The sequence below is a fragment of the Roseovarius sp. A-2 genome (assembly GCF_002072155.1).
GTDB lineage: Bacteria > Pseudomonadota > Alphaproteobacteria > Rhodobacterales > Rhodobacteraceae > Roseovarius.
On record NZ_BDIY01000004.1, the window covers coordinates 168,888 to 222,950 of the forward strand.

At 65.5% G+C, this 54,063-nt stretch carries 59 protein-coding genes (2 of these 59 running past the window's edge); 37 read left to right on the forward strand and 22 right to left on the reverse strand.

Features of this window, described 5'->3' with window-relative positions; translation table 11 throughout:
- From BHD06_RS08060 to phbB, 3 genes are all read left to right on the forward strand, one after another.
- On the forward strand, positions 1-579 hold the 3' portion of the coding sequence (locus BHD06_RS08060) for an EAL domain-containing protein (protein WP_080456475.1). Its footprint begins 258 nt before the window's first position; only the last 579 of its 837 coding nucleotides appear in the window; its start codon lies off the left edge, out of view; its stop codon occupies positions 577-579.
- A gap of 141 nt (positions 580-720) precedes the next feature.
- Positions 721-1,896: an acetyl-CoA C-acetyltransferase gene (locus BHD06_RS08065; protein WP_080456476.1), complete on the forward strand. Its 1,176-nt coding sequence runs from the start codon at positions 721-723 to the stop codon at positions 1,894-1,896.
- Between the two features lie 154 nt (positions 1,897-2,050).
- On the forward strand, positions 2,051-2,773 hold the full coding sequence (gene phbB, locus BHD06_RS08070) for an acetoacetyl-CoA reductase (RefSeq protein WP_080456477.1): 723 nt from the start codon (positions 2,051-2,053) through the stop codon (positions 2,771-2,773).
- An 80-nt stretch (positions 2,774-2,853) separates the two neighbouring features.
- Here the strand turns inward: phbB and BHD06_RS08075 are convergent, their stop codons facing one another.
- The 3 genes from BHD06_RS08075 to BHD06_RS08085 all read right to left on the reverse strand — a co-directional run bounded on the left by BHD06_RS08075 (position 2,854) and on the right by BHD06_RS08085 (position 4,125).
- A complete protein-coding gene (locus BHD06_RS08075) occupies positions 2,854-3,024 on the reverse strand; it encodes a YdcH family protein (RefSeq protein WP_080456478.1) in 171 nt (56 codons plus the stop codon).
- 122 nt (positions 3,025-3,146) lie between these two features.
- Entirely contained in the window at positions 3,147-3,920 is a 774-nt protein-coding gene (locus BHD06_RS08080; RefSeq protein WP_254892345.1) for a tRNA1(Val) (adenine(37)-N6)-methyltransferase, read from the reverse strand.
- On the reverse strand, positions 3,910-4,125 hold the full coding sequence (locus tag BHD06_RS08085; protein ID WP_080456480.1) for a DUF2007 domain-containing protein: 216 nt from the start codon (positions 4,123-4,125) through the stop codon (positions 3,910-3,912). The genes BHD06_RS08080 and BHD06_RS08085 overlap by 11 nt, the downstream gene beginning before the upstream one ends.
- Positions 4,126-4,181: 56 nt before the next feature.
- On the opposite strand from BHD06_RS08085, the gene BHD06_RS08090 reads away from it, so the two are divergent.
- Positions 4,182-5,183, forward strand: a complete 1,002-nt coding sequence (locus BHD06_RS08090; protein WP_080456481.1) for a polyprenyl synthetase family protein — start codon at positions 4,182-4,184, stop codon at positions 5,181-5,183.
- Here the strand turns inward: BHD06_RS08090 and BHD06_RS08095 are convergent.
- From BHD06_RS08095 to BHD06_RS08105, 3 genes are all read right to left on the reverse strand, one after another.
- Positions 5,176-5,991, reverse strand: coding sequence for a 4-(cytidine 5'-diphospho)-2-C-methyl-D-erythritol kinase (locus BHD06_RS08095; RefSeq protein ID WP_080456541.1), 816 nt, complete (start codon positions 5,989-5,991; stop codon positions 5,176-5,178). The genes BHD06_RS08090 and BHD06_RS08095 overlap by 8 nt on opposite strands.
- Positions 5,984-7,705, reverse strand: a complete 1,722-nt coding sequence (locus BHD06_RS08100) for a tetratricopeptide repeat protein (protein WP_254892346.1) — start codon at positions 7,703-7,705, stop codon at positions 5,984-5,986. The genes BHD06_RS08095 and BHD06_RS08100 overlap by 8 nt, the downstream gene beginning before the upstream one ends.
- A gap of 112 nt (positions 7,706-7,817) precedes the next feature.
- Complete coding sequence (locus BHD06_RS08105) at positions 7,818-9,467, reverse strand: electron transfer flavoprotein-ubiquinone oxidoreductase (RefSeq protein WP_080456543.1); 1,650 nt, start codon at positions 9,465-9,467, stop codon at positions 7,818-7,820.
- Positions 9,468-9,747: 280 nt separating this feature from the next.
- Here BHD06_RS08105 and greA point away from each other — a divergent pair, with 280 nt between their 5' ends.
- From greA to BHD06_RS08135, 6 genes are all read left to right on the forward strand, one after another.
- Positions 9,748-10,218 carry a transcription elongation factor GreA gene (greA, locus tag BHD06_RS08110; protein WP_080456482.1) on the forward strand — a complete coding sequence of 157 codons (471 nt, stop codon included), beginning with the start codon at positions 9,748-9,750 and terminating at the stop codon, positions 10,216-10,218.
- A gap of 13 nt (positions 10,219-10,231) precedes the next feature.
- Positions 10,232-11,236: a hypothetical protein gene (locus tag BHD06_RS08115; RefSeq protein WP_080456483.1), complete on the forward strand. Its 1,005-nt coding sequence runs from the start codon at positions 10,232-10,234 to the stop codon at positions 11,234-11,236.
- A gap of 127 nt (positions 11,237-11,363) precedes the next feature.
- Entirely contained in the window at positions 11,364-11,819 is a 456-nt protein-coding gene (locus tag BHD06_RS08120) for a universal stress protein (RefSeq protein ID WP_080456484.1), read from the forward strand.
- 462 nt (positions 11,820-12,281) lie between these two features.
- Positions 12,282-12,845: a NifU family protein gene (locus BHD06_RS08125; protein WP_080456485.1), complete on the forward strand. Its 564-nt coding sequence runs from the start codon at positions 12,282-12,284 to the stop codon at positions 12,843-12,845.
- Positions 12,838-13,413, forward strand: coding sequence for a tRNA (adenosine(37)-N6)-threonylcarbamoyltransferase complex dimerization subunit type 1 TsaB (gene tsaB / locus BHD06_RS08130; protein WP_080456486.1), 576 nt, complete (start codon positions 12,838-12,840; stop codon positions 13,411-13,413). The genes BHD06_RS08125 and tsaB overlap by 8 nt, the downstream gene beginning before the upstream one ends.
- Complete coding sequence (locus BHD06_RS08135) at positions 13,403-13,843, forward strand: GNAT family N-acetyltransferase (RefSeq protein ID WP_080456487.1); 441 nt, start codon at positions 13,403-13,405, stop codon at positions 13,841-13,843. The genes tsaB and BHD06_RS08135 overlap by 11 nt, the downstream gene beginning before the upstream one ends.
- A 225-nt stretch (positions 13,844-14,068) precedes the next feature.
- Here the strand turns inward: BHD06_RS08135 and BHD06_RS08140 are convergent, their stop codons facing one another.
- Complete coding sequence (locus tag BHD06_RS08140; RefSeq protein WP_080456488.1) at positions 14,069-14,329, reverse strand: integrase core domain-containing protein; 261 nt, start codon at positions 14,327-14,329, stop codon at positions 14,069-14,071.
- 356 nt (positions 14,330-14,685) lie between these two features.
- Between BHD06_RS08140 and BHD06_RS08145 the strand changes: the two genes are divergently transcribed.
- Positions 14,686-15,675, forward strand: a complete 990-nt coding sequence (locus BHD06_RS08145) for an NADPH:quinone reductase (RefSeq protein ID WP_080456489.1) — start codon at positions 14,686-14,688, stop codon at positions 15,673-15,675.
- 6 nt (positions 15,676-15,681) lie between these two features.
- Here BHD06_RS08145 and BHD06_RS08150 read toward each other — a convergent pair whose 3' ends face one another.
- The 3 genes from BHD06_RS08150 to BHD06_RS08160 form a co-directional block, all read right to left on the reverse strand.
- On the reverse strand, positions 15,682-16,416 hold the full coding sequence (locus BHD06_RS08150; RefSeq protein WP_080456490.1) for a glutathione binding-like protein: 735 nt from the start codon (positions 16,414-16,416) through the stop codon (positions 15,682-15,684).
- Positions 16,413-17,627, reverse strand: coding sequence for a CaiB/BaiF CoA-transferase family protein (locus tag BHD06_RS08155; protein WP_080456491.1), 1,215 nt, complete (start codon positions 17,625-17,627; stop codon positions 16,413-16,415). Before BHD06_RS08155 ends, BHD06_RS08150 begins: the two co-directional genes overlap by 4 nt.
- A 127-nt stretch (positions 17,628-17,754) precedes the next feature.
- On the reverse strand, positions 17,755-18,324 hold the full coding sequence (locus BHD06_RS08160; protein WP_080456492.1) for a carboxymuconolactone decarboxylase family protein: 570 nt from the start codon (positions 18,322-18,324) through the stop codon (positions 17,755-17,757).
- A gap of 91 nt (positions 18,325-18,415) precedes the next feature.
- On the opposite strand from BHD06_RS08160, the gene BHD06_RS08165 reads away from it, so the two are divergent.
- Positions 18,416-19,045, forward strand: coding sequence for a TetR/AcrR family transcriptional regulator (locus tag BHD06_RS08165; protein WP_139784666.1), 630 nt, complete (start codon positions 18,416-18,418; stop codon positions 19,043-19,045).
- 17 nt (positions 19,046-19,062) lie between these two features.
- On the opposite strand, the gene BHD06_RS08170 is transcribed toward BHD06_RS08165, so the two are convergent.
- From BHD06_RS08170 to BHD06_RS08190, 5 genes are all read right to left on the reverse strand, one after another.
- Complete coding sequence (locus BHD06_RS08170; protein WP_376764845.1) at positions 19,063-20,559, reverse strand: UxaA family hydrolase; 1,497 nt, start codon at positions 20,557-20,559, stop codon at positions 19,063-19,065.
- 120 nt (positions 20,560-20,679) lie between these two features.
- Positions 20,680-21,849, reverse strand: a complete 1,170-nt coding sequence (locus tag BHD06_RS08175) for a pyridoxal phosphate-dependent aminotransferase (RefSeq protein ID WP_080456493.1) — start codon at positions 21,847-21,849, stop codon at positions 20,680-20,682.
- Positions 21,850-21,887: 38 nt separating this feature from the next.
- Positions 21,888-23,369, reverse strand: a complete 1,482-nt coding sequence (locus tag BHD06_RS08180) for a heme biosynthesis protein HemY (protein WP_080456494.1) — start codon at positions 23,367-23,369, stop codon at positions 21,888-21,890.
- A gap of 19 nt (positions 23,370-23,388) precedes the next feature.
- On the reverse strand, positions 23,389-24,792 hold the full coding sequence (locus BHD06_RS08185; protein ID WP_254892347.1) for a mitofilin family membrane protein: 1,404 nt from the start codon (positions 24,790-24,792) through the stop codon (positions 23,389-23,391).
- Positions 24,793-24,840: 48 nt separating this feature from the next.
- On the reverse strand, positions 24,841-25,575 hold the full coding sequence (locus tag BHD06_RS08190; protein WP_080456495.1) for a uroporphyrinogen-III synthase: 735 nt from the start codon (positions 25,573-25,575) through the stop codon (positions 24,841-24,843).
- A 73-nt stretch (positions 25,576-25,648) separates the two neighbouring features.
- Here BHD06_RS08190 and tsaD point away from each other — a divergent pair, with 73 nt between their 5' ends.
- Genes tsaD through BHD06_RS08210 form a run of 4 tightly spaced genes read left to right on the forward strand, consistent with a single transcriptional unit; the run spans position 25,649 to position 28,387 of the window.
- Positions 25,649-26,746 (forward strand): tRNA (adenosine(37)-N6)-threonylcarbamoyltransferase complex transferase subunit TsaD, encoded by a 1,098-nt coding sequence (tsaD, locus tag BHD06_RS08195; protein ID WP_080456546.1) that lies wholly within the window; start codon positions 25,649-25,651, stop codon positions 26,744-26,746.
- Positions 26,743-27,699 (forward strand): NAD(P)H-dependent glycerol-3-phosphate dehydrogenase, encoded by a 957-nt coding sequence (locus BHD06_RS08200; protein ID WP_080456496.1) that lies wholly within the window; start codon positions 26,743-26,745, stop codon positions 27,697-27,699. The genes tsaD and BHD06_RS08200 overlap by 4 nt, the downstream gene beginning before the upstream one ends.
- Positions 27,699-27,968, forward strand: a complete 270-nt coding sequence (locus BHD06_RS08205) for a YciI family protein (protein WP_080456547.1) — start codon at positions 27,699-27,701, stop codon at positions 27,966-27,968. The genes BHD06_RS08200 and BHD06_RS08205 overlap by 1 nt, the downstream gene beginning before the upstream one ends.
- Positions 27,968-28,387 carry an EVE domain-containing protein gene (locus BHD06_RS08210; protein ID WP_080456497.1) on the forward strand — a complete coding sequence of 140 codons (420 nt, stop codon included), beginning with the start codon at positions 27,968-27,970 and terminating at the stop codon, positions 28,385-28,387. Before BHD06_RS08205 ends, BHD06_RS08210 begins: the two co-directional genes overlap by 1 nt.
- Before the next feature lie 6 nt (positions 28,388-28,393).
- On the opposite strand, the gene BHD06_RS08215 is transcribed toward BHD06_RS08210, so the two are convergent.
- Genes BHD06_RS08215 through BHD06_RS08225 form a run of 3 tightly spaced genes read right to left on the reverse strand, consistent with a single transcriptional unit; the run spans position 28,394 to position 30,521 of the window.
- Complete coding sequence (locus tag BHD06_RS08215) at positions 28,394-28,681, reverse strand: DUF6525 family protein (RefSeq protein WP_080456498.1); 288 nt, start codon at positions 28,679-28,681, stop codon at positions 28,394-28,396.
- On the reverse strand, positions 28,678-29,313 hold the full coding sequence (locus BHD06_RS08220) for a DUF1826 domain-containing protein (protein WP_080456499.1): 636 nt from the start codon (positions 29,311-29,313) through the stop codon (positions 28,678-28,680). The genes BHD06_RS08215 and BHD06_RS08220 overlap by 4 nt, the downstream gene beginning before the upstream one ends.
- Complete coding sequence (locus BHD06_RS08225; protein ID WP_080456500.1) at positions 29,310-30,521, reverse strand: GTP-binding protein; 1,212 nt, start codon at positions 30,519-30,521, stop codon at positions 29,310-29,312. Before BHD06_RS08225 ends, BHD06_RS08220 begins: the two co-directional genes overlap by 4 nt.
- A 144-nt stretch (positions 30,522-30,665) precedes the next feature.
- Between BHD06_RS08225 and BHD06_RS08230 the strand changes: the two genes are divergently transcribed.
- From BHD06_RS08230 to cobD, 3 genes are read left to right on the forward strand one after another with little or no spacing between them, the layout of a single operon-like run.
- Entirely contained in the window at positions 30,666-31,463 is a 798-nt protein-coding gene (locus BHD06_RS08230) for a hypothetical protein (RefSeq protein ID WP_080456501.1), read from the forward strand.
- Complete coding sequence (gene cbiB / locus BHD06_RS08235; RefSeq protein WP_080456502.1) at positions 31,460-32,398, forward strand: adenosylcobinamide-phosphate synthase CbiB; 939 nt, start codon at positions 31,460-31,462, stop codon at positions 32,396-32,398. Before BHD06_RS08230 ends, cbiB begins: the two co-directional genes overlap by 4 nt.
- 6 nt (positions 32,399-32,404) lie before the next feature.
- On the forward strand, positions 32,405-33,382 hold the full coding sequence (gene cobD, locus BHD06_RS08240; protein ID WP_080456503.1) for a threonine-phosphate decarboxylase CobD: 978 nt from the start codon (positions 32,405-32,407) through the stop codon (positions 33,380-33,382).
- Between the two features lie 241 nt (positions 33,383-33,623).
- On the opposite strand, the gene BHD06_RS08245 is transcribed toward cobD, so the two are convergent.
- Together BHD06_RS08245 and BHD06_RS08250 are read right to left on the reverse strand one after the other, a co-directional pair.
- Entirely contained in the window at positions 33,624-34,388 is a 765-nt protein-coding gene (locus tag BHD06_RS08245) for a 3-keto-5-aminohexanoate cleavage protein (RefSeq protein WP_080456504.1), read from the reverse strand.
- On the reverse strand, positions 34,385-35,707 hold the full coding sequence (locus BHD06_RS08250) for an aspartate aminotransferase family protein (RefSeq protein ID WP_080456548.1): 1,323 nt from the start codon (positions 35,705-35,707) through the stop codon (positions 34,385-34,387). The genes BHD06_RS08245 and BHD06_RS08250 overlap by 4 nt, the downstream gene beginning before the upstream one ends.
- 94 nt (positions 35,708-35,801) lie before the next feature.
- Between BHD06_RS08250 and BHD06_RS08255 the strand changes: the two genes are divergently transcribed.
- The 4 genes from BHD06_RS08255 to BHD06_RS08270 all read left to right on the forward strand — a co-directional run bounded on the left by BHD06_RS08255 (position 35,802) and on the right by BHD06_RS08270 (position 40,857).
- The gene (locus BHD06_RS08255; protein ID WP_254892348.1) at positions 35,802-36,683 is read left to right on the forward strand and encodes a MurR/RpiR family transcriptional regulator; all 882 of its coding nucleotides are present in this window, start codon (positions 35,802-35,804) and stop codon (positions 36,681-36,683) included.
- Between the two features lie 36 nt (positions 36,684-36,719).
- Complete coding sequence (locus tag BHD06_RS08260; RefSeq protein WP_080456550.1) at positions 36,720-37,688, forward strand: TAXI family TRAP transporter solute-binding subunit; 969 nt, start codon at positions 36,720-36,722, stop codon at positions 37,686-37,688.
- A 116-nt stretch (positions 37,689-37,804) separates the two neighbouring features.
- Complete coding sequence (locus tag BHD06_RS08265) at positions 37,805-40,429, forward strand: TRAP transporter permease (RefSeq protein ID WP_080456505.1); 2,625 nt, start codon at positions 37,805-37,807, stop codon at positions 40,427-40,429.
- Positions 40,426-40,857, forward strand: coding sequence for a universal stress protein (locus BHD06_RS08270; protein ID WP_080456506.1), 432 nt, complete (start codon positions 40,426-40,428; stop codon positions 40,855-40,857). Before BHD06_RS08265 ends, BHD06_RS08270 begins: the two co-directional genes overlap by 4 nt.
- 151 nt (positions 40,858-41,008) lie before the next feature.
- Here the strand turns inward: BHD06_RS08270 and BHD06_RS08275 are convergent, their stop codons facing one another.
- On the reverse strand, positions 41,009-41,662 hold the full coding sequence (locus tag BHD06_RS08275; protein ID WP_080456507.1) for a peroxiredoxin: 654 nt from the start codon (positions 41,660-41,662) through the stop codon (positions 41,009-41,011).
- Positions 41,663-41,797: 135 nt separating this feature from the next.
- On the opposite strand from BHD06_RS08275, the gene BHD06_RS08280 reads away from it, so the two are divergent.
- From BHD06_RS08280 to BHD06_RS08325, 10 genes are all read left to right on the forward strand, one after another.
- Entirely contained in the window at positions 41,798-43,240 is a 1,443-nt protein-coding gene (locus BHD06_RS08280) for an aldehyde dehydrogenase family protein (protein WP_080456508.1), read from the forward strand.
- A gap of 4 nt (positions 43,241-43,244) precedes the next feature.
- A complete protein-coding gene (locus BHD06_RS08285; protein ID WP_080456509.1) occupies positions 43,245-44,000 on the forward strand; it encodes a glycosyltransferase family 25 protein in 756 nt (251 codons plus the stop codon).
- Positions 43,997-44,839, forward strand: a complete 843-nt coding sequence (locus BHD06_RS08290) for an alpha-1,2-fucosyltransferase (RefSeq protein ID WP_080456551.1) — start codon at positions 43,997-43,999, stop codon at positions 44,837-44,839. Before BHD06_RS08285 ends, BHD06_RS08290 begins: the two co-directional genes overlap by 4 nt.
- Positions 44,840-44,883: 44 nt before the next feature.
- Positions 44,884-45,129, forward strand: a complete 246-nt coding sequence (locus BHD06_RS23690) for a hypothetical protein (protein ID WP_080456510.1) — start codon at positions 44,884-44,886, stop codon at positions 45,127-45,129.
- Positions 45,130-45,409: 280 nt separating this feature from the next.
- On the forward strand, positions 45,410-46,144 hold the full coding sequence (locus tag BHD06_RS08300) for a succinate dehydrogenase/fumarate reductase iron-sulfur subunit (RefSeq protein WP_139784667.1): 735 nt from the start codon (positions 45,410-45,412) through the stop codon (positions 46,142-46,144).
- A complete protein-coding gene (locus BHD06_RS08305) occupies positions 46,137-46,469 on the forward strand; it encodes a succinate dehydrogenase (protein ID WP_080456511.1) in 333 nt (110 codons plus the stop codon). Before BHD06_RS08300 ends, BHD06_RS08305 begins: the two co-directional genes overlap by 8 nt.
- Positions 46,466-46,807 (forward strand): succinate dehydrogenase, cytochrome b556 subunit, encoded by a 342-nt coding sequence (gene sdhC / locus BHD06_RS08310; protein WP_080456512.1) that lies wholly within the window; start codon positions 46,466-46,468, stop codon positions 46,805-46,807. Before BHD06_RS08305 ends, sdhC begins: the two co-directional genes overlap by 4 nt.
- Entirely contained in the window at positions 46,807-48,561 is a 1,755-nt protein-coding gene (locus tag BHD06_RS08315) for an L-aspartate oxidase (RefSeq protein WP_080456513.1), read from the forward strand. The genes sdhC and BHD06_RS08315 overlap by 1 nt, the downstream gene beginning before the upstream one ends.
- The gene (locus BHD06_RS08320) at positions 48,558-49,517 is read left to right on the forward strand and encodes a fumarate hydratase (RefSeq protein WP_080456514.1); all 960 of its coding nucleotides are present in this window, start codon (positions 48,558-48,560) and stop codon (positions 49,515-49,517) included. Before BHD06_RS08315 ends, BHD06_RS08320 begins: the two co-directional genes overlap by 4 nt.
- Complete coding sequence (locus tag BHD06_RS08325; RefSeq protein WP_080456515.1) at positions 49,514-50,185, forward strand: fumarate hydratase C-terminal domain-containing protein; 672 nt, start codon at positions 49,514-49,516, stop codon at positions 50,183-50,185. Before BHD06_RS08320 ends, BHD06_RS08325 begins: the two co-directional genes overlap by 4 nt.
- Positions 50,186-50,259: 74 nt before the next feature.
- Here BHD06_RS08325 and BHD06_RS08330 read toward each other — a convergent pair whose 3' ends face one another.
- Positions 50,260-51,297, reverse strand: a complete 1,038-nt coding sequence (locus BHD06_RS08330) for a hypothetical protein (RefSeq protein WP_080456516.1) — start codon at positions 51,295-51,297, stop codon at positions 50,260-50,262.
- A gap of 122 nt (positions 51,298-51,419) precedes the next feature.
- On the opposite strand from BHD06_RS08330, the gene BHD06_RS08335 reads away from it, so the two are divergent.
- From BHD06_RS08335 to BHD06_RS08355, 4 genes are all read left to right on the forward strand, one after another.
- Complete coding sequence (locus BHD06_RS08335) at positions 51,420-52,304, forward strand: carbon-nitrogen hydrolase family protein (RefSeq protein WP_080456517.1); 885 nt, start codon at positions 51,420-51,422, stop codon at positions 52,302-52,304.
- Between the two features lie 84 nt (positions 52,305-52,388).
- Positions 52,389-52,607 carry a translation initiation factor IF-1 gene (infA, locus tag BHD06_RS08340; RefSeq protein ID WP_005978431.1) on the forward strand — a complete coding sequence of 73 codons (219 nt, stop codon included), beginning with the start codon at positions 52,389-52,391 and terminating at the stop codon, positions 52,605-52,607.
- A gap of 190 nt (positions 52,608-52,797) precedes the next feature.
- Positions 52,798-53,376, forward strand: coding sequence for a nucleoside triphosphate pyrophosphatase (locus tag BHD06_RS08350; RefSeq protein ID WP_080456519.1), 579 nt, complete (start codon positions 52,798-52,800; stop codon positions 53,374-53,376).
- Positions 53,373-54,063: the 5' portion of a ribonuclease E/G gene (locus BHD06_RS08355; RefSeq protein ID WP_080456520.1), read on the forward strand. Its footprint extends 335 nt past the window's final position; only the first 691 of its 1,026 coding nucleotides appear in the window; the start codon lies at positions 53,373-53,375; its stop codon lies off the right edge, out of view. The genes BHD06_RS08350 and BHD06_RS08355 overlap by 4 nt, the downstream gene beginning before the upstream one ends.

The window sequence follows — 54,063 nt, forward strand, 5'->3', positions numbered from 1 at the left end:
ACGGAAACCGGCCGGGTGATCGACTGCCTTGCACTGGAAAAGGGGCTTCGCACGCTGCATGACTATCCCGACCTTCGCCTGTCGATCAACATGTCAGCGCGCTCCATCGGCTATGCGCGCTGGATGCGTATCCTGAAAAAGGGGCTGTCGGGCGACCCTACAATTGCGGAACGGCTGATCCTCGAAGTCACCGAAAGCTCTGCCATGCTGGTGCCGGAACTGGTCACCGGATTCATGACCGAGTTGCAACGCAAGGGCATCGGCTTTGCGCTCGACGATTTCGGCGCGGGCTATACATCCTTTCGCTTTCTCAAGGAGTTCTATTTCGACATCCTCAAGATCGACGGGCAATTCATCCGCGGCATTGCACGGGATGCCGACAACCAGGTACTGACCGCCGCGCTGCTGAGCATCGGGCAGCAATTCGACATGGTGACCGTCGCTGAAAGGGTCGAAAAACCAGAGGATGCGGCCTATCTCACCGCGCTCGGGATCGACTGCCTGCAGGGCTATTACTACGGGGCACCCACGATCCGCCCGCCCTGGCTTGACGAGACCCTTGACCGCGCAAGCGCGTGAATGTGACACTCCGTCCGTTGCCGGAGCGCGGCTTCTACGATATTACGCCACGTAACGGCAGAGGAAACGGCGGGGCGCGCATTCCCATGCGGCGACCCCGCTTACATCCTCGGCCCGGGCAAATCCTGGTGGAGGACACTAATGACCAATGTAGTAATCGCATCCGCAGCACGCACCGCTGTCGGGTCTTTTGGCGGCGCGTTCGCCAACACCCCCGCGCATGATATGGGCGCGGCCGTTCTGGAGGCTGTCGTCGCGCGCGCAGGCGTGGACAAATCCGAAGTCAGCGAAACGATCCTCGGTCAGGTCCTGACTGCTGCACAGGGTCAAAACCCGGCACGTCAGGCGCATATCAATGCCGGGTTGCCGATTGAATCGGCGGCCTGGGGGATCAACCAGGTCTGCGGGTCGGGCCTGCGGGCCGTGGCCCTAGGCGCGCAACATATCCAACTGGGCGACGCCAGCATCATCTGCGCCGGCGGGCAGGAAAACATGACGCTCTCTCCCCATGCCGCGCATTTGCGGGCCGGCCACAAGATGGGCGACATGAAATATATCGACACCATGATCCGCGACGGGCTGTGGGATGCGTTCAACGGCTACCACATGGGCCAGACCGCCGAGAACGTCGCAGAGAAATGGCAGATCAGCCGCGATCAGCAGGACGAATTCGCCGTCGCCAGCCAGAACAAGGCCGAAGCCGCGCAGAAGGCGGGCAAGTTCGACGATGAGGTGATCGCCTTCACCGTCAAGACCCGCAAGGGCGATATCGTCGTAGACAAGGATGAATACATCCGCTTTGGCGCGAATATCGACGCGATGTCCAAGATGCGCCCGGCCTTTACCAAGGACGGTTCCGTCACCGCCGCCAATGCCAGCGGCCTCAATGACGGGGCCGCCGCCACCCTGCTGATGAGCGCCGACGAGGCCGAGCGCCGCGGCATCGAGCCGCTGGCGCGCATCGCCTCCTATGCCACCGCCGGGCTCGACCCCTCGATTATGGGCGTGGGCCCCATCCATGCCAGCCGCAAGGCGCTGGAAAAAGCCGGGTGGAGCGTCGGTGACCTCGACCTCGTGGAGGCGAACGAGGCCTTTGCCGCGCAGGCCTGTGCGGTGAACAAGGAAATGGGCTGGGACCCGTCTATCGTGAACGTCAACGGCGGTGCCATCGCGATCGGCCACCCGATCGGGGCCTCGGGCTGCCGGGTTCTGAACACGCTCTTATTCGAGATGCAGCGCCGCGGGGCCAAGAAGGGCCTTGCCACGCTCTGCATCGGCGGCGGCATGGGCGTCGCCATGTGCATCGAGCGTCCCTGACCCGGGGCATGGCGGATGACAAAAAGGGGCGCTCCGGGCGCCCTTTTTCATGCCGCACCCCGCATCGTCGAGATTCTATCGCGCAACAATGTTGCGCTTGCTGCATCAAGAGGATAACCAAGTTACCAAAGCATTAGCCAGATTGGAGGATACCATGGCAAGAACTGCACTCGTCACCGGAGGATCGCGCGGAATCGGCGCCGCCATTTCAAAGGCGCTCAAGGCCGACGGCTATACCGTCGCCGCGACCTATGCCGGCAACGATGAGGCCGCCGCCAAGTTCACCGAGGAGACCGGCATCAAGACCTACAAGTGGAACGTCGCCGACTATGATAGCTCCAAGGCCGGGATCGAACAGGTCGAGGCCGATCTGGGCCCAATCGAGATCGTCGTCGCCAATGCCGGCATAACCCGCGACGCGCCCTTTCACAAGATGACGCCGGACCAGTGGAATGCCGTGATCGACACCAACCTCACCGGCGTGTTCAACACCGTGCACCCGGTCTGGCCTGGCATGCGCGAGCGCGGCTTTGGCCGAGTCGTGGTGATTTCCTCGATCAACGGTCAGAAAGGACAGTTTGCGCAGGTCAACTATGCCGCCACCAAGGCGGGCGATCTGGGCATCATCAAGAGCCTGGCGCAGGAAGGCGCCGCCAAGGGCATCACCGCCAACGCGATCTGCCCCGGCTACATCGCCACGGAAATGGTGATGGCGGTGCCGGAAAAAGTGCGCGAATCGATCATCGGCATGATCCCCACCGGTCGTCTGGGCGAGCCCGAGGAAATCGCCCGCTGCGTGAGCTTTCTCGTCTCGGACGACGCAAGCTTCATCAACGGCTCGACGATCTCGGCCAATGGCGGTCAGTTCTTCGTCTGATCCGACCCGCGACAGACCACGAAAAAGGGCCGGTCCATGGTGACCGGCCCTTTGTTATCCACGTCTATCTGGCTGCACTGTCAGGCATTTTCCGACAGGCGCTCGATCTCTTCCTTGATCTTCAATTTCTGTTTCTTGAGGTCCGCGATTTCCAGCGTACTGCTGCCCGGCGCGCGCTGCGCCTCTTCCACCTTTTCCGAGAGCGCGTTATGTTTCTTCTTCAGTTCTTCAATATGCGAACTCAAGCTCATGGGCAGTCTCCTCTGATATGGATGCGTCTCCATCCGACATGGGAAGTGCAGCATACTTTTACAATACTGTCACGCCGCGCCTGCGAGATGGGCGGGAGTTTTCCGATTGCATTTGACACGACTCAGTCAGGAAACGGCAAATCTGCCGCACCCCTGAGCACGGCGGAGATCGCAGGTGTGTAATCCTCGCCGTCGCGCCCGTGCCTGGCCCCGGCGTGCAGACATGGCCCGTCATGCAGTCGAAATTCCGCGCGCCCGCCCTTGCGCCCGCGCATCAGGACTAGGCGAGCGGACCGCCCCTGCCGGGGGATGAGCGGCAAAACCTCAAGCGATCCCAGATGCGCGGCCATGGCGGCGATCAGGTCGGGCAGGCGGTCGGCGCGTTGCACGAAGGTCACCTGCCCCTTGGGGGCGGCGCGGCGCGCGGCGGCGGCGACCCATTCGGCAAGGGCGCAGGTTTCGCCCATGCCGTGCTCGCGCCCCGGATCACGGGCCGGGGTGCTGGCCGCCCGGTCGAAATAGGGCGGGTTGGCGAGAACGTGGTCGAATTGGCGCTGCCGCAGGGGGGGCGGCATGTCGGTCAGATTGCCGGTGACGACCTCGAGGGCCTGATCATTCTCTGTGGCATTACGCTGCGCCAGATCGGCATAAGCGGGCTGTATTTCCAGCCCTGCGAGGATGAGGCCCGGCACCCGCGCGCCCAGGCAGAGCGCCGCGATGCCCGAGCCGCAGCCAAGGTCGAGCACATTCTGCCCGGCCCGCGCCGGGATGCTCGCGGCCAGAAGCACCGGGTCGATGCCCGCACGATAGCCCGCGCGGGGCTGCGCGATCCGCAGCCGCCCGCCGAGAAAGGCATCATGGCTCAGCTCTTCTTCGGCAAATCGCTCAGTCCTCAAGCGAGAACCCGTTGTCGATGAGCGCCACGCGAGCGTCCTCGTAATCGTCATCGGCGACCATCAGGCGGCGCGGGAAGATCCCGATGGAGCCTTCGAGGATGCTCATATTTACGTCCATTTCAAAGCAGTCTATACCCTCGCCCTGAAGCAGCGCGTGAGCGAAGGCCATGGATGCAGGATCATTGGTGCGAAGTAGCTGTTTCATAAGGCTGACATAAGGGCACCGCGGGCTATTTGTCGAGCAGTGTTGACGGGAGTGTTATGGGATTGGACGAAGTCGCCACCAAACCGCATGAAGCCCTTGCCGCGCATCTGGCGGACAAGATGGACGCGGTCAATATGCTGATCCGCGCGCGCATGGCCTCGCGCCACGCGCCGCGCATTCCCGAGGTCACGGCGCATCTGGTCGAGGCGGGCGGCAAGCGGCTGCGCCCGCTCTTGACGCTGGCAAGCGCGGATCTGTGCGGCTATGCGGGCGGATATGACGTGCATCTGGCGGCGACGGTGGAGTTCATCCACACCGCGACCCTGTTGCATGACGACGTGGTGGACGAGAGCGCGCAGCGCCGGGGGCGGCCGACGGCGAACCTGCTTTACGACAATAAATCCAGCGTTCTGGTGGGCGATTACCTATTTGCGCGCGCCTTTCAGTTGATGGTCGAGACCGGCTCACTCCGGGTGCTTGATATCCTTGCCAATGCCTCGGCCACGATTGCCGAGGGCGAGGTGCTGCAACTAAGTGCGGCGCGCGACCTGCGCACCGGTGAGAGCATCTATCTTCAGGTGGTGCGCGGCAAGACGGCGGCGCTCTTCTCGGCGGCGACCGAGGTGGGTGGCGTCATCGCGGGCGCGCCCGAGGATCAGGTGCAGGCGCTTTTCAATTACGGCGACGCGCTTGGCGTCGCGTTCCAGATCGTCGATGACCTGCTCGATTACGAGGGCGACGCCAAGGCCACCGGCAAGAATGTCGGCGACGATTTCCGCGAGCGCAAGCTGACCCTGCCGGTGATCAAGGCGGTGGCGGCGGCCTCGGACGAGGAACGCGCGTTCTGGAAGCGGTGCATCGAGAAGGGCGATCAGCGCGAGGGTGATCTGGAGCATGCGCTCGATCTGTTGCACGCGCATGGCGCGCTCGATCAGACGCGCGCGGATGCAAGGGCCTGGGTCGCCAAGGCGCGCATGTCTTTGGAGACGCTACCCGCCCATCCGGTGCGCGACATGCTGGACGGGCTGGCGGATTACGTGGTGGCGCGGATCAACTGAGCCGGGCCGGCATGACCCACCAATCGGGGTGGTCGCGGCGCAGCACGTCGGCGGCCTGTTGTGCGGAGTGTGGATCGGGGTAGAGCCCGAAACAGGTGGCCCCCGATCCTGACATGCGGGCCAAGGCACAGCCCTCTGTCGCGGCAATCTTTGGCAGGACTTCGGCAATTACCGGGGCCTCTGCGATGGCAGATTCCTCCAGATCGTTGCGCTGCGTGGTCAACCAACGAATCAAGTTCTCGGCCGTGTGCCAGCCCGGCAGCCGTTCGGGCATGGGGGGATTGTCACGCCGCGCCAGCCGCTTGAAGATCGCGGGCGTCGAGACGGCGACACGCGAATTGACCAGCACCGCGTGCAGGAGCGGCACACGCGCCAGCGGCGTGACCTCTTCACCGATGCCGCGCATCCGCGCGGCGCGGGCCAACAGGCAGACCGGCACATCGGCCCCGAGGCGTGCCACGTCATCGGGCAGGCGCGCGCCGGTGAGACGCGCAAGCGCGCGCAGGCAGGCCGCCGCATCGCTTGATCCGCCACCGATCCCGGCGGACGCGGGCAGGTGTTTGTCCAAGGTGATTTCAGCCTCTGCGTTCATCAGCGCGGCGGCGCGCAGCACGAGGTTTTCCGGTCCCACCGGCACAGCCGCCGCCATCGGCCCAAGCACCCGCAGACATGATGCACCGGGTCGCACGGTCACGCGGTCGCCGATATCCGCAAAGACGACGAGCGAGTCGAGCAGGTGATAGCCATCCGCCCGGCGGCCCGTGACATGCAGCGTCAGATTGACCTTGGCCGGGGCAGGTTCAGTTATTGGCCGGGACGGCATTCACGGCCCTCAGCGGCTCGGCCCCTTCGTCCTCCAGCACCTGATCGAGCCCGACCTTCAGCTTGCGGCGCACGCGATCGGCGTCGAGATCGGGTGAGGGCTCGCTTTCATGCAATGATAGCGCGCGCCGCCATTGAAACCGCGCCTCGGCCTTGCGATCCACCGCCCAGAACACATCGCCCAGATGGTCGTTGACCACCGGGTCAGTCGGCATCAGTTCGGCGGCGCGTTCCATCTGGACGATGGCCTCGTCATAGCGACCCAGACGGTAATAGACCCAGCCGAGGCTGTCGACGATGTAGCCGCTGTTGGGCTGCGTCGCGACGGCGCGCTCGATCATGCCCAGCGCCTCGTCGAGATTGATGCGCTTTTCCACCATCGAATAACCGAGATAGTTGAGCACCTGCGGGTGATCCGGGTTCAGCTCCAGCGCGCTGCGGAAATCGGCCTCGGCCTCGGGCCAGTGATCCAGCCGTTCATGGCTGATCGCGCGGGCGTAATGCACGAACCATTGCGGATTGTCGCGCGCCTCCAGCAGGGTGATGGCACGGTCATAGGCGTCGACCGCCGCCGCGTAATCCTCCTGCGCGCGATGCAGATCCCCGGCGGCGACATGCACATTCGCGAGATCCGGATAGGATTGCGCCAACTGGTCGAGCACCTCTGCCGCGGCATCGGGTTTCTCGGACCGGCGCAGCGCCTCGGCGCGGCCAAGCTCGGCCAGGTGATAGGACGGATCATCGCGCGGCACCTGCTTGTAGGCGGCAATAGCGAGATCGAATTGCCCCATATCCTCAAGCAGTTCCGCCACGGTGATGACAGCGTCGATATGGTCGGGCTTGATCAGCTCGGCGGTGCGTGCGTAGATCAGCACGAACTCGTCATTGGCCTCTTGCATCAGGGCACGGGCGAGCGAAAAGAACACCTCCGCCACCCCGTCCTGCGGACCGGAAATCAGATCGAAGGGCACGGTTTCGCCATCCGCCAGCGGGCCCCGCAGCGCCGCGATTCCGGGGTCGGGATCGGTGCCGAACGTGTCGTCAATGATGGCAAGTGCGCGCTCCTGTTCGCCCAGCTGGCTGAGCACCTGCGCCCAGGCGATGACACCACGCCGGGTGGGTTGGAGCGGGCCGTCCTCATCGCCCGAAAACACCTCGTCGGCGCCTTCGAAATCGCCGACAGAGGCGAGCGCCAGGGCCTTTTGATATAGCGCGAAGCTGCGCAGCCCGCGTTCCTCGGCGACCGTGTCGAACCGCGCGAGCGCCTCGGTCATGTCGCCCTTGCCAAGATAGGCCCAGGCGGTGATCAGCCCATCCGCCAGATCGCCCGCGCCGCGCCCATCCTGAAGCCGGGCAAGCAGCGCGTCCCACTCCGCGTTGCGCGTCTCATTGGCCAACAGCGCGATCTGCGCCACCTGGCTGCGCAGCCCGTCCGCCTCGATCTTGCCGGCGACGGCGTCGGCGCGGTCAAGCTGGCCGAGCGCCAGATAGGCAATTGTCGCGTTCTCCAGCATCGCGGGGTTCGAGCTGTCCTGCGCGAGCGCCTGCGCGTAGTACTGCGCCGCCGCCGCGAAATCGCCCGCAGCCTGCGCCTGCCGCGCCGCAAGATAGGCGCCGGACGGCTCCTGCGCCGTGACCGGCAGAGGGGCGACCTGCAAGAAAACGCCGAATGCGAGGGCCGAAAGGGTTCTGATGCTCACGCTGACCTGCCTTTTATCGCGGAAATATCCGGTAAAGGTAATATGGCTGACCTGCCAAGGCAATGCGGCGTGGCCCATCTTGCCGCGCCCCACCGCCGATCTCACGGGATGGTTACATGTTCGGATAGTTCGGACCGTCGCCCCCCTGCGGTGTCACCCAGTTGATATTTTGGCTGGGATCTTTGATATCGCAGGTCTTGCAATGCACGCAATTCTGGAAGTTGATCACAAAGCGCGGCTCCTTGCCCTCTTCGTGCACCACCTCGTAGACACCCGCCGGGCAATAGCGCTGCGCGGGCTCTGCGTATTTCGGCAGATTGACGCTGATCGGCACATTCGGGTCCTTGAGCGTCAGATGTGCGGGCTGGCTTTCCTCGTGATTGGTCATCGAGAAGCTGACATTGGTCAGCCGGTCAAAGCTCAACTTGCCGTCCGGCTTGGGGTAGTCGATCTTCTTGTGGGTCTCGGCCAGCCCGGTCGCCTCGGCGTCGGTCTTGCCATGCTTGAGCGTGCCCAGCAGGCTGAAGCCTGCGGTATTGGTCCACATGTCGAGCCCGCCCACGGTGAGCGAAGCCAGCAGGCCGTATTTCGACCAGAGCGGCTTGACGTTGCGGACCTTTTTGAGGTCCTTGCCGATTGCGCCGGTGCGCACCTCGGTCTCGTAGTCGTTGAGTTCGTCGCTGGTGCGACCCGCCGTGATCGCCGCATGCGCTGCCTCCGCCGCCGCCTTACCCGAAAGCATGGCGTTATGGTTGCCCTTGATGCGCGGCACGTTGACCATGCCGACCGAACAACCCAGAAGCGCCACGCCCGGGGCTACCATCTTGGGCATCGACTGATATCCACCCTCGGTGATGGCGCGCGCGCCGTAGGCCACGCGCTTGCCGCCTTTCAGCAGCTCCGCGACCATCGGGTGATGCTTGAACCGCTGGAATTCCATGTAGGGGTAAAGATGCGGGTTCTGGTAGTTCAGATGCACCACGAAGCCGACATAGACCTGATTGTTCTCAAGATGATAGATGAACGAGCCGCCGCCTGCGTTGCTGCCCAGAGGCCAGCCCATCGTATGGGTGACGCTACCCTCGCGATGCTTGGCGGGGTCGACCTCCCAGATCTCTTTCATGCCGAGGCCGAATTTCTGCGGCTCGTGGCCATTGGAGAGGTCGTATTTGCCGATCACCTCCTTCGCAAGGCTGCCGCGCACACCCTCTGACAGGAACACGTATTTGCCGTGCAACTCCATCCCCGGCTCATAGCTCGGGCCGGGCGTGCCGTCCTCGTTGCGGCCGAATTCACCGGCAACCACGCCTTTCACCTCGCCGTTGTCGCCATAGACCATTTCCGAACAGGCCATGCCGGGGAATATCTCGACGCCCAGGGCCTCGGCCTGTTCGGCCATCCAACGGCAGACATTGCCCATCGAGACGATGTAATTGCCGTGGTTGTTCATCAGCGGCGGCATCGGCCAGTTGGGGATGCGGACCTTGCCGCCTTCCCCCAGCATGTAGAAATTATCCTCACGCACAGGCGTGTTGATCGGCGCGCCCTTGTCTTTCCAGTCGGGGATCAGCGCGTCGAGGCCGCAAGGATCGAGTACCGCGCCCGACAGGATATGCGCGCCCACCTCGGAGCCCTTTTCCAGCACCACGACCTGACAGTCGGCATCGAGCTGCTTCAGCCGGATCGCAGCGGAGAGCCCGGCGGGTCCGGCCCCCACGATCACGACATCGTATTCCATCGCTTCGCGCGTCACATCCGTCATCGACATCATCCTTTTTCCGGGGCGCGCCACGGGCCAGTGCCGCCACGCAACAATCTTGCGATGAGTGACTAGCCCGCCCGCGCGGCAAGCGTCAATTAAAACACGACGTTAAAACCGCATGAAACCGGCAATTTTTCACGGGCCTGCGCCCGAATTCGCCTGTCCGCGCGATCCCCTATTGCAATCGAAGCCCGGCTTCGTGCAATCTGATCGAAATCCTGAAACGAGACCGACGGGGCCAGCAGATGCGCGGCCCCGCTTCTGACAATGGACGCGAGATATGGAAAAGATCCCGATGACGGCAGGCGGCCATGCCGCGCTGGAGAAAGAGCTCAAGCAGCTCAAGTCGGTCGAACGCCCCGCCATCATCCGCGCCATCGCCGAGGCGCGCGAGCATGGCGACCTGAGCGAGAATGCCGAATATCATTCGGCCAAGGAAAAGCAGTCCTTCATCGAGGGCCGGATCAGGGAGATTGAAGGCGTGCTGAGCCTTGCCGAAGTGATCGACCCCGCGAAACTCTCGGGTTCCATCAAATTCGGCGCCACGGTCACGCTGGTTGACGAGGATACCGACGAGGAAAAGACCTATCAGATCGTGGGCGAGCATGAGGCCAGTATCGAAAAGGGCCTGTTGAACATAAAATCGCCGATTGCACGGGCGCTGATCGGCAAGGAAGAGGGCGATAGCGTCGAAGTGCGCACTCCCGGTGGTGATCGCGCCTACGAGGTGATAAAGGTGGCCTATATCTGACAGGCCGCATATCATGCCCAAGAACACGCGAAACGCCCCCTTGTCGGGGCGTCCCGACAGGCCGACACAGGACCGTCTCAGTGCTATCGAGGTGATCGCGCTGGCGGTGTCTGTAGCGTGGCTGGTCGGCGCGGGTCTGTTTTTCCTCGTCCTGGCACCGCAGGACCCGACCGGCAGCGCATTGCAATTCGTGATCGTGCTGGTGGCCGTGTTCCTTCCCGTGGCGATTCTCTGGGTCGGGGCCATGACGGCCCGGGCAAGCCGGGTGATGCGCGAGGAAAGCGCCCGGCTCCATGCCGCGATCGACGCGATCCGCGAGGCCTATCTCAAGCAGAACCAGTCGCTTGGCCAAACCGTGGACAAGACGGTGAGCCAGAAGCTCGACGAGATCGTGGCGGCGCAGCGCAAGACCGAGAGCACGCTGGCGACATTCTCCTCGGTGCGCAATCACGAAAGCGAGCCGCGCCCGGTGCTTGCCCCGGCCCCCTCTCCGACCGAAGATCAGGTTGCGCTGCCCCTTGGCACTTCCGCCGAGGAGATCCAGCCGCCGCTGGAGCGGTCGGATTTCATCAGCGCGTTGAATTTCCCCGACAATCCCGATGATAAGGCCGGGTTCGCGGCACTGCGCCGGGCGCTCAAGGACCGGCCCACCGCGCAGCTTGTCCGGGCCGCGCAGGACATTCTCACGCTGATGTCGCAGGATGGCATCTACATGGACGACTTGCGCCCCGACATGGCCCGCCCCGAGATCTGGCGCCGTTTCGCGGGCGGCGAGCGCGGGCGCACGGTGGCCGCGCTTGGCGGGGTGCGGGACCGCTCGTCGCTGGCGCTGACGGCGGCGCGCATGAAGCAGGACACGATCTTTCGCGACGCGGCGCATCACTTCCTACGGCTCTTCGACCGAATGGTCTCGCAATTCGCCGAAACCGCGAGCGATGCCGAGATTTCGGCGCTTTCCGAGACCCGCACGGCGCGCGCCTTCATGCTGCTCGGCCGGGTCGCGGGCACCTTTGACTGACTGCGCGAGAAGGCGACAAGCCCCTGCTTCTTTTTGGCAAAAATACTCAAACCCGTGCGCATGCACGGGCTCTATTGCCCCATCCGGATTTCCACGTCATGATGCGCGCCTGAAGGAGATATGAGCGATGCGCAAGTTTCTTGTTGTCTTGGATGACAGCCGCGAATGCCTGAATGCGATGCGCTTTGCGGCGATGCGGGCAGCGCATACGCGGGGCGGGGTCGAGATCCTTGCGGTGATCCCGCCAGAGGAATTCAACCACTGGATCGGCGTCGGTGACATCATGCGCGAAGAGAGCCGTGAGCGCATCGAGGCGCATTTCGAGGTTTTCGCGAAATGGATGCGCGACAAGCAGGGGGTCGATCCCGAACTGGTCATTCGCGAGGGCGAACCGGTGTCGGAGATCATTTCACAGGTCCATGACGACCCCGATATCGGCGTGCTGGTTCTGGGCGCGGGAACCGGCAAGAAGGGACCCGGGCCACTGGTGACGCAATTGACCAAGAATTCGGGCAGCCTGCCCATTCCGATCACCATCGTGCCCGGCGACCTGAGCAAGGAACGGCTGGAATCGATCACCTGACGGGCGCGGATGAGTGATTTCGGCGTCAACTGTAAGGCGCGCAAAGGCTGGATAGGCGGACCCTGAGAATCAGGACAACGCGATGGTAAGGCATGTGCCATGTTGGCCGTTAGCGGACATAGTGCCCCGTCAGGAGGTGCCGCGTGATCGCAGGGCCGGGGACTGGCGATGCAGCGTGTGTTGCTGGTACTTTATGCCAGCCAAGTCATTGTAGCCTCGACACATTGCGCTCACCCTCAAATCGCCAGGCCGCGGGACGGCCCGGCGATCGCGCGGCACCTTCGGTGCATTTCGCGCGGGATGCGGCAACGACAGCTTCAGGCCAATCAAGGCGTGTGGCGCTGACCCAGGCCTGCACCCCTCTGCCCCAACCAGAGCGCTGCGCAGTTTAGAATCGTTCCAATCCTTGACTTGCGCCGACGTGGGGCGCATATCTGGGAACAAGCACGAAAGGGACGCGCCATGTTCATCCAGACCGAATCCACTCCCAATCCCGCCACGCTGAAATTCCTACCCGGGCAGACCGTGCTCGATACCGGAACCGCCGACTTCCCGACCGCCGAAGGCGCGGAAGTGTCGCCGCTGGTCGAGCACATCTTCAAGGTGCCGGGTGTCTCCGGGGTCTTTCTCGGCAATGACTTCGTGACCGTGACCAAAGGCGACAGCACCGAGTGGGACCATATCAAGCCCGCGATTCTCGGGGCCATCATGGAGCACTACCAATCCGGTCAGCCGGTGATGATCGGCGAGGGCGGCGGCGCGTCGGGCCATGCCGATCATAGCGGCGAGGATGCCGAGATCGTCGGTCAGATCAAGGAACTGCTCGACACCCGCGTGCGCCCAGCCGTGGCACAGGATGGCGGCGACATTACCTTTCACGGGTTCGAGCGCGGGGTGGTCTATCTGCATATGCAGGGAGCCTGCGCAGGCTGTCCGTCCTCTACCATTACGCTGAAGATGGGGATCGAGAACCTTCTGCGCCACTATATCCCCGAAGTGACCGAGGTGCGCCCTGTCGGTGTCTGAGCCGCTTATCCTGGGGTTCGACACATCGGCCGCGCATTGCGCGGCCGCTTTGCTGTGCGGTGACCGGGTTCTGGTGGTGCGCGCCGAGGACATGGGGCGCGGGCAGGCGGAACGCCTGATGCCGCTGCTGGAAGAGGTGCTGGCCGAGGGCGGTGTACGCTGGCGCGATCTGGCCCGGATCGGCGTCGGCATCGGACCCGGCAATTTCACCGGCATCCGCATATCGGTGGCCGCCGCGCGGGGGCTGGCGCTGAGCCTTGGCATTCCCGCAATCGGGATCAGCACGCTGGAGGCGATCCGCGCAGGCCATGAGCGCGGAACGCCCTGCGTGCCCGCGCCGCGCGATCAGGGCTATGTGCAGCGCGCGGGCCACATGCCAGACTTGGTGGCGATGGCAGATATCGCCGATGCCGTGTTGCCCCCGGCCCCCGCACGGCTGGCCGAGCGGATCGCGCGGCTGGCCACCCTTGCACCCGGCGAAGGCCCCCCCCCGGCACCGCTTTACGTGCGACCTGCCGACGCGGCCCCCGCAAGGGATGCGCCGCCGGAGATTCTGGATGACGCCTGAAGAGATGGCGGCCTGCCACGCGCGGGCCTTTGCCGGTCAGGGGCGGGCCTGGACGGTCGTGGAATTCGCCAGTCTGCTGGAAAGCCCGCTGATCTTTGCCGTGGGAAACGCTCGCGCCTTCGCGCTTGGCCGGGTGATTGCGGATGAGGCGGAACTCCTGACGCTGGCCTGCGATCCGGCGCAGCGGCGCAAGGGGTTGGGGCGGGCCTGCCTCGCCAGTTTCGAGGCCGGGGCACGGGCGCGTGGCGCGGTGACGGCGTTTCTGGAGGTTGCGGCGGACAATATGATGGCCCGGGGGCTCTATGACACCGCAGGTTATGCCGAGATCACCCGGCGCGCGGGCTATTACGCGCGCGCAGGAATCACTGCGGTGGATGCCATCGTGATGCGCAAGACGTTTGGGACCGGGCGCACCGTGATCGCCCCCTGAGCGCACGGCCTGCTGCCATAACGGTCGGCCCCGCCGCGTTTCCTCGAAATAGTGAAAGCCGGTGATGTCTGGGCGCGCCGCGATACCCTTGATCACCGTCAGCAACAATGTCCCGCCCAGAGGATAATCGGTGCGGATCGGCCCGGCGGCGGTGAGCGCCGAAAAGTTCGCGTCGTCATAGAACGCGGCGGGCAGCAAGTCGTCATCTCTCTGGACCGGGCCGCGCTACTCGTGCCGCCGCAGGTTCTGCGCGACCCGTTCGGTGGGGCTGTGGCTGACACAGTTGGCGAGCGTCGAGGTGGCGGCATGGACTTCGTCAGGGGTCACGGTGCCGTGGGTCGAGTGGGGCCGCTCGGCATTGTAATAGGCCAGCCGTTTCCCGATACCTTCCCGGGCCTGTACCCCGATCTCGAAGGCGCGCAGGTAGGGCACGGCTCGGTTGACGATCTGCGCCGCGTTGTGAAGATGGGGTGCAAATGTTTTCATGATCGGGGCAGGAACACAGCTCAGGTGTCTGATACAAACCCCGCAAAAGTCGAGATCGTCGCGGTTGCGAAGACCGCAGGCATGTCGCCCTCCACCGTATCGCGCAGCTTCAATCATCCCGCGCTGATCACCGGAGCCACCGAGGAGCGTTCCGGATTAGGTGCCGCTCGAACGCATCCTGCGCGGCACGACGCGGGCGGCGCGTTGACTTGCCGGTGGACAATTCCGGGGGCCGCTGCAACATTACCGAGCAGAGCGCATCGGGGCACCGTCCGCGCGCCCTGTCCCCTCCCGGCACCGGCCAGCCGGTGCCGGGAGGGCGCATGAAATTTTGCCACCTGATCGGATACACACCCATGCACGCCATAAGTTACAGCCGTTTCGGCCCGCCCCACGAGGTTCTCGCCCCCTGCGAGATACCGACGCCCAACCCGGGCCCGGGCGAGGTTCTGGTGCGGTTGCATGTCTCGGGGGTGAACCCGTCGGATGCCAAGGCCCGCGCCGGGGCGCGCCCCGGTGTCACCAAACCCGCCTATGCTCGCATCGTTCCACATTCCGATGGGGCCGGGGTGATCGAGGCGGTTGGCGACGGCGTGCCCGCCGCGCGCATCGGCACGCGCGTCTGGATCTGGAACGGCCAGTGGCAGAGAGCCCTCGGCACGGCGGCGCAGTATATCGCGCTGCCCTCCGCGCAGGCCGTTGCGCTGCCCGAGGGGGTGGATTTCGACATCGGGGCCTGCCTCGGCATCCCGGGCCTGACCGCGGCGCATACCGTCTTTGGCGGTGGTGACGTGGCCGGGCAAAGGCTGCTGGTGTCGGGCGGCGCGGGGGCTGTCGGCCATAATGCCGTGCAGCTTGCCAGCGCGGCGGGGGCCGAGGTCATCGCCACCTGTTCGGCCCCGGCGATGGAGCGGGTCCGCGCGGCGGGGGCGGCACAGGTCTTTGACTATTCCGATCCGGAACTGGCCGAAAAGATCCTCGATGCGACCGGCGGGCAAGGCATCGACCGTGCCGTCGAGGTGGAATTCGGGGCCAATGTCGCGCTGCTGCCCGAGGTGATGGCCCCGAATGGCACCATCGCCACCTATGGCTCCTTCAAGGACATGACCCCGCAGATCCCGTTCGGGCCCTATCTCTTCAAGGCGCTCAAGATCGACATCGCGCTGATCTACATCCTGCCCGAGGCCGAGCGGCAGGCCGCCATCGCGCAACTCACCAAGGCCATCGAGGCCGGCACGCTGCGCCCCGCCATTCACGCGCGGTTTGCCCTTGAGGACTGTGCGACGGCCCATGACACGGTGATGCAGCCGGGGCGCGCAGGTGCGGTGCTGCTCGACATCGACTGACCGGCGTCAGTCGAAAGACCTGCCCGCCTTGGGCCGCAGCGACGCGGCGGATTGGCTGAACAGCACGGTGTTGTTGTCGACCCGGTGCCGCCCGCCATTCTGTTCGGATTTGTGCAGGTCGATGGCGCGCTGCACCGCCGGGCGCGCTTTGATCCGTGCGCGCCAGTCCGCGACGCGCGGGAAGGCGTCGAGCGAGGCCCCAAGCGGCTTGGCGATGAAGGCCCAGGGAAATGCCAGCATGTCGGCAATGGAATAGTCGCCCAGCAGCCAGTCGCGCCCTTCAAGGCGGTTCTCCAGCACGGCAATATTGCGGTCGTATTCGCCAAGGTAGCGCTTGAAGCCGTAGGCGCGCTCGCCCTCGGGCGCATAGTTGCGGAAATGGCTGAGCTGACCCGCCATCGGCCCCTGATTTCCGACCTGCCAGAAAAGCCACTCCATTAGGTCCTTGCGGGCGCGCAGATCGGTCGGGTCGGGGGCGAATTGCCCGGTCTTGTCGGCGAGATAGAGCAGCACCGCCCCGGATTCGAACACCGTCACCGGGTCGTCGCCCCAGCCCGCCCCCGGCGCGTGATCGACGATGGCGGGCATCTTGGCATTGGGGCTGATCGCCAGAAACTCGGGCGTGAACTGGTCACCCTCACCCAGCCGCATCAGGATCGGGCGATAGGCAAGGCCAACCTCCTCAAGCATAATGGCGGCCTTCCAGCCATTGGGCGTGGGCGCGAAATAGAGGTCGATCATGCCGGGCTTTCCTGCGTGTCGGTGGCGATGCCCTCGGCGATCATCTCGTCGATTGCCGCGTCGTCATAGCCCGCCTGCGCGAGCACTGCGCGGGTATCCTCTCCCAGACGGCGGGCGGGTTGCGGAGCCTCGGGCGGGGTGGATGAGAACCGCGCCGGTGTACGGGTCTGGCGGATCGGGCCGGCCTGCGGGTGGTCCTGCTCGATCACGATGCCATTGGCCTGCACCTGCGGGTGGCGGTAAACCTGATCGCGCGTCAGCACCGGCGCGCAGGGCACGTCATGGGCACTTAATCGCTGCATCCAGTTGTCGGTGGAGTCGGTGCGCAGCGCCGCCTGCGTCAGTTCCAGCCGGGCGGGTTTGTTTTCCTCCCGCGCGGCCACGGTGGCGAAGCGCGGGTCATCGAGCCAGTCGGGCCGGCCGACCGCCGCCGCGAGGCCCTTCCAGGTGCTGTCGGTATGGGCCGAGACCGCCATCCAGCCGTCGGCGGTCTGATAGATCAACTCGACAAAGCTCTGCGCCTCGGCACCCGTGTCGGGCGGTGCCTCCGCGCCGACAAAGGTATGGCCCGCCATGTCCGAACTCCACAGGAAGGCCAGCACGGTGTCGAGCATCGAAACGCGCACATGACTGCCCTCGCCTGTGCGGGCGCGCGCCAGTAGCGCGGCGGTGATCGCCTGCGCGGTCTGAATTGCGGTCAGCTTGTCGGGCAGGATGGTGCGCACCAACCGGGGCCGCGCCACATCTGCGCCGCCCTGCACACTGGCCAGACCTGACAGCGCCTGGATCAGCGGGTCATAGACAGGCTTGCGCGCCCAATCCCCCTCAAACCCGAAACCCGCGATCGAGGTATATATGATATCAGGACGGACCGCGCGCACCGCCGCCTCGCCCAGCCCGATCCTCTCGGCCACCCCAGGGCGGAAATTCTGCACGAAGACATCTGCCCCCTCGCACAGCCGCAACGCCGCTTCGAGCCCCCGAGGATGCTTGAGGTTGAGCGTGACCGTTTTCTTGCCCCGGTTGTTGTTGAGATACGAGGCCGAGAACCCGCCCCGCCGCCCGGTGACCTGCCGACTGTGATCACCGCCGTCGGGATGCTCGATCTTGATCACCTCGGCCCCCTGATCGGCCAGCGTCATGGTGGCCAGCGGACCCGAGATCATCGTGGTCAGGTCGATGACCCGAAATCCGTGCAAGGGTCCTGGCATGTGGGGGGTCTCCGGTACGGGGGATGCGTGCAGCCGTGCAAGCCTAGCAAATGACGGCCCGGCGTCACAAGACACCGGGCCGGGTTTGTCGGACATGGCGACAGGCGACGGCCTGTCAGACAGGCGGTCAGGCGGCGTCCTTGCGCGCCTTTTCCCAGGCAAAGCCCTTGAATGCCTCGTCCACCGGCGTCTCGGCCAGGTGGTTGGTATAATTCGACATGACCTTCTGCGATAGGCCGAGGATCACTTCGAGCACCTGACGCTTGGTGAAGCCTGCATCGAGAAACGCCTGCAACTCGGCCTCGTCAACATGGCCGCGACCACGCGTGACGGCAAGCGTGAAGCTGCGCAGCGCCTCAAGCCGGGCATTGGGCAGCGGGGCCTCGTCGCGCAGCGCGTCGTTGATCGCGTCGTCGACCTTCATCCGTTTGGCGATGCCGGTATGTGCGGGCACGCAATAGGTGCAGTTATGCTCGACATTGATGGTCTGCCAGACCACGGTCAGCTCGTCCTTGTCAAAGCTGGTCTGCTCGGCGAACATCTGGTGCAGCTTCTGATAGGCATCCAGAAGCGCCGGGGCCTCGGCCATCACGGCATGCAGGCCGGGAATGCGGCCAAAGGATTTCTGCGAGTTTTCGAGCAGCGTGCGGCTCTCTTCGGGGGCGGTTTCGATCGTGTGCAGGTCAAAGCCGGACATGCGGTTCTCCTTGTGAATGGTGGCGTGAATTCTTGAGTGATTGCTCAACTATCTTTCCTACCTTTACTCGAACCAGTATACAAGATAATTCTTGAGCGATCACTCAATCGAGATCGAGGTGTCAGGCATGGGCAGAACGACCGGCTATGACCGGGACACGGTGTTGCAGTCGGCAATGGAGCTGTTCTGGGCGCGCGGCTATCACTCCACCTCGCTCAAGGATCTCGAGCGGGTTCTCGACATGCGCCCGGGCTCGATCTATACCGCCTTTGGCTCCAAGGAGGCGCTATTTTGCGCAGCACTCGACCGCTATGCCATTAACGGTCAAAGGAACCTCGCCGAAACGCTGGCCAAGGCGCAGTCGCCGATCGCGGGGCTGGCCGCGCATGTGCGAATGATTGGCCGCCTGATGTCCGGCAATCCGCCATCGCGCGCCTGCATGATGGTCAAGACCCTGTTGGAGACACCCGATGACGATCCGGTGTTGCGCCGCACGGTCGAGCGCATGATGCGCGAGGTCGAGGCCGGTTTTGCCGATGCGTTCCGCGACGCGCGACGCGCGGGCGAGATCCCCCCCGGTTCGAACCCGGAGCGATTGGCGGCGCGGTTGCAGGTCTCGATCTTTGGCCTGCGCGCCTATGCACAACGCAGCGATGCAGGCGAGAACACACAACGCCTTGCCGATGATATCGCCCGCGAGATCGAGGCGCTGGCCGTCTGAGCGGCCGCCCGTCTGCGCTACATCACCGCCCCGATCTGCCACGGCACGAACTCGTCATCGCCCAACCCCTGCGCCTCGGATTTGGTCCGCTCGCCCGAGGCCATGCGCAGCCACATCGCGTAGATCTCGCGCCCGACCTCCTCGACCGAGCGGCCATCCGACAGGATCACGCCCGCGTTGACGTCCATATCCTCCGACAGCCGGGCGTACATCTCGGAATTGGTGGCGACCTTCATCGAGGGCGAGGGCTTGGCACCAAAGGCCGATCCGCGCCCGGTGGTGAAACAGACGAGCTGACAGCCCGAAGCGATCTGCCCGGTGACCGAGGCTGGATCGTAGCCGGGGCTGTCCATGAAGGTGAAACCCTTGGCCGTCACCGGCTCGGCATAGTTGTAGACCCCCATCAGCGGGGTCGTTCCCCCCTTGGCCGCCGCCCCAAGCGATTTTTCCAGAATGGTGGTCAGCCCCCCGGCCTTGTTGCCCGGCGAGGGGTTGTTGTCCATCGAGCCGCGATTGCGTGCGGTGTAATCTTCCCACCAGCGGATAAGCCCGATCAGCTTTTCTCCGATCTCGCGGGTCACGGCTCGCGCGGTCAGAAGATGCTCCGCCCCGTAGATTTCGGGCGTCTCGGCCAGCACCCCGGTGCCGCCCTGCGCCACCAGCAGATCGCAGGCATGGCCCACGGCAGGATTGGCGGTAATCCCCGACCAGGCATCCGAGCCGCCGCATTGCAGCGCCACCATCAGCTCCGATGCCGGGCAAGCCTCGCGCCTTGCCGCGTCGACCTCCGGCAGCATCGTCTCGATCTTCGAGATGCCCAGTTCCACCGAACGCCGCAGCCCGCCCACATCCTGTATGTTCATCGTCTGGAATGTCGGGCCGGGCGTCAGCCCGTAGGCTTCGATCAGCCAGTCGATCTGCATCATCTCGCAGCCCAGCCCGGCCAGCAGCACGCCGCCCACGTTGGGATTGCGCGCATAGCCCCAAAGCACCCGTTGCAGCGCGGCAAACCCCTCGCCATCGCCACCCATGGCGCAGCCCGTGCCATGCACAAAGGCCACCACGCCATCCACATTGGGATAGGCCGCCAGCCGCTCGGGCGTGAAATGCGCGGCGATCTGACGGGCGGCCGTGGCCGAACAGTTCACCGAGGTCAGCACCGCGATATAGTTGCGCGTGCCGACGCGGCCGGTGGTCCGGCGATAGCCCATGAAGGTGTCGGTCTTGTCCGGTTTGGCGGCGGGCCTCAGGTTGGTCGAAAACTCATAGGCCGCATCTACATTGCGAAATTCCAGGTTGTGGGTGTGCACATGGCTTCCCGCCGCGATGTCGCAGGCGGCATAGCCGATCACCTGCGCGTATTTGCGCACCGCCTCTCCCTTGGCGATATCCTGCACGGCGATCTTGTGACCGCGCGGGATCGCCTCCACCGCCCCTGCCGCACCGGGCAAGAGCGATACGGCGGCGGTCTCGACATTATCTTCGGGTGAGAGGCAGACGGTTTGCACGGGCATTTCTCCAGAACGGGGGCGGGTCTGCGGCAAACGTCGCGCAATCCCGCCACGCGGTCAAGGTTTGGTATACCAAATCTGACGGCACGAACGAGCCGACCCTGCGGAATCAGGCAGCCCAGCTCAGAGAATGGCGCGAATGCGCTCGATTGCCGCCTCGATATTCTCCGCGGAATTGGCGTAGGAAAACCGCAGATAACCCTCTCCGTGGCGGCCAAAGGATGTACCTGCCACAGTCGCCACCCCGGCCTCGTCAAGAAAGCGGTCCTGCGCCTGCGCGGAACTCATCCCCGTGCCTTCGATATTCGGGAACGCATAGAACGCGCCACCCGGATCGGTGCAGCGCAGGCCCGGCAGGCTGTTCAACGCCTCGACGATCAGCTGACGCCGTGTATCGAAATGCCGCATCATCTCGTCCACCGCGTCCTGCGGTCCGGTCAGCGCCGCGAGCCCGGCATATTGCGAGGCGGCATTGACGCAGGAATGATCGTTGATGCAGAGCCGCGTGGCGTGTGCCACCGCCGCGTCGGGCCAGACGGCGTAGCCCAGCCGCCAGCCGGTCATCGCATAGGTCTTGGACCAGCCATCGAGCATGATCAGCCGGTCGCGGATCTCGGGATATTGCAGCAGGCTCACATGCTCGCGCCCACCGTAGAGCATGCGGCTGTAGATCTCGTCGGAGAGCACCGCCACCTGGGGATGATCGGCCAGACCGGCCACGAACTTGTCGACCTCTGCGCGCGGGGTGACGCCACCGGTGGGGTTGGCGGGGCTGTTGATGATGATCAGGCGGGTGCGGGGCGTGATCTGCGCCAGCACGGTTTCTGCGTCGAAGGCAAAGCCGTTTTCCTCGCGCAGGGCGATCGGCACCGGAGTCGCCCCGGAATAGCGGATGACCGATTCGTAGATCGGAAAGCCGGGATCGGGATACATGATCTCCGCCCCCGGTTCGCCGAACATCAGCACGGCAAAGAACATCGTCGGCTTGCCGCCGGGCACCACCACGACGTTTTCGGGGTTCACCTCGGCCCCGTGGCGGGCGTGCAGGTCGGCGGCCACCGCCTCGCGCAGGGCGGGGATGCCGTTGGCGGGTGTATAGCCGTGATGGCCGTCGCGCAGCGCCTTGATCCCGGCCTCGACGATATGCGGCGGGGTCTGGAAATCGGGCTGGCCGATGCCGAGATTGATGATGTCATGGCCCTGCGCGGCCAGCGCCTGCGCGCGGGCCAGCACGGTAAAGGCCGACTCGGTGCCAAGGCGCGACAGGTTATCGGCGAAGTGTAGCTGTGACATCGGGGTCTCCGGCATGTGTGAGGCAGGCGCGAGGCGCGTCAGCTCTTGGCGTCTTCTTTGGGCGAACTCTCTGACGTCTCGCCGTCTTCAACCACCTCGGCCTCGACCACGTCCCCGCCCTCCTCGTCCTGGCGCCCGTCCTCCACCGCACCGACGATCAGCGGCAGCATCTCCAGCCCGGTGGGCGTGGCCATCGGCGAATTAGGCGGTGCGCGCCAACTGAGCGTGTCGAAGCTGCCGCAATTCTCGCAGGAGGGAACCCATTCGGCATGAATATGCTGACACTTGTCGCACACCCATTGCGGACCTCGCGGCGCGCTGAGCGCGCGCGCGAGCCAGCCTTTAACCACTGCGTCGGGCGCGCCCTCGCCACGCTCAATGGCGGCCATGATGGTGAGCGCGCGGGCATCCGGTTCAACTTCGGCCAGATCGCCAAGCGCCCGCCGCGCTGCCGGGAAATCCTCGGCGGCAAGGTTCAGCTCCGCCTCGAGCAGCCGAGTCTCGCGATTGTCGGGATGCACCTTCAACAGCTTGCCGAACCGCTTGAGCCGCTGTGCGGGGCTTTCGCCCGGCTCGATGGCGGCAAAGGCGGCGGCGAGATCGGGATGCGGGCGCACCAGCCACGCCTTGTTGATCACCCGCACGGCATTGCGCTTCTTGTCCTGCTCGACATAGCCGCGCGCCGCCAGCACCGCCGCCGGGATCAGGTCGGGCGAGAGCTTGTTGGCCTCGATCGCGGCCTCGCGCGCCTCGATGCTCTTGCCCTCGTCCAGCACGTCGCGCGCCTCCGAGAGGGCCAGCACGGCGTCGCGCCGTTTATGAACGTCACGCGGCAGATTGCCGTATTTCAGCTTGGCATTGAGCGTGGCACGCGCGCCTTTCCAGTCGCCCGATCCGGCCTGCAACTGCAACAGCGTGTCCTGCATCTCGGCATGACGCGGCTTGAGGGCAAAAGCAGTCTTTGCCAGTTTCATCGCCGTCTCGGTGTCGCCCTCTTCGAGCCGTTTGCGCAGGATACCGCGCACCCCGACAAAGCGCGTTTTCTCATTGGTCAGCAGCCGCTTGTAAACCTTCTCGGCCTTGGCTGTGTCGCCCGCCATCTCGGCGGCCTGCGCGCTGATCAGGTCAGTGAGCGCGGGCTTGCGCAGATAGCCCTCGGCCTTGGCGGCCTTGGCCATCGCCACATCGCCTTCGCCCGAGGCCAGCGCCAGAATCCCTTCGCTCAGCGCGCGATATCCCTTTTCCTGCCGGTTGCGGTCGAAAAAGCGCGACAGCGCGGTCTCATCCCCGTTGATGAAGCGCAACACCGCGACCAGCATCGCCGCCAGCTTCATCAGCGCCCAGATCGCCAGCACCAGTATGACCAGCGCGATTACCGCCTTGATCGGCGTCAGGTTGATCTCAACCCCGGCCATGACGACGCGCACCCCGCCCTCAAGCTCCAGCAGAAAGCTTGCGCCGAACGCCAAGGCGGCCACCAGGGCGATGAAAACGGCTATCTTGATAATCGACCAAAGCATATGGATCGCCTTTTCTAACTCAATTCAACGTGCCGGAGAGCGTATTGGCGGCCGACAGCGCCGCTCTGCGGCGTTCGGCCTCTGCGGCCCAATCGCTCAGTTCGGCGCGCGCGCCCTCGGGCAAAGTCTCGATCTCGGCCAGCGCATCGCCTAGCCGCCCGTCCCGCAGCGCCGCCTCGACGCGTGACAGAACCGCATCCGGGTCATCGCCCTCTCGCGGCTCCAGCGAGCGGATGCCGAGCTGGCTCTTGAAAAATCCACCGACACTCGACGCGGCCCCGCCATCGGCGCTGCGCACCGCCGCGAGCGCCGCGCGCGCCGCCTCGGGGAAACGCTCGGTCAGTTCAGCCCGCGTCGGCACGCCGCTCTCGGCCACATCCGACAGCGCGGAGGGCACCTCGGCCCCGGTGTCGCGCAGATCGGCAAGCGCGACAGTGAACTCATCGCCGCTGTCGAGCGCGGTCATCACCCGGGTCAATGCGGCGCGCTGCAAGGTGGCACGCGCGCTATCGCGCGCGGCGGCCTTTTCTGCTTCGGCCTCGCCTTTGAGGGCGTCGATCTCGGCGCGCTGTGCGCTCAGTGCCGCGCTCAATTCCTCGATCTGCTCCGCCGTTCCATCGCTGCCGCCGGCCTCGGGGGTCGGGCGATCTTCCAACTCGGAAACGCGGCTTTCAATGGAGCTTACCTGCTCGGCAAGATCGGTCAGCGTGTCTCGTAGTTCACCCAGTTCACCGCTCAGGTCGGGGGCGGCTTCAGACGCGGGCTCGATACCCTCGACCGTGGAGCGCAAATCGCCCAGCGCGGTTTCCTGCGCGGCGATGCGATCCTGCAACGCATCCGTATCAACGCTGTCTTCGACCGGACGCAGCGGATGGTCGGGCAGGACATAGGGCGCGGCGATCACCCCGATGCCCGCGGCCACAACCCCGCCAAGGAGCATCGACCAGAACCCGCCCTGCCGGATCGTGACCTGTTCGGTTTTCGTCACCGGGGTCGGGGCAGATGTCTCGGCCTCGCCGGTCTGCTGACCGGTCTGCGCCTCTTCGGCCTCGGCTACGGTCGCGACCTCTGCCATCGGATCATCGTCTTCGGCCAAGGTCATCCTCTCGTCAGCGGTCGCTTGCTCGGGTGTGGCGTCGTCGGTCGCGGCCTCGTCCGTGCTATCCGCGCTCTCCGACCCCGAAACTGTCTCCGAGCCCGGCGCTGTCTCCGGCTCGCGCGGCTCTTCTTCGGAGTCTGGCGTTTCCTGCGCCCCATCGGCGTCAAACGGGGGCTCCGGGGTTTCGGCCTCGGGCGTATCCTCGGCGGTATCGCTCGCAGGTTTTTCGGAGGGCGGTAGCTCGGTTTCGGGAGAGGGCGTGTCCTCCGCCGCCTTATCCTGCATCTCGGTCTTGTGCGTCTCAGGGGTCTTTTTTCTTGCCACGTCTCGCCACCTTCTCGAATCTCACCACGCCAAGCTGTCAACCTGACCTTACTGTGCCCGTTTTCCACCCTCAAGCCGCTTGGCCTCTTTCACCAGATCGTGCACCGCATCGGCCACGGCCTCTGCATCGGGGCGTTGCGCAATGCTCATTTTCTGCGCGGCCCCCTCCGGCACCGCCTTTGCCGTATTGCGGCTGATCGCCGCGACGAAGAGGGGCGCATGGATGTCGCTCACCTGACTGAAGGCTAGCCGTGCGCTGCGCGGTGACATCAGGGGAAGGATCACCGCCCCCTCCCCGGCGAGAACGCGCCGCGCGGCCTCGCCCATGTCCTGCGGCTGCTGATCATAGACCACGGTCTCTTGCGCCTCATGGCCCGCCGCCTGCAACGCGCCAGTGATATCGGCGGCCACATGCGCCCCGCGCAGGTGCAGGAACGGCCCGGTGGCACCGTCCGTTGCAATCCGGTCTAGCAGTGCCGCAGCGTCGCCGCCGCAGGCGATCGCCATCAATCCCTGCGCGCGCGCCGCCTGTGCCGTGGCCTCGCCCACGCAGTAGCAGGTGAAACCGCGCCGCGCTGTCAGCGCGCAGAACCCGCCCACGCCATGCCGCGAGGTGAAGATCAGCACCTCGTCGCCGCGCAGGGGTGGCAGTGTCCCGCGCCAAGCGATTCGCATGACCGGGGCGCAGAGAATCTCTGTCTGCGGTCCGCACACCGCCCTCAGCCGCGCAGCGAAGCGGCCCGCCTCCGGCTCGGGCCGGGTGATGAGGATCGTCACGGGCATGGATCATCCAGAGTTGTTGCCTGCCTCATTCGGTGTTACCTGCCTTGCACCTGTCACGCAACGCATGGGCGCGATGAGCAAGCCGCTGATCTTTCTTGGACTTGAGAGTAGCTGCGACGATACCGCAGCCGCGCTTTTGCGTATCTCCGCTGATGGCACCCCGGGCATTCTCGCTTCGGTTGTCCACGGGCAGGCCCTGCTGCACGCCGATTTCGGCGGCGTCGTGCCGGAAATCGCGGCGCGGGCGCATGCCGAAAAGCTCGATACCTGCGTGTGCGAGGCGCTGACGCAGGCGGGGCTCGGGCTTGGACAGGTCGATGCCGTCGCCGTCACCGCCGGGCCGGGCCTGATCGGCGGGGTGATCGCCGGGGTGATGTGCGCCAAGGGGATCGCTGCCGGAGCAGGCCTGCCCCTTATCGGCGTCAACCATTTGGCCGGGCATGCGCTGACCCCGCGCCTGACGGATCAGGTGGCCTATCCCTATCTCATGCTGCTGGTCTCGGGCGGGCATTGTCAGTTCCTGGTCGTGCGCGGCCCGGATGATTTCACCCGCCTCGGCGGCACCATCGACGACGCGCCGGGCGAAGCGTTCGACAAGACCGCGCGCCTGCTTGGCCTGCCGCAACCGGGCGGGCCGAGCGTGGAGCGAGAGGCGGCGACGGGAGACGCGAGCCGACTGCGCTTTCCCCGTCCGCTGCTGGACCGGCCCGGCTGCGACATGTCCTTTTCCGGTTTGAAAACCGCGCTGCTGCGTGCCCGCGACACACTCGTGTCCGAGAACTCCGGGCTGACCCGGCAGGACCGCGCCGATCTTTGCGCCGGGTTTCAGGCGGCGGTCTGCGATGTGCTGGCCGAGAAAACCCGCCGCGCCCTCGCCCTCTACATGGCCGGAAATCCCACAGCGCCGCTCATCGCCGTGGCCGGAGGCGTCGCCGCCAACGGCCCCATCCGCGCGGCGCTCAAAGACGTGGCGGCACAGGCCGGCGCGCGGTTTCTCGCCCCGCCCCTCGCGCTTTGCACCGACAACGCGGCGATGATCGCCTATGCGGGGGCGGAACTCTACGCGCAGGGCCATCGCGACGACATGAGCCTCGCCGCCCGGCCCCGCTGGCCGCTGGATCAGGACAGCCCGGCGATGCTGGGCAGCGGCAAGAAGGGGGCCAAGGCATGACGCTGATTTGTGGCGCGGGCGCGTTCGGCACCGCGCTGGCCGTGACATTGGCGCAAAACGGCCCCGTTACCCTGTGGGCGCGCGATGCCGATCACGCGGCCGAAATGCAGGCACGCCGCGTCAACGCGCGCCGCCTGCCCGATGTCCCCCTGCCCGAAGCGATTACCGTGATCTCGGGAAGCCTGCCCAAGGGTGCCCGCCTCTGCTTGCTGGCTATGCCGATGCAGACGCTGGGCGGGTTTCTGACGGCGCATCACGCCGCACTCGGGCACCACGCCCTTGTCGCCTGCTGCAAGGGCATGGACCTTGCCACCGGGCTTGGCCCCACCGGCCTTATCGCGCAAACCTGCCCGGACGCGATCCCGGCCATTCTCACCGGCCCCAGTTTCGCGCGCGATATCGCGCTCGGCCTGCCCACGGCGCTGACGCTGGCCTGCGCCGATGCGGCGACTGGCGCCGCTCTGCAATCCAGCCTCACCACCCCCACCCTGCGCCTCTACCGCACCACCGACACCACCGGCGCGGAACTGGGTGGCGCGCTCAAGAACGTGATCGCCATCGGCTGCGGCGCGGTGATGGGCGCGGGGTTGGGCGAGAGCGCGCGCGCGGCCCTGATGACCCGTGGTTTCGCCGAGATGCACCGGTTTGCCCATGCCCTAGGCGCGCGACCCGATACGCTGGCGGGGCTGTCGGGCTTTGGCGATCTGGTGCTCACCTGCACCAGCGAGCAGTCGCGCAACTACCGCTACGGCCAGAGCCTCGGGCGTGGCAAGGATTTCGACGCCACCCTCACAGTCGAAGGCGCCGCCACCGCCCGCGCCGTGCTCGGCCGCGCCGATGCGCTCGCCCTCGACATGCCCGTCACCCAGGCCATCACCGCTCTTGTCACCGGCGAATTGCGTGTGGCACAAGCGGTCGATATGCTCCTCTCACGACCATTGAAGGAAGAATGATGCTGATTGCCCTGATTGCCCGCGACCGCCCCGGCGCCCTGCAAACCCGTCTCGACAACCGCGACGCCCATATCGCCTATCTCAAGGAGACCGGCGTCGTCAGCCAGGCCGGGCCGCTCCTGAATGACGAGGGCGAGATGGTCGGCTCGCTGGTGATCCTCGATGTCGAGGATATGGCGGCGGCGCAGAACTGGGCCAATAACGACCCCTATGCCAAGGCCGAGCTGTTTTCGGGTGTCGAACTGATCCCTTGGAAAAAAGTGATCTGATGCGCTATTGGCTGTTCAAGTCCGAACCGTCGGTCTGGGGCTGGTCCGATCAGGTCGCCAAGGGCGAGGCAGGTGAGGAATGGGACGGCGTACGAAACTACCAGGCGCGCAATTTCATGCGCGACATGGTGGTGGGTGATCGCGGGTTCTTCTACCATTCGCAAAAGGAAAAGGCGGTTGTGGGCACGGTCGAGGTGATCGCCGGGGCGCATCCCGACAGCACCACCGACGATCCGCGATGGGACTGCGTGGACATCAAGGCGCTGGAGGCAGCGCAGGTGCCTGTCACGCTCGACATGATCAAGGCCAACCCACGCCTGTCGGAGATGGTGCTGGTGCGCAACGCGCGCCTGTCGGTGCAGCCGGTGACGGCGGAGGAATGGCGCATCATCTGCGAGATGGCGGGTCTGACAGCATAGACCGCCTCAGCCGGGGCCCGCGGCCGCCGGATGTGCCCTGCCCCAGACCCGTGCGGCATCCCGCGCGATCAGACGCGCCTCGATCCCGTCAAGCGCCTCCAGCGCCCGGGCTGTATCCCCGGTTTGACCAAGGGCGCGACGATAGGCGCGCAGCACCGAGCGCGGCCCCCAGGGCAGACAGGCCCGCACCAGCCAAGCCCGCAGCACGGGTGGCAGGCGGTCAAACTCGCGCATCGGATCGAGGCTCCGGCGACGGTGGCGCAGGCTTGTCCGCCCAGTATTCCTGTAGCTCATATCGCCTCCTCCGGGTCATCCAGCGGATCAAGCACCAGCAAGAGGCGCGTCTCGCCGCGTCCCTCGATGGGCGGCGAGCGATGCAGCAGCCCCGGGGGTGGGTCGCCCGGCCAAAGCGTGCCGCGCAGCACCAGCGGCGCGCCCGTCGGCGTGGTGAACACCCGGCGCGGCACCTCGCCATCAACGCTGATACCGTATTGCGTACCGGTGCCGCGATAGGTGCAGATCAGCCGCGCGGAGACCGCGTCGATATGGAACCGGCGGCAGGCATCGGTCTCGACCACGTCGAGCCGCAGCCGCAGGAACCGCGCCCGCATCAGCCCGGCAAAGTGATCCGCTAGCATGCCGATATCCTCGATCAGCCAGTTGCGCGCCGCGCTCCCGCCCAATCCCGCCGCCGCGCAGGCGGCGCGCGCGGCATCCCGCACCATGTCGGGCCGCAGGATCACCCGCAGGTGCGGCAGCCTTGCGGCGGCAAGGCTGTCGATCCACGCCTGCCAGGCCGGATCGACCCGCCGCCGCCACAGCGCGGCAGCCACGCCCGGCCGCGCGATCACATCGAGATCCCCCGCACAGTCCGCCACCCCCACGCCGACCGCCGGCCCGTGCAGGATCTCACGCGCCAGCGTCATGCCGCCGCCTCCGCCCGTTGCCAGTGCGGGAACGGATCGGGCAGACCCTCACCCCCCTCACCCTGCATCAGCGCGGCGTCCAACCTGCCGCGCAGCGCGGCCCAGTCGATGCCCGCCCCGATAAAGACGATCTCCTGCCGCCGGTCGCCCCATGGCTCCTGCCAATGCGCACGCAGATAATCCTGCGCCTGCGCCTGATCCGGCCAGCGCTCGCGCGGCACCGCCGCCCACCATGTGCCCAAGGGTGTCACGCTCGACAGGCTGCCCGCCAGCGAGAATTCGGCCACCCAATCAGGCCGCGTGGCGATCCAGAAATGCCCCTTAGCCCGGATCACACCGGGCAGAGGGCCATTCAGCACGTCATGGATCGCCTGCGGATGAAACGGCGCGCGCGCCCGGTAGGTATAAGAGGCGACACCGTATTCCTCGGTCTCGGGCACGTGATCCGCGAACCCGTAGAGCTCTTTCGCCCACATCGGATGCTCATGCGCCTTGTCGAAATCGAACAGCCCGGTGGCAAGGATTGCATCCGCCGCCACCGCGCAATGATCGGTCTCGATGACCCGCGCATCGGCATTCAGGCTGCGGATGATCTTGCGCGCGGCGTCGCGCTGATGCGGGGCAGCGTCGCTCACCTTGTTGAGGATCACCACATCGGCAAACTCGATCTGATCGGTCAGCAGATGCACCAGTGTGCGCTCGTCCACGACACCCCCCGGTCCGACCAAACTCTCGCCCCGGTCGCGCAGGAAATCGTGGCTAGAAAAATCGCGCAACAGGTTCACCGCATCGACCACCGTCACCATCGTGTCGAGCCGCGCAACATCCGCCAGGCTCTCGCCCGCCTCGTCACGAAACTCGAAAGTGGCGGCAACGGGCAACGGCTCGGAAATACCGGTCGATTCGATCAGCAGATAATCGAACCGTCCTTCCCCCGCGAGGCGGCGAACCTCGGCCAGCAGATCGTCGCGCAGCGTGCAGCAGATGCAGCCATTCGACATTTCGACCAGCGTCTCGTCGGTGCGGCTCAGTTCGGTTTCGGCACGTACCAGATCGGCGTCGATATTCACCTCGGACATGTCATTGACGATCACCGCCACGCGGCGGCCCTGGCGGTTGTTCAGCATGCGGTTGAGCAGTGTCGTCTTGCCCGCCCCAAGAAAACCGGACAGGACGGTGACGGGCAGGCGCGGATCGGCGGTGGTCATGAGGAACCTCGTTTGTTATTTATGTAATGTTATTACGTTGTCACTTTTGAATGTCAAACCGAAACCACGCGCCCCGGCTCGACATTTTGCACCCCCCATGACAAAGCGGCATCGGCCCGCCCATCAACAAGAGACCTTACCGGCATGCCCTGCGTCCCCGTCACCGTGATCGGCCATTTCGGCGAATGGCTCCAAGGACGACTTGGCCCCAATGGCCCGGTCGCGCTGATCACGCTTGTTTGCCCGGTCTTGGCGGCGCGCGCACCCGGGACAGGGCTGCGCCTGCCCGCTCTGTTCGATGCCGCACGGCTTGATATCTTCGCCGCCGCGCTTGGGCTCGATGCCCCCGACTGGCCCGCGCTCGATTGTGACATGCCGCTTGGGGCGGGGGCAGGCGCCTCGACCGCGTGTCTCGTGGCCTCGGCCCGCGCGCTTGGCCATTCCGGTGCGCCGGATGCCTTGGCCCGGGCCTGCCTCGCGGTCGAAGGGGCAAGCGATCCGCTGATGCACGTCGCCCCTGACCGCCTGCTCTGGGCCTCGCGCCGGGCGGAGGTGCTGCGCAATCTGCCGGGCCTTCCCGAGGCCGAGATCGTCGGCGGCTTCTGGGGCGAGTCCGAGCGCACCGATCCGGACGATGAGAATTTTCCCGACATCGCCGATCTGGTCGAGGTCTGGTCCGAGGCCGCCGCGCGCGACGATCTGGCCGCCATCGCCGGGATCGCCACGGAATCCGCGCGCCGCTGCACCGCGCAACGCGGCCCTGCCGACCCGATGCCCGATCTGGCGCGAGATCTGGGCGCCCTAGGATATGCCCGCGCCCATACCGGCCCCGCCCGCGCGCTGATCTTTGCCCCCGGCAAGGTGGCCGACGGGGCCGGTGCCGCGCTGCACGAAGCCGGGCTGCGCGACGTGGCGCACTTTCGCACCGGGGGCCCGGCATGAGTTTCGCGGCGATGATGCTGGCAGGGCTCGCGCTCGATCTGATGCTCGGCTGGCCGGATCGTCTCTATGCCCGGATCGGCCACCCGGTGACATGGCTTGGCCGCCTGATCGCGACGCTCGAGGCGCGGCTCAACACCGGCACGCACAGCATACGCTTGCGTATGGGAGCACTCACCGCGCTGATCACCATCGCCGCCGCCACGCTTCCGGCGCTCGTGCTACAGGCGATGCTACCCGAGGGCCCGATTGGCTGGCTGATCGGCGGGCTGCTGGCCTGGCCGCTCATTGCATTACGCTCGATGCGCGATCACGTCGCCGCCGTCGCCACACCGCTGGCCAAGGGCGATCTGGAGGCCGCGCGCCGCGCGGTGGCGATGATCGTGGGGCGTGACCCGGCCATGCTCGACACCGCAGGCGTCGCCCGCGCTGGTATAGAGAGCCTGGCCGAGAATACCGGCGACGGCATCGTCGCCCCAGTCTTCTGGGGCGCGGTCGCGGGCCTGCCGGGCATTGCCGCCTACAAGGCCGTGAACACGCTCGATTCGATGATCGGCCACCGCAATGACCGATACGAGGCGTTCGGCAAACTCGCCGCCCGGCTCGACGATCTGGCCAACCTGATCCCGGCGCGGCTGACCGGGCTGCTCTTTGGCCTCACCGCCCCGCGCCATGCCCCGCGCGCGCTGCGCATCATGCTCCGTGACGCTCGCCACCACCGCTCGCCCAATGCCGGCTGGCCTGAGGCCGCGATGGCCGGTGCGCTCGGCATCCGCCTCTCGGGGCCGCGCATCTATGGCACCCACGTCACCGACGAGCCGTGGCTCAACCCCGGCGCGCCCGACCCCAAGGCTGATGACATGCACCGCGCCCTGTCGCTCTATGCCCGCGCCATGACGCTGATGGCGCTTGCGCTTCTGGGGCTTTGGCTGGTCTAAGGCGGCATGGACAATACGCCTCGCGATCACGGCGGCAATCTCGATGCCGCGATGCACCGTTTCGGCGGCGACCGGGCGCAATGGATTGATCTTTCGACGGGCATCAACCCGGTGCCCTACCCCATGCCGCCGCTGTCCCGGCATGCGGTGGTCGAGTTACCCACCACATCCGACATGACCGCCCTGCGCGAGGCCGCCGCCACCTGCTATGGCACGCGCGCGCATGTCACCCCGCTTGCCGGAGCGCAGGCGGCCATTCAGGCGGTGCCGCATCTGAGCGCGCCGGGCCGCGCGCGGGTGCTGTCGCCTACCTATAACGAACACGCCGCCGCCCTGCGCGCCCGTGGCTGGACGGTGGACGAGGTGCGGGATCTCGGTGCCCTCGCCGGGGCAGATTGCGCCGTTGTCGTCACCCCCAACAACCCCGACGGTGCGCGCCACGACCCCGCCCGCCTTGCCGCCCTAGCGGCGCATGTCGGCCTGCTCGTGGTCGACGAAAGCTTTGCCGATCCCGAACCTGCCCTGTCGCTCGCCCCGCGCCTGCATGCGGGGCCGGAGAATATCCTCGTCCTGCGCTCCTTCGGCAAGTTCTACGGGCTCGCTGGGCTGCGCCTCGGCTTCACGCTCTCATCCGGCGAGATCGCTCGCACGCTTGCCGCCATGGCCGGGCCGTGGCCGATCTCCGGCCCCGCAATCGAGGTGGCGTTGCGGGCGTTGACGGACAGCGCATGGCGAGCCGAAACCACAGCCCGCCTGGCCCGCGACGCGGCCCGGCTCGATGCGCTTGGCCTCCGCGCGGGCTGGTCGCTGGTAGGGGGTACGCCGCTTTTCCGCACCTATGTCACGCCCGATGCCGCGGCGGCGCAGGAGCGTCTTGCACGCCACCGTATCTGGTCACGCATCTTCCCTTATTCGCGCCACTGGCTGCGCCTTGGCCTTGCGGGGAGCGAGGCGGAGTGGACGCGTCTCGAATCGGCGCTGTGAGGGGCGTTTCTGGGCTGTTGCGGTCATTGCACCCCGCCAGAAGGTGCCGCGCAATCGCAGGGCCGGGGACTGGCGATGCAGCGTGTGTTGCGGGTACTTTATGCCAGCCAAGTCATTGTCGCCTCGACACATTGCGCTCGCCCTCAAATCGCCAGGCCGCGGGACGGCCCGGCGATCGCGCGGCACCTTCGGTGCGTTTCGCGCGGGATGCGGCAACGACAGTTCCAGGCCAAGCCATCCCCTATCCCAGCCCGCAGACCTCAACCACCTCCCGCACCCGTTCGGCATTGTCGCGCGCCGCCTTCCCATCCGCGTGCCACAGGCTGTTCTCAAACCCTACCCGCAGCTTGCCGCCCGCCGCATGCGCGGCGCGCAGGCAGGCGGTTTCAGCCCGGCCAAAGGCGCAGAGCGCCCAGTCAGCGGGCGCCTCCCGCGCCGCCAGCCGCTCGAGGAACCGGGCGAGATCGCGCGCATCGCTTTCCTGCCCGTCGCTGTAGCGGCCCAACACAAAGATCAGTTGCAAGCCAGCCGCATCGCGCAGTCCTTCGGGCACCAGCCGCGCCAGCAGATCAAAATCCTCCGCATCGTAGAGGATATGCTGCACCGCGATGCCGCGCTCGGCGCAGGCGGCGTAGAACCCCGGTGCCTCCGCCTCCTCCGCCGCCATCTCGCGCAACGCGACCGATACCAGATCCGCCCCCGAGCCAAGCGCGACATCGCGCTGATGCGGAGGCGTGTAGCAGCCCGCCGCCTCGGTCGTCACCTGCACCGCCATCCCTAGCACCGCACGGCGCAATTCTTCCAACGCCTCGCGATAGGCCCCGGCATCGAGCAGGTGTCGCCCATCGGCATCACGCAAATGCAAATGCAGCCCGTCCGCGCCCGCCTTGTGGCACGCGCGCGCGGTCTCCACGATCTCGGGCAGGGTCACGGGCAGTGCGGGGTGATCGGCCTTGCCGCGCCGCGCCCCATTGGGCGCGACCATCAGCCGTGGCAGCGCCCTCATGCCAGCGCCACATCAAGCGCGGAGGACAGCTTGTCTACCAGTTCGCCTACCTGATGCTCGGTCAGGATGAACGGCGGTGCGAGCAGCACGTGATCCCCCTGCCGCCCGTCAATCGTGCCGCCCATCGGGTAACAGATCAGACCCGCGTCGAACGCCGCCGCCTTGATCTTCTTGTTGATGCCGCGCGCGGGATCAAAGGGGGTCTTGCTCTCGCGATCCGCGACCAGTTCCAGCCCGCGAAACATGCCGCGCCCGCGAATGTCGCCGACATGGGGATGCTGGCCGAACCGAGCCACGAGCGCGTCACCCAGCACCTCGCCCATCCGCGCCGCGCGCTCGGTCATCCCACCCGCTGTCAGCTTGCCCACCACCACATCGGCTGCGGCACAGGCGACGGGATGGCCGATATAGGTATGGCCGTGCTGGAAAAACCCCGATCCGCCCTCGATGGCGGCATAGATCGCGCCAGAGCACAGCATCGCGCCGATCGGTTGATAGCCCGCGCCCAGCCCCTTGGCGATGGTCACGATATCGGGGCGCACGCCGTCCTGCTCGCAGGCAAAGAGCGTGCCGGTCCGCCCCATCCCGCACATCACCTCGTCGAGGATCAGCAGGATACCATGCCGGTCGCAAATCTCGCGGATGCGTTTGAAATATCCCGGCACGGACGGCACCGCCCCCAGCGTGGCACCCACCACAGGCTCGGCGACGAAGCCGATGACGTTCTCGGGCCCGACGCGGCGCAATTCCGCCTCAAGCTCATCGGCCACGCGCAGGCCATAGGCCTCGGGCGTCTCGCCCGCCTCGCGCCCGCGATATTCATAACAGGGCGCGATATGCGAGGTCTCGACCATAAGCGGCGCAAACGGCTCGCGACGCCAGGCATTGCCGCCGGTGCCAAGCGCGCCAAGCGTGTTGCCATGATAGCTCTGGCGTCGCGCGATGAACCGGGTGCGCGACGGCTCGCCCTTTTCCAGGAAGTACTGCCGCGCCAGCTTCAGCGCCGCCTCCACCGCCTCGGACCCGCCCGAGACGAAATAGACCCGTTCGATCCCCTCCGGCGCATGCGCGATCAGCCGGTCGGCCAGTCGTTCGGCAGGCTCCGACGTGAAGAACCCGGTATGCGCAAAGGCGATTCGGTCGGCCTGATCCTTGATCGCCTGCGTCACCTCCGGGTCGGAGTGCCCAAGGCACGACACCGCCGCCCCGCCAGAGCCATCGAGATACCTCTTGCCGGTCTCGTCGATGATATAGGCACCGTCGCCGCGCGCCGCGCGGGGCGGGAGGGCCTTGGTGTGGCGGGGAAAGACATGGGTCATGGCGCGCATCCTTGCTGTTCGCGCCACTGAAACAAATGAATCACCTGTTGACAATACATGAAACAGATGGAACCAATTGTTTCAAAAGAGTCCAATGTCACGGAGTGCCCGTTTGAACGCCTCGTTCGAACACAGACTGTCGCGGAATTTCGATGGCCTCAGCGACAAGCTGCGGCAGGCCGGGGAATATGTGGCGACCCACCCCGTCGATACCGCGACCCGCTCCCTGCGCACCGTGGCGCAGGATAGCGGGCTGGCCCCGGCCACGTTTTCGCGGCTCGCCCGCGCCATCGGCTATCAGAGCTTCGAGGACTTGCGCGAGGCGATGCGCGAAAAGATCGGCCAGCGTGTCAACAGTTTCGCCGAACGCGCGGAGCGGCTCCAGAACGCCCACGAGGCCGGCGAGAGCGGCTTTTTCGAGGCCCATGTCGGGGCCTGCCAGAACAACCTCCAGACGCTTTTGCAGGACATGGACCAGGACCTGCTTGAACGCGCGGTCGATCACCTGCACGCGGCGCGCAACGTGCTTTTGCTGGGCGCGCTCGGCTCCGCCGGTGTGGTGGAATACCTTGCCTATATGGCGCATTTTTGCACCGGCAACTGGTCCACGGTCAGCCGTATGGGCGCCTCGCTCGGGGCCGGGCTCGCCGACCTCGATGCGCGCGATGCGCTGGTCGTGGTGACCAAACCGCCGTTTTCCACCCGCTCCATCGAGGCCGCGCAACTGGCGGCGGGCCAGGGGGCCTATGTGGTGGTGATCACCGACAGCCACGCCTGTCCGGCGCTGCGCCACGCCTCGGCCGGTTTCGTGGTGCCCACCGACAGCCCGCATTTCTATTCGTCCTATGTGACCACGATGGTTCTCGTCGAGGCCATGATCGGCATAATGGTCAGTCGTGCAGGCCCCGCCGCCCATCAGCGGATCGCACGGGTCGAAGAAAGCAGCCGCCGCCTGGGAGAAGTCTGGGACGGCTGAACCCTAACCACCAAACATCAAGCAAGGGAGATCATGATGTTTTCAAAGTTAAAATTCACTGTCGCGGGGGCCGCGCTGGCCACGATGATGGCACCGGCGGCCATGGCAGAAGAGTTCATCACCATCGGCACCGGCGGCGTGACCGGCGTCTACTATCCGACCGGGGGCGCAATCTGCCGCCTGGTCAACAAGGGCCGCAAGGATCACGGCATCCGCTGCTCGGTCGAATCCACCGGCGGATCAATCTACAACATCAAGACCATCCGCGCCGGCGAGCTGGAATTCGGCGTCGCACAATCCGACTGGCAGTATCACGCCTATAACGGCACCTCGCGCTTTGAAGAAGATGGCGCGTTCGAGGGCCTGCGCGCGGTCTTCTCGGTCCACCCCGAGCCGTTCACCGTCGTGGCCCGCGCCGATAGCGGTGTCACCACATTCGACGACCTCAAGGGCAAGCGCGTCAATATCGGCAACCCCGGCTCGGGCCAACGCGGCACGATAGAAGTGCTGTTAGAGGCGAAGGGCTGGACCACCGACGACTTCGCCCTCGCCACCGAACTCAAGGCCGCCGAGCAGTCCGCTGCCCTCTGCGACAACCAGATCGACGCAATGGTCTATACCGTCGGCCACCCCTCGGGCTCGATTCAGGAGGCGACAACCGCCTGTGACAGCGTGCTGGTGGAGGTCGCGGGCGATGTCGTCGAGGGCCTCGTGAACGATAACCCCTACTACCGCACCGCCACCATCCCCGGCGGCATGTATCGCGGCAATGACGAGGACACCCAGACCTTCGGCGTCGGTGCCACCTTCGTCAGTTCCGACGCGGTGAGCGAAGAGGCGGTCTATACGGTCGTGAAATCGGTGTTCGAGAACTTCGACGATTTCCGCAGCCTGCACCCGGCCTTCGCCAATCTCGACCCGCAGGAAATGGCGACCGCCGGTCTTTCCGCGCCGCTGCACGCGGGCGCGGCCAAGTATTACAAGGAACAAGGCTGGATCGAATAACGACCCCGGCACCTTTGGCAGGGGCGGCGCGCCGCCCTTGCCACCTCTTAAACTTTATTTCAAAGTGATGATAACAGATCGCGGGTTGATCGCGGCGCTTCAGGGAGACGGGACATATGGCCGATGACGCGAAGGGCAAGGGCCCGCTCAGCGAGGACGAACTCCAGGACATGGTCGCCTCCAACGATGGCGGCGCGCGCAATCCGACAGGCGCCGTGGCGCTGTTGCTCGCGGTCGTGGCGGTGGTCTGGTCGCTCTACCAGGTTCTTCTGGCCTCGCCGCTCGCGAATTATGTGCTGCCCGGCGACCTGATCAACAATTCGCGCCAGTTCCACCTTGCCTTCGCGATCTTTCTGGCCTTCATGGCCTACCCGATGCTGAAATCCAGCCCGCGCACATATGTGCCGATCTATGACTGGGTGCTGGGCCTCGCGGGGACGTTTTTCGCGCTCTACGGCTATTTCTTCTACGAGAAGATCGTCAACAATGGCGGCCTCGCCGACCATACCGACAAATGGGCGGCACTCGCGGGTCTGCTGATCCTGTTCGAGGGCGCGCGCCGCGCGCTCGGACCGGCGATGGCAATCATCGCCACAATCTTCCTCGGCTACGTGTTCTTCGGGGCCTCCGAATGGGTGCCCGAGGTGATCCGCTGGAAGGGGGCCAGCCTGCAAAAGGCGATGAGCCACATGTGGATCACCTCCGAAGGCGTATTCGGCATTGCGCTCGGCGTCTCGACCAAGTTCGTGTTTCTCTTCGTCCTCTTCGGCGCATTGCTGGATAAGGCGGGCGCGGGCAATTACTTCATCAAGATGGCATTCGGTGCGCTTGGCCACCTGCGCGGCGGCCCGGCCAAGGCGGCCGTGGTCGGCTCTGCCGCGACCGGCCTCATCTCGGGCTCGTCCATCGCTAACGTGGTCACCACCGGCACCTTCACCATCCCGCTGATGCGGCGCGTAGGCTTTACCTCTGAAAAGGCCGGCGCGGTCGAGGTGGCATCGTCCGTCAACGGCCAGATCATGCCGCCGGTGATGGGTGCTGCGGCCTTCCTGATGGTCGAATATGTCGGCATCTCTTACGTCGAGGTGATTACCCACGCCTTTCTGCCCGCCACGATCAGCTATATCGCGCTGGTCTATATCGTGCATCTCGAGGCGGTGAAACAGAACATGCCCACATTGGGCGACCGCGTGGTCAGCCTCGGGCGGACCATCGGCGGCATGTTCGTCTTTTTCGCGGGCTTCGCGGGGCTGTGCTACGGGGTGCAATACCCGGTTGGCTGGATCGTTTCGGCGATGCCCGACAATTCCGGGCTGATCCTCTCGGGACTTCTGGTGCTGGCCTATGTCGCGCTCCTGCGGCTCGCCGCGGGGGTGCCGGACCTGGAGCCGGACGATCCCAATTCCGAGGACGTGCGCCTGCCGGTGGTGGGCGAAATCTACAAGGCAGGGCTCTACTTTCTGCTGCCCATCGTGGTGCTGGTCTACTTCCTGATGATCGAGCAGAAATCCCCCGGTCTCTCGGCGTTCTGGGCGACGTCGCTGCTCTTTGTGATCCTGATCACGCAGCGCCCGCTCAAGGCGATGTTCCGTGGCCAGAGCGACATGGCAAGCACCATGCGCGCAGGCCTGCGGGACCTGCTCGAAGGGTTGATCGCGGGCGCACGCAACATGATCGGCATCGGCCTTGCCACAGCCACGGCAGGCGTGATCGTCGGCACCGTGACGCTGACCGGCGTAGGGCAGGTGATGGCCGACCTCGTGGAGTTCGTCTCGGGCGGCAACCTTGTGCTGATGCTGGTCTTCGTCGGCATTCTCAGCCTGATCCTCGGGATGGGCCTGCCGACCACGGCCAACTATATCGTCGTGTCGTCGCTGATGGCGGGCGTCGTGGTGGAGCTTGGCGCGCAATCGGGGCTGATCGTACCACTGATCGCGGTGCATCTCTTCGTCTTCTACTTCGGCATCATGGCCGATGTGACCCCGCCGGTGGGGCTGGCCAGCTTTGCCGCCGCTGCCGTCTCGGGGGGCGATGCGATCCGCACCGGCTTTGCGGCGTTCTTCTACAGTCTGCGCACCGTGGCGCTGCCCTTCGTGTTCATCTTCAACACCAACCTGTTGCTTATCGACGTTACGGTGACGCAAGGGATAATCACCTTCATCGTGGCCACCATCGCCATTCTGGTGTTCACCGCTGGCACGATGGGCTGGTTCCTGACCAAGAACCGGATCTATGAAAGCATCGCCCTCATTCTGATCGCATTTGCGCTGTTCCGGCCCGACTATTTCATGAACCGCATCCAGCCGCCCTTCGAGATGGTGGAGCCGGCCAACCTCGAACAGGCGCTCGACAACGCAATGCCGGGGCAGGACTTGCGCATGGTGGTGGCTGGCCCCGATTTCATCAGCGGAGAGCCCAAGGACACCACGCTGGTGCTCACGGCGACCGAAGGCAAGGACGGTGCCGCGCTCCTACAGGAATACGGTCTCACCCTTATCCCCGAAGGCGATCAGGTGTTGCTGGAAGAACCAATGTTCGGCACGCCCTTCTCCGAGACAATGCAGAGCTATGACTTTTACGGCGACGAGCCGGTCACGATTACCTCGGTCAAGGCCCCGGTCGCGCAATGGCCGCAAGAGCTGATCTTCATCCCCGCGTTCATCCTGCTGGGCCTCGTCGCCCTTCTGCAGCGCGGGCGCATGTCCCGAGAGCCCCAGGCCAAGCAAGGAGTCACCGCATGACCGGTCCTGTTCTCTGCGCCGTCGATGTCAGCAACCCGCATCGCGACGATCATGTGCTGCGCGCCGCCGCCCGGCTCGCGGCGCTCGATAACGCGCAACTCGACGTAATCACCGTGGTCCCCGATTACGGGATGAGCGTGGTCGGCACGTATTTCGAGGAACACCACCACGACAAGGCGGTGGAAGAGGCACGCCGACGTCTGAACGAACTGGTGGCCGGGGTGGTCGGCGACGAGGCCAACGCGCAGGTCCGTCATCTCGTGGTGACCGGCAACGCCTATGACGAGATCCTGCACGTGGCCGAGGCCGATGGCGCAAGCCTGATCGTGATCGGCGCGCACAAACCCGATTTCCGTGACTACCTGCTCGGCCCCAACGCCGCCCGCGTGGTGCGACACTCCAAATGCTCGGTCTTCGTAGTCCGCTGAGCGCGCCGGTCAGATTTGGCGTGCAAGCCGTTTGAAACGGCTTGCCAATCGCTTTTCAAAGCGATTGGCCCCCATCCCTGACGCCGCGCGCCAAAGCCGTTTGGAAAACGGCTTCCCAAGCGCTTTTCAAATCGCTTGGGCGCCCCCCACCTTAGCCGGGCAGCTTGGTCTTGCGCAGGTAGGGCAGCACCGCGTCGAACGCGCCAAATTTCGCCGTCGCATCCGCGTCGCTGACGCTTGGCGGGATGATCACGTCCTGCCCCACAGCCCAGTCGGCCGGTGTCGCCACGCCATGCCCCGCCGTGGTCTGAAGCGCGTCGAGCGCGCGCAGCACCTCGCCGAAATTGCGCCCCACCGTCATCGGGTAGGTCATCATCAGCTTGACCTGCTTGTCCGGCCCGATGATGAAGACCGACCGCACGGTCGCACTGTCGGCAGGCGTGCGCCCGTCCGGCAGATAGGCCTCGGCAGGCAGCATGTCGAAGGCTTTGGACAGTTCCAGCCCCTCATCCGCGACGATCGGGAACCCGGGGGCGGCCCCGCCAACCTTTTCGATATCGGCCTTCCATTTGACGTGATCTTCGACCCCGTCGACCGACACGCCCAGCACCTTGGTGCCGCGTTTTTCCCATTCATCCGCGAGCCGCGCCACCGCGCCGAATTCGGTGGTGCAGACCGGGGTGAAATCCTTGGGATGGGAAAACAGGATGGCCCAGCCATCGCCCACCCAGTCATGCAGAGAAATCTCTCCCAGATCGGTGGTCACGGTCAGATCGGGGATCGTGTCATTGATACGCAGGCTCATGTCAGCCTCCTTCTTGATGTGGTGGTTCGGTGCGCATAGGTCATTTGATCAAATCACCTCAGGCAGTCGATTTCCCGCCTTGCGGGTCACTCGGCACGCTGACAGAGTATCGCCAGATTCACGGAGGTCAATCAGATGATCGAGAAACGACAGTTCTACATCAACGGCGCATGGGCCAATCCCATCGCGGGGCAGGACCATCACGTCATCGACCCCTCGACGGAAGAGCCCTGCGCGGTGATCTCGCTTGGCGGGCAGGCCGATACCGATGCCGCCGTCGCGAGCGCCCGCGCCGCCCTGCCGGGCTGGATGGCCACGCCCGTGGCCGAGCGTATCGCCCATGTCGAGAAGATCCTCGAAGTCTACAAGTCCCGGGGCGAGGACTTGGCGCAGGCGATCAGCGTCGAGATGGGCGCGCCCATCGACATGGCGCGTCAGCAGCAGGTGGGTGCCGGCGTCTGGCACATCACCAACTTCCTCAAGGCCGCGCGCGAGTTCGAGTTCGACGCGCCCCTTGGCGATCACACCCCCAATGACCGCATCCTCCACGAGGCCGTCGGCGTTGTCGGCATGATCACGCCGTGGAACTGGCCGATGAACCAGGTCACGCTCAAGGTCATCGCCGGGCTGGTGGCGGGCTGCACCATGGTGCTGAAACCCTCCGAGGAATCGCCGCTCAACGCCGTGGTCTTTGCCGAGATCATCCATGAGGCCGGTCTGCCCAAGGGCGTTTTCAACCTGGTCAACGGCGATGGTGCGGGCGTCGGTAGCCAGCTTTCGGCGCATGAAGATATCGACATGATAAGCTTCACCGGCTCCGCGCGGGCGGGCAAGCTCATCGCCAAATCCGCCGCCGACACGCTCAAGCGGGTCAGCCTTGAATTGGGCGGCAAGGGCGCAAACCTGATCTTTGCCGATGCCGACGACAAGGCCGTCAAGCGCGGCGTCATCCACTGCATGAACAATACCGGCCAGTCCTGCAACGCCCCCACCCGGATGCTGGTGCAGCGCGAGAAATACGACAGCGCCGTGGAAGAGGCCGCCGAGGTCGCAGCCTCGCTCGCCGTGGGCCCCGCCAGCGAGGAAGGCCGCCATATCGGCCCGGTGGTCAACGAGGTGCAGTTCAACAAGATCCAGGACCTGATCCAGAAAGGCATCGACGAGGGCGCGCGCCTTGTCGCCGGTGGCACCGGGCGGCCCGAGGGGTTCAACAAGGGCTTTTACGTGCGCCCCACGGTCTTTGCCGATGTCACCAACGACATGACCATCGCCCGCGAGGAAATCTTCGGCCCCGTGTTGTCGATCATTCCGTTCGACACCGAGGAAGACGGTCTGCGGATCGCCAATGACACGCCTTACGGGCTGACCAACTATGTCCAGACCGGTGACGCGGCGCGCGCCAATCGCCTTGCACGCGGCCTGCGTTCCGGCATGGTCGAGATGAACGGCCAGTCGCGCGGCGCGGGTTCGCCCTTTGGCGGCATGAAGCAGTCGGGCTATGGCCGCGAAGGCGGCGTCTGGGGCATCGAGGATTTCCTCGAGGTCAAGGCGGTCTCGGGCTGGACCCCGGACGCCTGAGCCGGTGGCGGGGCGCGCGTTTGTCTTGCATCTGACGCGCGCCACGGCGCGCCGTGACAATGCGCGCGCGGTGTTGGCGGGCTGCGGGATGGACGGCGAAATCTGGCCTGCTGTCGACGGGCGCGCGCTATCCTCGACCGATCTCGCCGCCTGCGTGGGCGCGCAGCTTTTCGCGCCCGCCTATCCGTTCGGCCTTGAGGCGGGCGAGATCGGCTGTTTCCTCAGTCACCGCCAGATCTGGGCCGAGATCGTCCGCCGCGACCTCGATGTCGGCCTGATCCTTGAAGATGACGTCGCCATCACGCCGGACCCTTACGAGCGCGCACTGCATCTTGCCCATTCCAGTATCGACACACTCGGGCTGATCCAGTTTCAGACCCGGCCCAACGCGGGGCCTGCCACACTGGTCGATACCGTAGGGCCGAGCATGCTCAGCGTACCGCAAAAGGCCGGGCTGCGCACCACCGCGCAGATGGTCAGCTGGGAGGCCGCCGATCACCTGCTGCGTCTGACCGAGAGCTTCGACCGTCCCGTGGATACCTTCGTGCAGAGCCATTGGCATACCGGGTTGCGTCCGGCGGCACTCCATCCCTCGGGGATCAACGATATCGCCGACACGCTCGACGGCTCGACCATTCACGGCGACACGTGCGGTGTGCTGGAGAAACTCCACCGCGAATGGGCGCGCTTTCGCTATCGCCGGGGCGTCTCACGCGCGTCGCGCACCAGCGCCGCGCCGGTGCAGGGCGGGCTCGCGTGATTTACGCACGGCTTTTCGGGGGCTTGGGCAACCAGCTCTTTCAATACGCCGCCGGGCGTGCGCTTGCCGATCATCTGAGTTGCGATCTGGCACTCGACCGGCGGTCTCTGGACGACGGGCAGAGCGACGCCTTGCGCCATTTCGCCGATGCGCGCTACGTCCTGCCCGATCGCCTGCCACCTGCCAAATCCGATAGTCTGCTGCGCTATGCGCTTTGGCGGGCCTTTGGACGCCATCCGCGTTTTCACCGCGAGAAAATCCTTGGTTTCGATCCGGATTCCTTCGAATTGCCCGGTGACACCTACCTGCACGGCTACTGGCAATCCGAGCGCTATTTCGCCGGTATCGCTGACCGGTTGCGCGCCGACCTGACCTTCACCAGCCCGCTTGACCCCGACAATGCGGCGATGGCCGCGCGCATCGACGCCGCGCCCTGCCCCGTCTCGCTGCATGTGCGGCGCGGCGATTACCTGGCCTCGAGCAGCTATGCCCCCTGCCCGCCCGAGTACTACCGTCAGGCCGTCGCCGAGCTCCGTGCGGCGCTGCACGCGCCGCTCACCTGTTTCATCTTCTCCGACGATCCCGGCTGGGCGCGCGACGCTCTCGATCTCGGGGTGGATCAGGTGGTGGTCGACCTTAATACCCCAGCGCGCGGGGCGTTCGACCTGCACCTGATGTCGCGCTGCACCCATCACGTGATCGCCAATTCGACCTTCTCCTGGTGGGGCGCATGGCTCAACCCCCATCCGGGCAAGCATGTCATCGCGCCGAGAAACTGGTTCGGTACGCCGAAGCTCTCGAATCCCGACCTTGTGCCCGAGGGCTGGCGTCGGCTCTGATGTCGCGACTTTTGCCTGTCTTGAAACCCCTCTAAACCTGAGCCGTGAGCGACCCTCGGCCCCTCAGCCGCGTGCGGTTCCTCCCCGAGACGGTCCACAAGCGCGATATCTTCTCCGAGACGCTCTTGGGGCATCTTGCCGGCCGTGCCGACCTGCCGGTGGTGCGGCGCAAACTCGATGGCATGCCGCGCTATGCCCGGCCCATTGCAGGATGGCTCGCCCGCCGCGAGGCGCGCGGTGCGGGGGATCGCGGGCCGCCCGGCGCTGATCCGCGCGGGTGTGCCCCATAACGACAGTGCCAAACCGCAAAACTGGCTGTGCACCCCTGATGGACGCGCGGCGATGATAGACTTTCAACTGACCTCGACGCATCGACGGCGGGGCGCACCCTTCCACCTGAAGGCGTGCGAGGACCTGCGCCATTTGCTGAAACAGAAACCGCCAGAACTAGCGACACTCAGGGTTTTTGAAAGTAAATCTATCCAAAACCATTAGAATTAATTCCTTTTGGTTAGCTGGGCTGATAATTATACTCAAGTCCATAGCCATCCAATCGCCCCGGGGGAACCTGTGACCACCACGCCCGACACCTTGCGCGTCACCGTGCAGCGCGGCACCGCTTCGGCGCTGCGCCGGGAAACCTTCGACGTGCCAGCCTATGAAAATCAGACCGTGCTTGATGTGGTCACCTGGATTCAGCAGATGGCCGACCCGACGCTCAGCTACCGCTTTGCCTGCCGTGTCGGCATGTGCGGCTCCTGCGCGATGATGGTCAATGGCGTGCCGCGCTGGACCTGCCGCACCCATGTAAAGAAGGTCGCCGCCGACGGTGAACTTGACATAGCACCGCTGCGCAACCTGCCGGTGATCAAGGATCTCGCCGCCGACATGGACCCGTTTTTCGACAAATGGGTCGCGGCTGAGGCGCGGCATCATCCCTCCGCCGGGCGCGCCGACGGGTTCGACCCTGTCACCCCACAGGAACCCGCCCGCGCCGAGGCCGATCTCGGCATCGAATGCATCAATTGCGGCATCTGCTATGCGGCCTGCGATACGGTGGCGGGCAATCCCGACTATCTCGGCCCCGCCGCGCTGCAACGGGCCTGGACCCTGCTCAATGACAGCCGCGACGCGGACCGCGACGGCATTTTGACGGCGGTTTCGGGTAAGGGCGGCTGCCACAACTGCCACTCGATGGGCAGTTGTGCGCAATATTGTCCCAATGAACTTAACCCGATGCGTGCGATTGCGGGGCTCAAGCGCGAGACGGTTCGCGCCGCGTGGGGGCGCAAGCGCGATGCTTGACCTAAAGCTCTACATGGCGCAACGGCTGAGCGCATTGGTCATGGTGCCCCTCGTTCTGGGCCATATCGCGGTGATGATTTACGCCATTCAGGGCGGGCTGAGCACGGTCGAAATCCTTGGCCGCACCCAAGGTAGCCTCTTGTGGTTCCTGTTCTACGGCAGCTTCGTGATCGCCGTCTCGGTTCATGCCGCCATCGGGTTGCGCGTCATCGCGCATGAGTGGGGCGGTCTTCGGGGGCGGGTTCTGGACTGGCTGATGTGGGGCATCGGCGCGTGTCTGTTTTACGTCGGTATTCAGGCGGTATTCGCGGTATCTCTGCCATGAAGACACCACCCCGCTCTCACCCCCTCTGGCTCGCCTTCCTGTTGCACCGTCTCTCGGGTCTGGCGCTGGCGCTGTTCCTGCCGGTGCATCTGTGGCTCTTGTCGCAGGCTGTCACGTCACCCGCCACGCTCGACGGCTTTCTCGCCTTCGCCGACCACCCGCTGGCGAAGCTGGCCGAATTCGGCCTCGTCTTTCTGCTCGCCGTTCACATGGCGGGCGGATTGCGCCTGCTGGCGTTAGAGTTCCTGCCGTGGTCCAACCGGCACAAGACCTATGCCGCCGCCGCCATCGGCGCGGCGTTGTTCCTGTCCGGCACATTCTTCCTGAGGGCGATCTGATGGTGCATATCGACCGGCATGATACCGATATCCTGATCATCGGCACCGGGGGCGCGGGCCTTTTCGCGGCCCTTCACGCGCAGCAATCGGCCCCCGAGGGCACGCGCATCACCATCGCCGTCAAGGGCCTCATTGGCAAAAGCGGCTGCACCCGGATGGTGCAGGGCGGCTATAACGTAGCACTCGGTGGTGGCGACACGGTCGAGCGGCATTTTATGGACACGATCCAGGGCGGCAAATGGCTGCCCAACCAGGACATGGCGTGGAAGCTGTGTGAACAGGCGGTGGTCCGCATCCACGAGCTGGAAAACGAGATCGGTTGCTATTTCGACCGCAACCCCGACGGCACCCTGCATCAAAAGGCATTCGCCGGGCAAACCGCCGACCGCACGGTGCACAAGGGCGACCTGACCGGCATCGAGATCATCAGCCGGTTGATGGAGCAGGTTCTCGCGCGGCCCGTGGACAAGCTACAGGAACACCGCGCGATTGGCCTGATCCCGACGCGGGACGGCCATGCGCTGGCTGGGGTTCTGTTCATCGACATGCGCACCGGAGGCTTTCGTCTTGTCCGGGCCAAGACGGTGCTGATGGCCACCGGCGGCGGCCCGACCATGTACAAATACAACACCCCCTCGGGCGACAAGACGATGGACGGACTGGCCATGGCGCTGCGCGCGGGGCTGGAACTCCGCGATATGGAAATGGTGCAGTTTCACCCTACCGGCCTCTTGGCGGGCGATCACACGCGGATGACCGGCACGGTCCTGGAGGAGGGCTTGCGCGGGGCGGGCGGGCAGCTCCTCAACGGGGCCGAAAACCGCTTCATGTTCGACTATGACCCCAAGGGCGAGCGCGCCACCCGTGACGTGGTCAGCCGCGCGATCTATGCCGAGATGCGCAAGAACAATACGTCTGCGAATGGTGGCGTATTCATCTCCATGTCGCATCTTGGCCCCGACCATGTGCGCGCCAAGTTCCCCGGCATGGTCAAGCGTTGCGCCGATAGCGGGTTCGATCTGGCGGGTGGTCTGGTCGAGGTGGTGCCGACCGCGCATTACTTCATGGGCGGCGTGGTCGTCGATGCCGACACCCGTACCGCGATGGAGGGGCTCTATGTCGCCGGCGAGGACGCAGGCGGCGCGCACGGCTCCAACCGCCTGGGCGGCAATGGCGTGGCCAATTCGACCGTCTATGGCGGCGTGGCGGGTGATGTGATGGGCGCGGATATCCGCCAAATGGGCGCGCTGCGCGATCCCTGCCCCGAGGCGTTGCAGGCCGAGGTCGACCGTGCCCTGCACCCCCTCAGCCGCAAGCCCGGCCTCGTGCAACCGATGCGCCACGCCCTGCAAGAGGCGATGTGGGAGGATGTGGGCGTTATGCGCAATGCCACGGGCATGGAACGCGGGCTGACCCGTGTTGGCGAGATTTCCAAGGAGTTGATGGAGGTCGGCGTTGCGGGCGATGATCTGGCCTTCAACCTCACCTGGCATGACTGGCTGAATCTGCGCTCGCTTTGTGATATATCTGAGGCGATCACGCTGGCGGCCCTTGCCCGCGAAAATTCGCGTGGGGCCCATTACCGCGAGGATTTCCCCGAAACGGGCGATCTCGATGCGTCCTATTTCACCGTGGTCACGCAGACGGGCGACGCGCCCGAGGTGCGCCGCCACCCGGTTCAATTCACCAAGGTGCGTCCGGGCGAGACGATCCTGCCCGAGGACGCACCCGAAACACTGGTGGCAGCACAATGATACCCATCGACCTGATCGAACGCACCGCCGGGACGCTGATGGACAAGGCGGCGATCGAGATCCCCGACGATTACCTCACAGGGCTGCAACACGCGGCCGAGACCGAGGACGGCGATCTATCGTCCTTCGTGCTTCAGGCGATGCTGGAGAATTACAAGGCCGCCAAGGAGGACCGCCGCGCGATGTGCGGCGATACGGGCTGTCCGCGCTGGTACGTCAAGATGGGCAACGAGACGCAGATCGAGGGTGGGCCGGTGGCGCTTGAGGCCGCCCTCCGCCGGGCCACGGCGCAGGCGACCGATGGCGTGCCGCTGCGACCCAACCGGGTGCACCCGCTCTGGCGCACCGATCACAATAACAATGTCGGCATCGGCGCGCCCGAGATCGAATACGGGTATGAGCCGGGGGGCGAGTGGATCGACCTCATCACCGTGCACAAGGGCGGGCTTTTCGGCACCGATTACCGGATGCTGTTCCCCTCCGACGGGATCGAGGGGATCAAGCGGTTCTATCTCGACAGCCTTGTTGCCTTCGGCAAGCGCGGGTTGGCCTGTCAGCCGGCGATCATCGGGATTGGCCTCGGCGGCTCCAAGGATACCTGCATGCTGCTGGGCAAGCGCGCCGCCTGCCTGCGCGTGGTGGGCAGCGAAAACCCCGACCCCAAGATCGCCGCACTGGAGCGCGAGTTCAAGGATCTGGGCAACTCCATCGGCATGGGCGCGATGGGGTTTGTCGGCAAGAATATGGTCATCGATTGCAATATCGAGGTCGGCTATTGCCACACCGGGGGCATGCAGATGTCGGTGCATGCCTTTTGCCTGTCGTCGCGCCGGGCCGTGGCGCGGGTCTATGCGGACGGCCGGGTGGAGTATCGCACCGATCCCGACTGGTTTACCCCGTATCAGCGGCGCGAGACGATTGAATGGCCGGGCACCGCACAGGAGGCCGCCGAATGACCAAACCTCGTGAAATCCGGCTGAGCACGACGCCCACGCCCGAGGCATTGGCCGAGTTGCGCCTCGGCGATATCGTCTATCTCGACGGTCTGCTCTACACCGCGCGCGAGGGGGTTTATAAACGCGCGCTGGAAGAGCAGGCGAATATCCCGATGGAACTGCCAAGCGAGAGTGCGGCGAATTTCCATTGCTCGCCTGCCGCGGCGATTCGTTCTGACGGAAGCTTTGACATGGGGGCGGTGACGGCGACGGCGTCGTTCCGTTTCGCCAAATGGCTGCCGGAATGGATGGAAAAGACCGGCGCACGGCTGATCATCGGCAAGGGGGGGATGTCCTCCAGGGACTACAAGGAATACTTCGTGCCCAACGGCGCGATTTACCTCTCGACCGTGGGCTACGGCACCGGTGCCTTGCTCGGGCGCGGGATCGAAAAGGTCGAGGCCGTGCATTGGCGCGACGAACTGGGCCTCGCGCAGGCAATGTGGGTTATCCGCTGCAACAAGATGGGGCCGTTCATCGCGGCCTCTGACCTTGACGGCAATTGCCTCTTCGAGCGCGAGAACGCCAAGATCGCGCAGAACCTCGAGCGCGTCTACCAAGGCACACGGCCCGCCACCCTCAAACGCTATGGCGAGACCGATGACCGCTCGGACGAGGTGATCGGCTAAAGCGATTTCAGAGAAATTTGATAGACTTTTTCGGTTCGAAATCGCGCAAGAATCTCTAGCGCCAGGCCAATCGCTCAGCCGCCGCAAATCCCCTGCAATCGCAGCCAGTCGCCATCGCTCAGCAGCGGGGGCGGCGGCTCTGCGCCGCGTGCGAAGGGATCGGCCTCGATCAGGCCCAGAACCGTCTCGCCGGTGATGTCGCGGGCATAGGCATAGGGTTTGGCGCGCACCTGCCAATGGGCGAAACCCTCGAGCATCGCCGCCTCCGGCGGGGCCTCGGGCGGGAATTTCAACAGCCGCTCGGCATGAGCGCGCAGGGTTTCCTCGGTCAATTGACCGGTCGCCAGCAGCCGCAGGCTCGCCATCGGCCCGGCATCGGCCAGAAGCCGGTCGAGCGGGTCGCGGGCCTCGGCACGCAGATAGGCGGCAATGATATGGCCCGCGACCACGTCGGGCTCGTCATGATCCTCGACCAGATCGGCATTGATCATCACCGTGCCGCCGGGCAGGCGCAGGGTCTCTGCCACCCCGTTCCGGACGACCATGAACCGCGTACCCCCTTGGCGCGGCGGCAGGCGACGCGCGAGGGCAGCAAGCGCGGCGTTGCTGCCGGGGGCACGGCAGGCGGGTCCGGTCGCGCGCTGCAAATGCGTGACGAGCGTCTGCCCGATCTCGGCCCGTTTGACCGCCGGCACCACCCGCAGCGCATGATCCCGCGCGGCACCCGGCAGCCAGAGAAGCGCCAGCAGGATCACCGCCGCCACGCTGGCCAGCACGCCATAGAGCCGTAGCCGTCCGGGGCGCGGTCGTTGCCGGGCAATCGCATTGCGCAGGGTTTCGATGGCGGCGATCATGTCGGTCTCGTCCTCGGGCAGTTCCAGCGTCTCGCCGGGGTCGCCGTCGGGGTGATAGATCGCCGGTCTCTGCCCCGGATTGGCCCGCGCAATGGCGGCGATCGACCAATGCGCCTGCACCCGCTCGCGCATATCCGTCATGGTCAGCGTCGCCTCGCCGACCGAAACGATCACATCGATGCGCTGCGCCTCCGCGTCGGCGCGCCACAGGCCCGCCGCTTCGAGCCGCTGGTATTTGCTGAGTGCCGTTTTCGCCATATGTGGGGCTGCCCTGCCTCGTTAAGTCAGGTGATAGCACGGTTGCGCACAGAGCGGCAATCGCTCGACGCGACCCGCCCGAGAGATTACAACGGCGTCAAATGCCGCACGTGAGGACCGACATGAAAATCGCCACCGCCGCCTATCCGCTGGATGCCCTGACACGCTGGGCCGATTATGCCGCCAAAATCACCGACTGGGTGGCCGACGCAGCCGATCAGGGGGCCGATCTTGCGGTCTTTCCCGAATACGGCGCGATGGAACTGGCGATGCTCGACGGGCCCGAGGCGGCGGGCGATCTGGAACGCTCGCTGCATGCGGTCTCGAACCGGATCGCGGATGTAGACGATCTGCACAGCACTCTGGCGGCCAGGCATGGGCTACACATCGTCGCGGCCTCGGCCCCGGTGTTCGACCCCGATCTCGGGCCGCGCCCGGTCAACCGCGCGCGGCTGTTCACCCCCTCAGGGAGTTGCGGCGTACAGGACAAGCAGATCATGACCCGGTTCGAGCGTGAAGAGTGGAACGTGGTGCCGGGCGGGCCGCTGCGCCTGTTTGACACGGGCCTCGGCAAGATCGGCATCCTGATCTGCTACGACAGCGAATTCCCCCTGCTGGGCCGCGCCCTGCAGGACGCGGATATGCTCGTCGTGCCCTCCTGCACCGAGGCGCTGACCGGCTATTGGCGGGTGCGCATCGGCGCGATGGCCCGCGCGCTTGAAATGCAATGCGTCACCGTCATGTCCTCGACCGTGGGCGATGCGGGATGGTCGCCGGCGGTGGATGAAAATACCGGCATGGGCGGCGTGTTCGGCCCGCCCGACAGGGGCTTTCCGCCGACCGGCGTGATCGCCGAGGGCAGGCTCAACCACCCTGGCTGGACGCTGGCCGAAGTGGACCTCGGCCGCGTCGCGCATGTCCGCGACGACGGCGTCGTGCTCAACCGCCGCCACTGGGCCGAACAGGCGGGCCGCGACATGCAGGTCACATCTGTGCCGCTCGGGTGAATATGCCCTTGAAAAAAACGTCAAACGGGCGCATTTACTAGCGCGTTCCGCGAAACCGGCGGGACGGAAAAGCAAGGAGAGACCATGGCCAAGGAAGACACGCTCGAATTCCCCGGTGTCGTCAAGGAACTCCTGCCGAATGCGACATTCAGGGTCGAGCTTGAGAACGGCCATGAGATCATCGCACATACGGCAGGCAAGATGCGCAAGAACCGCATCCGCGTTCTGGCAGGCGACAAAGTGCAGGTGGAAATGACCCCCTATGATCTGACCAAGGGTCGGATCAACTACCGCTTCAAGTAAGCTTGGCGCGCAGCCCGGAGTATGTTCACGCCTTTCGGGCAGCCTCCAAAGAGGCGGTCTCGTATGTGCATGAATTGGCTAATGAAATGAGCGATCCGCAGGCAAGGGCGGCACTCAACTCTGCTGCGTTTGGCTTGGGCGTTCACCTGCGCGGGCGCGCGAATGCGATAGAAGACAAGGCAACGCCGGAATGAAATTGATCCTCGGATCGGGCAGCCCGCGCCGCCGGGATCTGTTGGCGCAGATCGGCGTCGTGGCGGATGACATCCGCCCGCCCGAGATCGACGAAACCCCCGCCAAAGGCGAGCTGCCACGCCCCTACTGCACCCGCATGGCGCGGGAAAAGGCGGGGGCGGTCACGGCGAGTGACGACGATATCGTCTTGGCGGCCGATACCACCGTGGCCCTTGGCCGCCGGATTCTCGGCAAGCCCGAGTCGGCGGCGGAGGCCGCACAGTTCCTGCTCGCGCTCTCGGGGCGCCGTCACCGGGTGATCACTGCCGTCGCCGTGCGCCGTGGCGCGCAGATCTGGGAGCGCGACGTGGTGACCGCCGTGCGGATGAAGCGCCTGTCGGATGAGGACCTCAACGCCTATCTCGCCTCGGGTGACTGGCAGGGCAAGGCGGGGGGATATGGCATTCAGGGCCCCGCCGGGGCGCTGATCCCGTGGATCTCGGGCTCGTTCACCGCCGTCGTCGGCCTGCCCCTGGCCGAGACCGCCGGGCTTTTGCAGACGGCAGGCTATCCCCTCTGGAAGGACGCCCAATGACCGGCCGCACCATCGCCCTCGATCATATCAATGGGGCCGCAGCCGCCGCCCTCACGGTCGATGGCAGGCTTGACGATCTGCTGATCGATTCGGATCAGCCCCGCCCCGGTGCCATCTACCGCGCCATCGCCGACCGGCCCGTGAAGGGACAAGGCGGCATGTTCCTGCGCACCCCCGATGGCTCGGCGTTCTTGCGGCAGGTCAAGGGCCTCGCCCCCGGTCAGCCGCTGCTGGTGCAGGTCACCGGCTATGCGGAACCGGGCAAGGCGCTACCCGTGACGGTAAAACTGCTATTCAAGAGCCGCTATGCCATCGTCACGCCGGACGCCCCGGGGCTGAACGTGTCACGCGCGATCAAGGACGACGATCTGCGCGACATGCTGTTGCAGATCGCCCATGCGGAAATGGGCGAAGGCGACATGGGCCTGATCCTGCGCTCGGCCTGCGCCGAGGGGGATGCAGACGAGATTGCCGCGGACATTCGCACGATGCAGGATCTGGCCCGCGCGGTTCTGGACGATGCCGTCGGGCGCGAGCCTGAAAAGCTGACCGAGGGCGATGGCCCGCATGCCCTCGCCTGGCGGGACTGGGCAGAGCCCTCGCAGGTGATCACCGATCCGGGGTGCTTCGCCACACTCGGGGTGCTTGATCAGATCGACGGGCTCAGCAACGCGCAAGTGCCGCTGC

Bases quoted from the DNA above. Each gene is read 5' to 3' on its own strand.
- phbB (WP_080456477.1), top strand. From the start codon at position 2,051: ATGGCAAGAACTGCACTCGTCACCGGAGGATCGCGCGGAATCGGCGCC.
- BHD06_RS08145 (WP_080456489.1), top strand. From the start codon at position 14,686: ATGCACGCCATAAGTTACAGCCGTTTCGGCCCGCCCCACGAGGTTCTC.
- BHD06_RS08180 (WP_080456494.1), bottom strand. From the start codon at position 23,369: ATGCTTTGGTCGATTATCAAGATAGCCGTTTTCATCGCCCTGGTGGCC.
- BHD06_RS08160 (WP_080456492.1), bottom strand. From the start codon at position 18,324: ATGTCCGGCTTTGACCTGCACACGATCGAAACCGCCCCCGAAGAGAGC.
- BHD06_RS08320 (WP_080456514.1), top strand. From the start codon at position 48,558: ATGATACCCATCGACCTGATCGAACGCACCGCCGGGACGCTGATGGAC.
- BHD06_RS08120 (WP_080456484.1), top strand. From the start codon at position 11,364: ATGCGCAAGTTTCTTGTTGTCTTGGATGACAGCCGCGAATGCCTGAAT.
- BHD06_RS08230 (WP_080456501.1), top strand. From the start codon at position 30,666: ATGCCCTGCGTCCCCGTCACCGTGATCGGCCATTTCGGCGAATGGCTC.
- cbiB (WP_080456502.1), top strand. From the start codon at position 31,460: ATGAGTTTCGCGGCGATGATGCTGGCAGGGCTCGCGCTCGATCTGATG.
- infA (WP_005978431.1), top strand. From the start codon at position 52,389: ATGGCCAAGGAAGACACGCTCGAATTCCCCGGTGTCGTCAAGGAACTC.
- BHD06_RS08265 (WP_080456505.1), top strand. From the start codon at position 37,805: ATGGCCGATGACGCGAAGGGCAAGGGCCCGCTCAGCGAGGACGAACTC.
- BHD06_RS08220 (WP_080456499.1), bottom strand. From the start codon at position 29,313: ATGACGCTGGCGCGTGAGATCCTGCACGGGCCGGCGGTCGGCGTGGGG.
- BHD06_RS08210 (WP_080456497.1), top strand. From the start codon at position 27,968: ATGCGCTATTGGCTGTTCAAGTCCGAACCGTCGGTCTGGGGCTGGTCC.
- BHD06_RS08155 (WP_080456491.1), bottom strand. From the start codon at position 17,627: ATGCCAGGACCCTTGCACGGATTTCGGGTCATCGACCTGACCACGATG.
- sdhC (WP_080456512.1), top strand. From the start codon at position 46,466: ATGAAGACACCACCCCGCTCTCACCCCCTCTGGCTCGCCTTCCTGTTG.
- BHD06_RS08305 (WP_080456511.1), top strand. From the start codon at position 46,137: ATGCTTGACCTAAAGCTCTACATGGCGCAACGGCTGAGCGCATTGGTC.
- BHD06_RS08150 (WP_080456490.1), bottom strand. From the start codon at position 16,416: ATGATCGACCTCTATTTCGCGCCCACGCCCAATGGCTGGAAGGCCGCC.
- BHD06_RS08065 (WP_080456476.1), top strand. From the start codon at position 721: ATGACCAATGTAGTAATCGCATCCGCAGCACGCACCGCTGTCGGGTCT.
- BHD06_RS08315 (WP_080456513.1), top strand. From the start codon at position 46,807: ATGGTGCATATCGACCGGCATGATACCGATATCCTGATCATCGGCACC.
- BHD06_RS08350 (WP_080456519.1), top strand. From the start codon at position 52,798: ATGAAATTGATCCTCGGATCGGGCAGCCCGCGCCGCCGGGATCTGTTG.
- BHD06_RS08250 (WP_080456548.1), bottom strand. From the start codon at position 35,707: ATGACCCATGTCTTTCCCCGCCACACCAAGGCCCTCCCGCCCCGCGCG.
- BHD06_RS08270 (WP_080456506.1), top strand. From the start codon at position 40,426: ATGACCGGTCCTGTTCTCTGCGCCGTCGATGTCAGCAACCCGCATCGC.
- greA (WP_080456482.1), top strand. From the start codon at position 9,748: ATGGAAAAGATCCCGATGACGGCAGGCGGCCATGCCGCGCTGGAGAAA.
- BHD06_RS08075 (WP_080456478.1), bottom strand. From the start codon at position 3,024: ATGAGCTTGAGTTCGCATATTGAAGAACTGAAGAAGAAACATAACGCG.
- BHD06_RS08215 (WP_080456498.1), bottom strand. From the start codon at position 28,681: ATGAGCTACAGGAATACTGGGCGGACAAGCCTGCGCCACCGTCGCCGG.
- BHD06_RS08170 (WP_376764845.1), bottom strand. From the start codon at position 20,559: ATGCCCGTGCAAACCGTCTGCCTCTCACCCGAAGATAATGTCGAGACC.
- BHD06_RS08280 (WP_080456508.1), top strand. From the start codon at position 41,798: ATGATCGAGAAACGACAGTTCTACATCAACGGCGCATGGGCCAATCCC.
- BHD06_RS08275 (WP_080456507.1), bottom strand. From the start codon at position 41,662: ATGAGCCTGCGTATCAATGACACGATCCCCGATCTGACCGTGACCACC.
- BHD06_RS08205 (WP_080456547.1), top strand. From the start codon at position 27,699: ATGCTGATTGCCCTGATTGCCCGCGACCGCCCCGGCGCCCTGCAAACC.
- BHD06_RS08135 (WP_080456487.1), top strand. From the start codon at position 13,403: ATGACGCCTGAAGAGATGGCGGCCTGCCACGCGCGGGCCTTTGCCGGT.
- BHD06_RS08225 (WP_080456500.1), bottom strand. From the start codon at position 30,521: ATGACCACCGCCGATCCGCGCCTGCCCGTCACCGTCCTGTCCGGTTTT.
- BHD06_RS08335 (WP_080456517.1), top strand. From the start codon at position 51,420: ATGAAAATCGCCACCGCCGCCTATCCGCTGGATGCCCTGACACGCTGG.
- BHD06_RS08175 (WP_080456493.1), bottom strand. From the start codon at position 21,849: ATGTCACAGCTACACTTCGCCGATAACCTGTCGCGCCTTGGCACCGAG.
- BHD06_RS08255 (WP_254892348.1), top strand. From the start codon at position 35,802: ATGTCACGGAGTGCCCGTTTGAACGCCTCGTTCGAACACAGACTGTCG.
- BHD06_RS08200 (WP_080456496.1), top strand. From the start codon at position 26,743: ATGACGCTGATTTGTGGCGCGGGCGCGTTCGGCACCGCGCTGGCCGTG.
- BHD06_RS08115 (WP_080456483.1), top strand. From the start codon at position 10,232: ATGCCCAAGAACACGCGAAACGCCCCCTTGTCGGGGCGTCCCGACAGG.
- BHD06_RS08325 (WP_080456515.1), top strand. From the start codon at position 49,514: ATGACCAAACCTCGTGAAATCCGGCTGAGCACGACGCCCACGCCCGAG.
- BHD06_RS08190 (WP_080456495.1), bottom strand. From the start codon at position 25,575: ATGCCCGTGACGATCCTCATCACCCGGCCCGAGCCGGAGGCGGGCCGC.
- BHD06_RS08105 (WP_080456543.1), bottom strand. From the start codon at position 9,467: ATGACGGATGTGACGCGCGAAGCGATGGAATACGATGTCGTGATCGTG.
- BHD06_RS08125 (WP_080456485.1), top strand. From the start codon at position 12,282: ATGTTCATCCAGACCGAATCCACTCCCAATCCCGCCACGCTGAAATTC.
- cobD (WP_080456503.1), top strand. From the start codon at position 32,405: ATGGACAATACGCCTCGCGATCACGGCGGCAATCTCGATGCCGCGATG.
- BHD06_RS08245 (WP_080456504.1), bottom strand. From the start codon at position 34,388: ATGAGGGCGCTGCCACGGCTGATGGTCGCGCCCAATGGGGCGCGGCGC.
- BHD06_RS08085 (WP_080456480.1), bottom strand. From the start codon at position 4,125: ATGAAACAGCTACTTCGCACCAATGATCCTGCATCCATGGCCTTCGCT.
- BHD06_RS08090 (WP_080456481.1), top strand. From the start codon at position 4,182: ATGGGATTGGACGAAGTCGCCACCAAACCGCATGAAGCCCTTGCCGCG.
- BHD06_RS08140 (WP_080456488.1), bottom strand. From the start codon at position 14,329: ATGAAAACATTTGCACCCCATCTTCACAACGCGGCGCAGATCGTCAAC.
- tsaD (WP_080456546.1), top strand. From the start codon at position 25,649: ATGAGCAAGCCGCTGATCTTTCTTGGACTTGAGAGTAGCTGCGACGAT.
- BHD06_RS08260 (WP_080456550.1), top strand. From the start codon at position 36,720: ATGTTTTCAAAGTTAAAATTCACTGTCGCGGGGGCCGCGCTGGCCACG.
- BHD06_RS08330 (WP_080456516.1), bottom strand. From the start codon at position 51,297: ATGGCGAAAACGGCACTCAGCAAATACCAGCGGCTCGAAGCGGCGGGC.